A 57,671-nucleotide genomic window follows, 5' to 3' on the forward strand; every position below is an offset into this window, starting at 1 on the left:
TGACGGTCTCTATATTATGGTTGAGAATATCCGGCTTGGCATCCATCAAAATCTTGATATTTTCATGCAATCCACCCATATCGGACGGCAATACTTCAATGGATGTAAATGGGTTTTTACGGCGGATGGCACGAACCGTTTCAGCAAAAACCTCAGCGCCTCCATCCTTTAAATCATCACGGGCAACAGCCGTTATGACCACATGCTTTAAATTCATCAGTACAACGGAGTCTGCGACACGCTCAGGTTCCGCCCAGTCCAGCTCATTGGGACGCCCGGTTGTAACCGCACAAAAGCGGCAGGCCCTTGTACATATTTCCCCTAGGATCATGAAGGTCGCCGTTCTTCTTACCGCCCAGCATTCGTGGATATTCGGGCATTTCGCTTCCTCACAAACCGTATGGAGATTTTTCTCTCGCATCATATTTTTTAAACCAAGATAATTTTCATTAGTATTAAGCTTTATTTTTAACCAATCTGGTTTTCGAAGAATTTCTTTATTTGTAGAAGACACGGAAATGTCACTCCATTCTATAGAAATTAACACACCCTACTTTAACAATAATAATACATTTATACAAGTTATAGTTGGATTCCCATTATTTATTTTTCATGTTTGAAGCCAAATCAGCAAAACTATAAAAGATGGACGGACTGATGTTGTTATCAATATGGATAGTGTCATGAAAGGAGCTGCCCCGTTGAAAAGATTTTTCCTTTTTACAATAGCTTGTTCATTCATTATGAACGGTCCTGGCCAAGTGGCTAATGCTGCTGCCGATATTCCTGAAGCATATGCAGGGAGGATGCAGCTATATAAGAATATGGAAGCGACCCTCCAGATACCGTGGTATTATCTCGCTGGAGCTGATCAATATGAACATAGCATAAGACTTGCACGGCCGGATTTGGAGCCGGCAAAAGGGTTGATAGGCATCAATATCGAGCCTTCAAAATGGAGAGGGGCCCTTAACCCCGACATGAATGATGTGAATCCGCTCACGATTACCTTTTTTGATGGCTTGGGCGAGGATGGAGACGGTGATGGCAAGGCGGATATCCTCAATGATACGGATCGTTTATATGCGTTTTCAAAGCAGCTCCGAAATTTTGGCACGGATGAAGATAATATTCGGATCGGCTTATGGGATTATTATAAACGGGATAAAGCCGTCAGCATCATCATCGGCAATGCAGAGATCTACAAGAAATACGGCCGGCTCGATTTACAGGAAAAAGCCTTCCCGGTTCCGGTACGGACTCATTATACGTATTTAAATACATGGGGGAGCGCTCGCGGCTGGGGAGGCAGAAGGATTCATGAAGGCACTGACATCTTTGCTGATTATAGCCTTCCGGTGCGATCGACGAGCTACGGCATCATTGAAATGAAGGGCTGGAATAAATACGGTGGCTGGCGGATAGGGATACGGGATTTAAATAATACGTATCATTACTTTGCCCATTTAAGCGGATTCACCGATGGGCTGAAGGTCGGACATATTGTCGAGCCCGGACAGGTCATCGGTGGAGTGGGCAGTACAGGTTATGGCCCTCCAGGAACATCCGGTAAATTCCCGCCACATCTTCACTATGGAATGTACAAAGATAACGGCCGTACAGAATGGAGCTTCGACCCTTACCCTTACTTGAAGCTGTGGGAAAGGAAAGATTTAGCCAAAAAGAAAAACTAAGCGGCGCGGAATTTCCCGCTGCTTTTTTTTGATTCGAACATATTCCCCTGAAGCTGATGCATAGGTATTAGTAAAGGGGGCTAAAGCGTGTTCCGAAAAAGATTTCGCCCAATGAAATTTCGTAAAAAGGGGCCTCTCCCTACCCGCAAAGTATTTCTATATTCATTCATCCTTTTTATCATATCGAGCATCATGACACTTTGGTATGTTGATAAGGCCATCGAGCCTGTAATCATGAATGTTGCCGAAAATGAAATCAAAAGGATTGCCACGGAAACGATCCATGAATCGGTCGATGAGAATATCGCCAAAATTGATATGAAGGAAATCATCACCAACAATAAAGGCAGCGAAGGCACCAGTTCCTCCTATAGCTTCAATCCAGCCGTATACAGTGAATTGCGCGCTAACATTACAAACGATATCCAAGACAAGCTTGGCATCAAACAGGGAAATCCTTTTAAAACGGGTTCAACCAAAATAAATGATGAACAATATAAAAGCGTGGTCTATTATATACCATTAGGCGTCGTGACCGGAAACAACCTCCTTTCCAACTATGGACCTGAAATCCCAGTGAAAATGTCAGTCATCGGCAATGTTGAATCGGACCTGAGAACGAAACTGACGAACGCCGGCATTAATAATGTTTATTATGAGTTGATCGTTGATTTTGATGTCAACATCCAAATCGTCATCCCCTCTTTCACTAAAGAGACCAAGGTAAGCCAGGAAGTGACAGTCGGCAGCTTATTGATCGAAGGTGATGTACCAAGTTATTTCAGTAATGGAAATGGAGCCGTCGCCCCTGCCATCATGAAAGAAAACAAATAATGAAAAACGATTTTACCATAAGATATGAAACGCGCAATTTTCATGGGAACCCGCCTCAATTTGGATGCAAAGCACGAAACTCGTGAGTAAATTGGATTAATTGGCGAGTAAACATGCAGATTTCGCGAGTAAAGTGCCTAATTTGGCGAGTAAACATCCAAAATTGGCGAGTAAAGTCGCTAATTTGGCGAGTAACGCAAGAAATTGACGTTAAACGGCCCCTATTGCCGTGTGAAACGCAATTTATACGAAAATAATACTCGGAGTATTTGTACATCGGTCGTTGCATTACAATGTACTGTTGCTGCATAAGATCCAAACAAAAATGCCGTCTGCAAATAGCAGACAGCATGTCCTTCAAGTTGCCTAGGCTGTTTTAAAATTACCCTTTATGAGGGGAGAATTTTAGGTTAAGCTGGTTCTTGTATATTCAAGCATTTCATGATCAGCAAATGCAGATTTTTATTCAGGTCCACCTCATAGGGGTCTTTGATTTGTTCGCCATTTTCCTCAAGGATCCTTACCTTGGGCCGGTCCCCTATCCCTTCATTTTGAGCGGATACGACCCCTTTTCTCCCATCATTCAATTCTACGGACAGACCGTTCGGGTAGATGGCCACCGCTCTGCGGAATGCTTCGATGATCGTATTATCGAACTTTTTCCCGACTCCGGCATAAAGGATTTCCAGACCTTCATGCGGCAGCAAAGCCTTGCGGTAAACCCGATTTGAAGTGACGGCATCGAACACATCGGCAACGGCAATGATCTTACAGAAATAATGGATTTCGTCCCCTTTTATCCCACGTGGATATCCAGAACCATCTAACCTTTCATGGTGCTGGTAGGCACAGTTGGCAACGATAAGCGAAACGGTATGAATATTCTTAATTAGATGAAATCCGTAATCGGCATGCTTTTGGATTTGTTCGAATTCCTGTTCCGTCAGCTTACCGGGCTTACGAAGGATATCCAAGGGGACGAGCATTTTACCGACATCATGCAAAATCGCTCCCAAACCAAGTATCTCCAAATTCTTTTCATTTATATTCAATTCCATCCCGATCGCCAGCGTGTATAAGGTCACATTAAAGGAGTGAGTAAAGATATAATCATCGTATGTATAAACATCCGCCAGTAACGTCATTAATTCTTTATTGCTTTTCAGCTCTTTCATGATGCTGCGGACTATTTGGGTGAACTTGACATTGGCCTGCTCAATCGTGAAGGATGCATCCAGATTGATTTTATCCTTCATATCCTGGAACGTGGTTTCAATCGTATTAATGGCTTCTCTCCTAAGCTTCCCGGAAACTGGTGACATGGGAATAATGTCATCCGTCCTTGAATCTTGAATGTAGACAAAGGGAATATTCAAGGAAACAAGTCGATCGATCATTTTCTGTGTTAATGTTAAACCCTCGCACAATAGGATATGGCCCCGCTCATTATGGATGTTTTTTCCGAGCCTGGCTCCAGGGCTTAAAGACTTTGTAATAGCTAGCCTCATACTTGTACTACTCCATTTCCCCATTCAAGATTTGGTATCTAACCGTTTCTTTCCTTTATAGGGATTATCGGAAATTATCTTCATATATGAATCCGTTTAAAAATATTTATTGAAAAATATCCGAAAAACTTGGTGGAATAAAATAAAGGCCCCCTTCTGGATAAAAGAAAGCCTGCCTTTTTAGATCATTTTGATTAATGCCTCTTTACCGATCATTCCGGGATAGATGCCCTTTGCCTCTGCCTCCCACGTTACTGATTCCAGCGGTGCATCCAAAAGCTCTTCAATCGACTTTACTCCAGTGGCCCTGCCTGCAAGTATTTTACGATCACTTAATTTTTCATTTAGCAGCCCCACATCCAGCGCACCGCACATTATATACCCTTTTTCGGACGCCACTGCAAGCAGATTGGTTTTTGGAAGCCGGACAGAAATGGCTAAGAAAGTATGACTATCGAGTACTATTGGTATCATGTTAATCAAAATGGTTTCGCCCCTTTCTTCCTCATACAATATGAAAAAAAGGGCGAAACCGTGATTTTGCATTAGGCTTCTGTATTTATTTTTTTCAGCTTCCATACGAGGATATCCCGCAGGAATTCAGGCAAAAGGTACTCCTTGCGATTGGAGCGCTGGATACTCGGAAAGAAATGCCCAAATGTGAACATATCAGGTATGGCCAATTGATAGGACTTATCTGCGATCAGCTTCTCTCCATTTATCAAAATCGCCTTAACGATCCCGTTCTCGATCTCATCAAATTCAATTCGATCATAGTGCATGACTCCCATGATTTTCCCGCGGAAACCAAAGCCTTTCACCTGAAGCTGAGGCCATTCCTCATTCCTGGATTGCATGAGTATTTCTTTTAATTCATTCCCATTGACTTCAACGATACAGGGATTGATGGGATGCGGACAAATTCGGTGAATATCCCCTTTTGTGACTGGACCCTTCGGCAATCCATCAAGCAGGAGCCCGGCATTCAAAAAGGTACAATCAGCCTTACTCCATTCCCGTAGTGCCTCACCAAGAATTTTCGTAAGCGGGCTCACCTTGAACCAATCATTTTCCAGTGCTTCCGGCAGGTCCACCACGACTTCGTTCAGTGTTTCCCCGCCTGCCTTGTACATGGCCTCCAGCCATGAACGTTCACCCTCCAATTCCAAGAAATCATTGGTGTCATATAGAAGCGCAGTCTTCTTGGAAATCCGCTTATCCTGTTCGATGGTCATTTCGACTTGGCCAACGTAATACCCATATTTTCCGGCACCGCATAGGAGCACATCATTGACCAGCTTTCCTTGGTGGAGGATGTGGTGGGTATGTGCGCCAAGGATGACATCAATCTGCGGAAAGTCCGTGGCCATCCTTTCATCATCATGGATACCCAAATGTGAAAGGATGATGATGACATCAGCCTTGGTCTTGATTTCTTCAAGCTGTTTCTTTAATTCCTCGAATGGTTCAGTCAATTCCCAGTCCATCGCGGAGTAAAACTTTTGAAAAAAGGCAGTCAAGCCTATTAGCGCAATCCTCGTGCCCTTTGTCGTTGTATGTATCCAATATGGAAGCGCCCATTCCGGTCTTTCATGATTGCGGTAATAGATATTCGCAGCCAAGACCTTGAACCTTGCATCATTATATAAAGAATCCAACGCCTCATGAGGTAAAGTGATTCCTTCATTATTGCCGATGGTCACATATTGATAGCCCGCTTCATTCAGCAATTCAACATTTCCTTTACCCAAGGTGCCTTCAGTATGAGGATGCCAGCGATCCACATGATCACCTATATCGAATATGATCGCTTCTTCACCCGTTTCCTGATGAAGGTCCCTTCTTTCTTTAAGGAACTTATCGATACGAGGCCATTTCTCGAAATGACTATGAAGATCATTGGTGTGATATAAGTGAATGATTTCCGACATCATTTTTCCCTCCTCGCTTATCCAGTAATCCCTTGGTAAATAAGACGCAAACCAATGATTATCAGAACTATTTTCAACATATTCGTAAGCGATGCGCTCTTTATCCGGGTATTAATCCATGCTCCCAATTTCGCTCCGAACCATGCTCCTGGAATCAGGGCTAAAGCATATGGCCAATTTATATTCCCAAGTGAAATATGTGTGATCGAATTCGTGATGGAAGATAGAAATACCATGAACATGGAAGTTGCCACCGCCATATGAGGCGGGAAGAAGAAGAGCAGCATCATGACGGGAACCATCAAGGCACCGCCGCCTATTCCGAATAATCCAGAGCTGAATCCCACGACAAATGAGATCAATACCGCAAGTATCGGATGGTATCCATATGTAAACGCCTGCCCACGTTCATTTTTATACGTTTTGACGATTTTCCCTTTTCCAGGCTTGAAAACCATCGGCTTCAAGCGTTCTTTCACCAATAACACGATGGCCATGAATACCATGAACATTCCAAAATATAAGGAGAAGGCTTCGATATTCAGGCTTTTATTCACATAGGCACCAATTATGCCGCCAGGGGCACTGCCTAAAAAAAAGATGAACCCTGCCTTATAATCGACCACCTTATGCTTTACATACGCTAAAGTGGAGGATAAACCGGTGAAAATCATGATCACGGTAGAAACGCCTACCGCAACTTGCGGTGTCAGTTCATCGATTATATTCGTCGATGACCCTAAATACAAAAGGGAAGGCACAATGATGATGCCGCCCCCGAGACCGACAAGAGAGCCGATTGATCCCGCTATTAAGCCTACGCCCACCAATACTAACCAAACCATGTACAAAATCCGCCTTTACCGTGTTGTGAGCCGAGCGCTCCTTAACTAGCTTGTCTATCATCATTAATTATATAACTCCGCCTAAAACAAACCAAGCTGCTTTGGAGCAAGCCCCTCATATTCTATGTCAAGCAATTCAATCAATTGCTTGGCGTTACCTGCAGCGTCCCCGCCCGAGTTATTATTGAAAAGGACAAATATATCCTTGCATTGCTTTTCCAACAACCTGATCTTCGCCACCCAATCTGTCAATTCCCGATGATTATATTTGTATAAATACCTGACCTCACGCCAATTATCTCCAGCCTGCTTTTTCTGCCAGCCATGCACATTGCGGCCATGAAAGCGGATCAGCGTTTTATCTCGATCGGTGGAATGGAGGACGATAGGAACCGATCCTTCCCCAGCCTGCGGCTCATCACATATCGTATGAATCCAGCCTTCCTTTTCGATGAATTCCAAGGTTTGCTCGATCATGCCCGGTCTGTACCAGCTTTGATTCCGGAATTCCAACGCAACCGGCGTGTCGCCCATCTCTAGCTTGCACCAGCGTAAATAATCGACATTTTCCCGCTTACAGTCAAACCAAGGTGGAAATTGAAAGAGGACCATCGCGAGCTTGCCTGCCTTCTCATAAGCTTCCAGAGATTCACGAAAGGCTTTGAACATGTCCTTTTTACTTTCAAACGGGATTTCCCCGCGCTGATGTCCTGTCATCCCCTGATACGCTTTAACGACAAATTGAAAGGATGCAGGCGTCTCGGACACCCACTTTTCACTATTCCGCTTTGGCTGGACCGCATAAAATGAGGCATCTACCTCCACGACAGGAAAATGGGCCCCATACTCCTTCAATTTATCACGCTGGGACACACCTCCATCATACAAACGATCATGATCGCCCCAGCCAGTCACACCAACATAAATCATCTGTACCATCCCCTCTCATTGGACAGGCTTCCCATACTCTATTTTTACCCCTGTAAAGCACATTTAACCTTGGCGTAATGCCGCCCAGCCTTCACTTTACAATTGAAAGAACCTGCCAAGTCTCCCCGGCAGGCTTTCGTAGGAATGGTTATGCTCTCCATTGCCTGATAGGCATGACAACCGGTCATTCTCCGATGGTTAAGGCTTTAATGTCCCTATTTTTAAGTTCAATGATAATACTCTTTTCAGGTCGCATCAAGTTTTATGGATCGTTCTCCGGATTGCACAATTTAAAAATTAACATGCTTCATCCTAGCATATTGTATTTCACTAAATTTTCGAGATAGAATTGGAAATAATAATCATGTATATCTTCTTCAAACTCTGCCGTTCCATGGAACAACTTTGCTCCCACTATTAAAGAATTAAGATATCCATCCAGATAATCACATCTAGCTTTCACCTTACTTTCAGAAACATACTGTCCATCTTTACTTTCAAGAACAATATCGATTCTCCTGCCTTCATGTTCATCGATAATCATTTGATTATAATTTTGATCAAGCCAGTTTTTTTTCCTTTTACTTTTTTTAAGTGGATGGCGTCGATTGTCCTGCCGTTGTTCTTCATGAAATTTTAGTTCATGAGGCAGGAAGACTTTTTTCAACACTTCACTATCACAAATTTTGAGGCAAAGAAATATCTTCTCATACTCAAAATGCTCATCCCTTGGCAGATCAAGAATTTCCGCTTTACTGAATTCCTCTGCCTTGAACTTTCGCTTCACCCTAGTTACGATCTCTTCTTTATTAAAAACCAAACTTTGTTTCTTTTTTAAGTATTTCTTATAAATCTCCTCATAATTAAAATTCATAATATTCCCCCCTTTTATTTAACAGGTCCCCCATAAAAAGCATGAGCATTTGGCGTTTTTTTATAGGGATGCCAATGCCAATAATACCCTTTTCTAGGTTTATTATTTTTCTTATCCACTTCTGCAAAGGAATTAGGAAAATTGTTATAGTAACTATTATTATTTAGTAAAATTAACACTCCCTCTTACTTTTTTTAAGAAAAAACTAATATTCTAGTACTTTTAGTTTAAATTTATCAATACCAAACTGTAAATATTTAGTTTTTATGTATTGTATTATTATCATTCGTTATCTCTTTACCATCAATTAACAAACACAAAGAAGACGAACTCATAAAGTCCGTCTCCTTCACTTAAAGGTAATCTGAATCCGCACAAGATCGCACGCTTCAAAATCCTTGTATTTAATTTACCCGATGGAGCCTTCCATTTCGAACTTGATCAGACGGTTCATTTCGACCGCATATTCCATTGGAAGTTCTTTTGTAAATGGCTCGATGAAGCCCATTACGATCATTTCCGTTGCTTCTTGCTCAGAGATTCCGCGGCTCATCAAGTAGAACAATTGCTCTTCCGATACTTTGGAAACCTTCGCTTCGTGTTCAAGGGAAATGTTATCATTCAAGATTTCATTGTAAGGGATTGTATCAGATGTAGACTGATTATCCATGATTAGCGTATCACATTCAATATTTGAACGGGCTCCGTCCGCTTTACGTCCGAAGTGGACGATTCCGCGGTAGGTTACTTTTCCGCCTTGTTTGGATATTGATTTGGATACGATCGTTGATGAAGTATTAGGCGCAAGATGCGTCATTTTTGCTCCTGCATCTTGGTGCTGCCCTTTACCAGCGATTGCAATCGATAAAGTCATACCGCGAGCGCCTTCACCTTTTAAGATGACAGCAGGGTATTTCATCGTCAATTTGGAGCCGATGTTGCCATCGATCCATTCCATTGTAGCATTGGCATCACATACTGCACGTTTCGTCACTAGGTTGAACACATTGTTTGCCCAGTTTTGGATCGTCGTGTAACGGCAGTAGGCATCTTTTTTAATGACGATTTCAACGACCGCACTGTGAAGCGAGTTCGTCGTATAGACAGGAGCTGTACAGCCCTCTACATAGTGAACGGATGCGCCTTCATCTACAATGATCAATGTACGTTCGAATTGACCCATGTTTTCCGAGTTAATCCGGAAATAAGCTTGAAGCGGAGTATCCACTTTTATGCCTTTTGGTACATAGATGAAAGATCCGCCAGACCATACAGCTGAGTTCAATGCCGCGAACTTATTGTCAGTTGGAGGGATCGTTTTGCCGAAATGCTCACGGAAGATATCTTCATTTTCACGAAGTGCTGAGTCCGTATCTTTAAATACGATCCCCATCTCTTCCAATTCCTCTTTCATGCTGTGGTAAACCACTTCTGATTCATATTGAGCAGATACCCCTGCAAGATATTTCTGTTCCGCTTCAGGAATTCCCAATTTATCGAAAGTCTGCTTGATTTCATCAGGAACTTCATCCCAAGATTTCTCTGATTTCTCTGATGGCTTCACATAATATGTGATTTCATCAAAGTTCAGGCTATTCAAATCGCCGCCCCATTGCGGCATAGGCATATTGTAGAAATGCTTCAAGGATTTCAAGCGGAAATCAAGCATCCATTTCGGTTCATTTTTCATGCGTGAAATTTCTTCCACGATTTCTTCCGTAAGACCACGCTTTGAACGGAAGATGGAAACATCTTTATCCGCAAAGCCATATTTATAATCGCCAATATCAGGCATTTTCTTTGCCATAGCTCGTATTCCTCCATTTCAAATGGCTGAATTACAACAGCTCATTTTCCAGTTAATTAGTCCTTCAATCCCTTTTCCATCGCCTTCCAAGCTAAAGTGGCACACTTGATTCTGGCAGGGAATTTAGAAACACCTTGAAGGGCTTCAATGTCCCCAAGGTCTATCTCATCATCGTATTCTTTTCCTTGTATCATTAAAGAAAAAGTGTCGGACATGGCCAAAGCCGTATCTATATCTTTGCCCTTAATTGCTTGTGTCATCATGGAAGCTGAACTCATGGATATGGAACAGCCGTCACCATCGAATTTGACATCGCTGACTTTTCCATCTTCGATCTTCATCGTTAAACGGATTCGATCGCCGCAAGTTGGATTGTTCATATCGATCGTCATGCTTCCATCCTCAAGCATACCCTTATTACGTGGTTTCTTATAGTGATCCATGATGACCTGACGGTAAAGTGTATCTAAGTTCTCAAAAGACATTGCTGAAATACTCCTTCGTTTTAACAAGCCCGGATACAAGCTTATCAATATCTTCTTCCGTGTTATAGAGATAGAAGCTAGCCCTTGCTGTCGATGATACGTCTAGCCATTTCATTAATGGCTGGGCGCAATGATGACCGGCACGGACAGCTATTCCATCTGCATCAAGAACGGTGGCGACGTCATGTGGATGTACGTCATCAATATTGAAGGTCACTACGCCCGCACGCTTTTCTGCATCCTTTGGACCGTATATCGTCAAGCCTTCAACTGCAGACATTTTCTCGATCGCATATGCCGCCAGTTTGTGTTCATGACGTTCTATATGATCCAAGCCGATTTCTTCCAGAAAATCGATGGCAGCCCCAAGACCGATGGCACCGGTAATGATAGGTGTGCCGCCTTCGAATTTCCACGGGAGTTCTTTCCATGTAGACTCATGAAGCCCCACAAAATCGATCATTTCCCCGCCGAATTCGACCGGCTCCATTTTTTCAAGAAGTTCTTTTTTACCATATAATACGCCGATACCCGTAGGTCCGACCATCTTATGTCCTGAGAAGGCGAAGAAATCACAATCCAAATCGCGGACATCTACTTTTAAATGAGGTGTGCTTTGCGCCCCGTCGACAACCATTATCGCACCATGTTCATGGGCAATTTTCGCGATTTCCTTCACGGGATTGATAACGCCAAGTACATTCGAGACCTGCATGATGGAAACGATTTTCGTTGCATCGGTAATTGTGGCCCTTACATCATCAAGGGAAATCGTACCATCCTCCTGAAGTGGAAGATACTTCAGTACAGCGCCTTTTTCTTTTGCAAGCTGCTGCCACGGAATGATATTGCTATGGTGCTCCATGTAAGAGATGACGATTTCGTCTCCCTCTCTTACATTGGCTCCACCGTAGCTTCTTGCTACCGTATTTAAAGAGGTCGTCGTACCTCTCGTGAAGATGATTTCTTCTGTAGAAGAAGCGTTAATGAATTTACGCACCTTTTCACGTGCACCTTCATACGCATCCGTAGCTTTTGTCCCTAGTGTATGCACTCCGCGGTGAACATTCGAGTTGTAGCCGCGGTAATATTGCTCAATCGCTTCAATCACTGCAGCCGGTTTTTGAGAGGTTGCAGCACTATCCAAATAAACTAATGGCTGACCGTTGACTTCTTGATCTAATATTGGAAAAAGCTTACGAATTTCGTATGGGTTCATTACTGTACTTTCCTTTCAATGACCGCGACCAATTGCTTTTTAACTCCCTCAATAGGAAGCTGGTTGACAACAGGGGCCAAGAATCCGTGAATGACAAGCCGTTCGGCTTCTTTCTTCGTGATACCACGGCTCATTAGATAATACAGTTGAAGCGGATCGACACGACCGACTGAAGCGGCATGACCAGCCGTTACATCGTCTTCATCAATCAAAAGAATCGGATTGGCATCACCACGCGCTTTTTCGCTCAGCATAAGCACCCGTGATTCCTGCTCGGCATTGGACTTTGTAGCACCATGCTCTATTTTGCCGATTCCATTGAAAATCGTCGAAGCACTGTCCTTCACAACGCCATGCTTAAGGATTTGTCCATCGGAACGTTTGCCATAATGAATGATGGCAGTCGTGAAGTTTTGCTTTTGCTCTCCGCGTCCGACTACGACGGATTTAGTATCCCCATGTGAGCCATCGCCCATTAGGTATGTTATATTATCCGAAATGGTATTACCGTCATTCATAAGACCAAGCGCAAATTCAATATGTGCATCACGCCCCGCCACTCCACGGCGGTTAACATAGGTAGTAAAACCTTTTGATAACGTATCGACCGCTCCGTATTCCACCTTCGCATTTGCATTGGCAAATACTTCAGTTACGATATTGGCGATTCCTTCATTAGATTCAACATTCGAGAAATAGTTCTCCACATAGGTTACCGAGCTATTATCTTCGGCTACGATCAATACATGGTTGAAAAGTGTAGCATCTGGATTATCCAACAGGAATACCGATTGGATCGGCTCTTTGATTTCCACATTTTTCGGAACATAAAGGAATGCTCCCCCATTGACTAACGCAGCATGCAGTGCGGTTAGACGATGCTCATCTACTTTCACGCCGTCCTTCATGAAATATTTTTGCACGAGGTCAGAATGATCACGAGCAGCCGTAAAAATATCCGTGAAAATGACGCCTTGTTCCTTCAAGCTAGCTGACAGATTGATAAGTGCCGGCGTGTTATTACGTTGAATGTATAAGTTTCCATTTTCTTCGATGATGGACTTGATTTCTTCCGGAAGCTCTTCCAATGAAGCAAAAGCTTCACTTTGAACCGCATGAGTCTTGAATGAAGTAAAGTTCCATTTGTCGATTTTCGTTTTATCCGGCTTTGGCATCGGCAGCTTTTCCAATTCCGAAAAAGCTTGGATCCGAAGCTCAGAAAGCCAGGCTGGCTCATTATTTTTAGCTGAATAAGAGCTGATATCCTCTTGTTCAAACGGTAATTTGGTTTCTGTAGTCATTGCAAATCCTCCTACTTACGCTTCTTCGCCAACAGTTTCGTCTTCAATGCCCAATTCTTGTTTGATCCAATCATAGCCTTCCGCTTCCAAGCGGGCAGCAAGCTCTGGACCACCTGATTTCACGACGCGTCCTTGCATCATGACATGGACAAAATCAGGAGTGATGTAATTTAATAGACGTTGGTAGTGAGTGATGATCAAGCAGCCAAAGTCTTCTCCGCGCATCTCGTTGATTCCTTTAGAAACGACTTTAAGTGCATCGATATCAAGCCCTGAATCGATTTCATCCAAAATTGCAATTTTAGGCTGAATCATCATTAATTGAAGAATCTCATTGCGTTTTTTCTCTCCGCCGGAGAATCCTTCATTCAAGTAACGTTGAGCCATATCTTCATCCATTTCAAGGAATTCCATTTTTTGGTCCATCTGACGGATGAATTTCATCAATGAAATTTCGTCGCCTTCTTCACGGCGAGCGTTGATGGAAGAACGCAGGAAGTCAGCATTCGTAACACCGCTGATTTCACTTGGATATTGCATGGCAAGGAATAGCCCGACACGAGCACGCTCGTCGACTTCCATTTCCAATACATCTTCACCATCAAATGTGATGCTTCCGCTTGTTACTTCATATTTAGGGTGGCCCATGATTGCTGATGATAAAGTCGATTTACCAGTTCCGTTTGGTCCCATGATCGCGTGGATTTCCCCACCCTTAACTTCAAGGTTTACCCCTTTTAAAATCTCTTTACCCTCAATTGAAACGTGAAGATCTTTAACCGTTAATGTAGAAGCTGACATAATAATACCTCCGTGAACTAATTCCTATTTTATTACCAGAAAGCAAGGTGAACTTTCTCAACTATAAATTTCTCAAAAAACATTCTCACTTTATTCTCATTCCAATTTTATAACAAATCCAATTTAGAATCAACTAATATAGAAGGGTTTACACTTCTTGCGTGATGAAAACCTGTCCTATTATTAGGATACTAACAGTTATAGCCCATTTCCAGTAAATTAAGACTTTATTTAGCCTTTGTTAAAATAATCTTATTATTCGGTAAATCTCCATCATTACTAATATATGATCGCAAGGCTTGGTCGTAACCGGTGATCGTTACGCTTGGGACATAAAAAAATCGATCTGACAGGCATTATGTAAGTTACCAAATAAGGAAACCCTTATTTTCTGGACCACTTACCATTTTACCTCTACAGACCGATCTTTTAAAGAATTCTTTTTATATGCTTAGGCGTGAATTTTCCTTTGTAAGTCCTTGACCATTTTGTTGCATTTTTCGTGTTCCCTATCTCGTTCCTTCTCAACCTCGATCCGGAGGTCTAAGTTTCTACTGTACTCACTGTAGCCAATCCCATGTGAAGACTGCATCGCCTTTTCCATTTCGCTTGTTACATTCAAATCTAGAGTATTGATAGTGAACCATCCTTTCAAATTTGTGAATCAATTTATTGCCTTCTTCATTTGTTTACCCTTCCCTTTCATGATTAAACATAACAAGTTCATGAAGATAACATTTCCATTATCCAGATACCCAACGTTTTGGGGAATTTGTATATTGTCCGTTTCTTTTCACTGCAGGCACTCCCTTTCCGCGGGCGGTCGGGGAGACAGGATCGCATTCTCGTAAAACGCGAAAAATTGACAAGAAACCGGCTCAAATTTGGTGCAAATTCCAAACTCGCGAGTAAAAGCACGAAATTCGCGAGTAAAGTCGATAATTTCGCGAGTAAAAGTGACAAATTGGCGAGTAAAGTGGTTAATTTCGCGAGTAAACCTCTGAAATGGTGAAGGAAAGCAGTGGTTCGGTGAATCCCGGGTCATATTCGCGGAGTACGCAAGGAATGAAGAAGAAACGGCACCAATTGCGTGTGAAGGGGTATTTTTTATGAGATTCCGCCACAAATCCACTGAAATTAAAAAAAGGTTCCGGAATGATGAACTATACCCCGGATAACGGACACACATAAAAAAGTGTTCCTTATCCGGGTTTTTTTATGTTTCAATGGATGTAATGAGTATGGACGGAGGGTTTCTATGAGTAAGAATATATATACTGAATTTCAAATTAAAGAACTTGAAAAGAATCCAAATATCATTAGTGCTTCCGAGCGATCTATTTCCTATAGTCCTGAATTCAAGAAAAAATCTGTTAAAGAATATAAAAAGGGGAAAGCCCCCTCTCAAATTTTCATGGACCAGGGAATTAATCTCGAAATAGTTGGAAAGAAACAACCCATACGTTGTCTACAGCGCTGGCGTAGTACCTTTGAAAGGTTTGGTGAGGAAGGCTTCCTTACGGAACGGCGTGGAAAAGGAAGTACAGGACGTCCCACTTCCAAGCCACAGTCTGTAGAGGAACAACTTAGGAAGGCCGAGGCGAGAATTAAATTCCTTGAAGCAGAAAATGACTTCCTAAAAAAGCTGGAAGAGCTAGAAAGGCAGGCTTTGAAAAAGAAATAATTCTAACTTCTGCCGAGAAGTTCTATCTGATTGAAAGGACGATTAGAATACACCAATTAAAGAAGGCTGTTTCTTATCTATGCAAATTGGCTGGTGTAAGTCGAAGTGGTTACTATGATTGGGTAAAGGCAGCTCCTTACCGGGAGCTACGTGAAGAACAGGATGGATTAGATATAGAATTGATCAGAAATATTTTCATCAGTAAAAAGGAAAAAGTAGGCGCTCTCCAAATCAAAATGATTATGGAGAATGACTACTCTGCTGTAATGAATCATAAGAAAATCAGACGGTTGATGACAAAATATAATCTACTAGCGAAAATCAGAAGGGCGAACCCCTATAGGAAGATGGCCAAGGCAACCAAGGAGCACCTTACTTGTCCAAACCTTCTTAAACGTAAATTCAATCAGGAGGTGCCAGGGAAGGTCCTGCTTACTGACATTACCTATCTTTATTATGGGAAAGGCCAAAAAGCTTATTTATCATGCGTGAAGGATGCCGCCACAAAAGAAATCGTTACGTACCATTTATCTACTTCATTAGAAATGGATATTGTTTACGAGACCTTACATAAGCTAAAGCAGGCTGTGTGTCACGAATTCCATCCGAGTGTAATCCTTCATTCTGACCAGGGGTTCCATTACACCAATCCTCTATTTCAACGCAAAGTGAAGGAACTTGGGATAACCCAATCCATGTCCCGTAAGGGAAACTGTTGGGATAATGCGCCAATGGAAAGTTTTTTTGGCCACTTTAAGGATTTGGCAGAATATAAAACATGTACTAATTTAACGGATGTGAAGGAAGAAATTGATCGAGTTATTGAAGAATATAATGAACATCGATACCAATGGGGGTTAAAGAAAATGGCCCCGGTACAATACCGGGACCACTTATTAGCCATTTAGGCACTTTTTTATACTGTCCGTAAAATGGGGTACAGTTCATGAAATCATTCCGGAACCTTTTTGTTGGATCATTTATCCGCTGGTACAACCGCACCTTTGTATTCCTCAAGGATGAAGTCTTTAATTTCTTTTGAATGCAAAACTTCCACTAACGTCTTGATCGCTTTTTTATTTTCATCGCCTTTGTTAACAGCAATGACATTCACATATGGTGATTCGGAATCTTCAATCGCAATCGAATCTTTCAATGGATTCAAGCCGGCATCGATTGCATAGTTGGAGTTGATCAACACAGCATCACCTTCGCCGCTTTCATAGATTTTCGGAAGTAAGGCCGCTTCATATTCAGCATCGAATTTAAGGTTATTCTTATTTTCGATGATGTCTTTCGTTGTAGCTGTCGTTTTATCGATGCCTTCTTTCAACTTGATAAGGCCATTTTTTTCTAATAGAGATAAAGCACGGCCATGGTCAGCGACGGAGCTGCTTAAGATGATCGTTGCTCCTTTAGGAAGCTTATCGATGCTTTTATATTTTTTTGAATATAAGCCGATGGGCTCGATATGAATGGCGCCCGCATTGACGAAATCATATCCATTTTCTTTAATTGCCGACTCCAAGAAAGGCAAGTGTTGGAAATAGTTTGCATCCAATTCCTTATCATTCAACGCCTTATTCGGTAAAACGTAGTCTTGGAATGTTTTGATTTCCAAGTCGATGCCTTTTTCTTTAAGAATTGGCTTCGCTTGTTCAAGGATTTCTGCATGCGGAACATTGGATGCCCCTACGACCAATTTCTCGGTATCGCTGCCACTTTTTTTGTCCTTGTCGCTTCCGCAAGCTGCCAAAGCGATCGATAATACTAAAATTAACGCAAATCCTAAAAACTTCTTCATCTTATTCATCTCCCTTTATCTTTTGTCCAATTTGGATGTAATCACATCTCCAATAATCTGAATTATGAAGACGATAATTAGAATAACGATTGTCGCTACGAGTGTAACGTCATTTTGACTTCTTTGGTAACCTTCCAAATAGGCCAGATTCCCAAGCCCGCCGGCACCGATGACCCCTGCCATTGCGGTATAGCCGACTAATGCGATCGATGTTACCGTGATCCCTGAAACGAGGGCGGGCATCGACTCTGGAAGAAGGACCTTCCAAATGATCGTGCTCGTTTTGGCCCCCATCGATTTAGCGGCTTCGATTACGCCTTTATCGATTTCACGAAGGCCGATTTCCACCATACGTGCATAAAAGGGAGCTGCACCGATAATGAGCGCCGGCAGCGCCGCATTCACGCCGATCATGGAACCGACTAGCGCTTTGGTGAATGGAATGAGCAGGACGATCAAAATAATAAATGGAATCGATCGGAATATATTAACGAGAGCACTGATGATTCCGTTCACAACCCGGTTTTCCCACATATTCCCTTTAGCTGTCAAGAACAGGACCAAGCCCAATAGTATCCCGATAAAGAAAGTCGCCACTACAGAGATGCTAGTCATATACAATGTTTCTTTTGTTGCCTCAATCATTTTTTCCCAATCCATATTCGGCAATAATTCTTCAAGCATGAGTGATCACCTCCACGCCTACCTGCTGTGCTTTAACGAATTCGATTGCGCGGAGCATTTCATCCTCTGTGCCGTCAAGGTGAATGAACAATGTTCCATATGAGCCGCTTCTGGTTTGGGATATCTTACCTTGAACGATATTGACATCCAACTCGAAGTTACGTACGAGCTTGGTTATCAACGGGCTTTCCGCATGATCTCCTACAAAAGTCATTTGAATCACTTTACCTTCTGGAAAGCGTTCGAATAAATGGTCCATCGTTTCCTTCGTTTCTTCTGGCTCCGTCACCTGTTGCACGAAACGCTTCGTCATCTGTTCCTGAGGATCCCTGAACACATCGAGGACTGGACCTTGTTCAACGACCTGCCCGTTTTCCATTACAGCCACACGATGACAGATTTTCCGGATTACATGCATTTCATGTGTGATCAACACAATCGTTAACCCAAGCCGCTGATTGATATCAACGAGCAATTCGAGTATGGAATCCGTGGTCTGTGGGTCCAAAGCGGAAGTCGCTTCATCACACAGCAGTACTTTCGGATCGTTGGCAAGGGCCCTTGCGATACCAACCCTTTGCTTTTGCCCGCCGCTCAGTTGTGAAGGATATGCCTTCTCCCTGCCTTCCAGTCCGACCAATTTGATCAATTCGTTGACACGCTTCGTCCGTTCAGTTTTCGAAACCCCCGCAATTTCCAACGGAAAGGCTATATTCTCCTGAACGGTCCTGGACCACAACAGATTGAAGTGCTGGAATATCATGCTGATTTCCTGACGGGCCTTGCGAAGCTTAGCTCCTTTGATTTTGGAAATTTCCTTATCTGCTACGATAACGGATCCTTCAGTCGGTGTCTCCAAGCCATTGAGCATTCTGATCAAGGTACTTTTCCCTGCCCCGCTGTAGCCAATGATACCGAAAATCTCACCTTTATTTATTTCAACGTTTACGTTATTTACAGCCCTGATCGTATCGCTGCTTCCTTTTCCTGTCCGAAACAGCTTACTGACCTTCGTCAATGTAATCATTCTTGCTCACCTCTTTTATCCTATAAAACCTATGAACTTAGTTGCTTTCTCTACATAATCCAGCTTGCGTTTCTTTACCCATGCACATGCTTAGGGTTTCCTAAATTTAAAAATAAAAAAACCTTTCTGCATGAGCAGAAAGGCAGATAAAGAAACTGGCCTTCCTCTCATCTTCCAAAGTGTTTACACTTTGTGTGAATTGGCACCTTTCCAAGGAAAAACCTCCTTGTCGGTTGCCGGGCTTCATCGGGCACATCCCTCCACCTCTCTTGATAAGAGCTAATATATAGAATATTTCGTACATCATTACGTTCATTAGTATGGAGAAATTTTATCACAGATAAAAAAGGAGTGCAATGTATAATATTTCTAGAACAAAAAATATCAGGACTTTTTACTTAAATCGATTTGGATGCCAGTGAAACGATATCCGTCGCTTTTTCGATGGCCTGCTCTAAATCCTCTATTAAGTCTTCTACGTTTTCTATCCCGATGGATAGCCGGACTTGATCGGCACTCACCCCTGATTTTACCAGACCTGCATCATTCAGCTGTTGATGGGTGGTGCTGGCAGGATGGATGATTAAACTTTTCGCATCGCCGACATTCGCTACATGTGACCATAATTCGACTGAATTGATGAGCCTTGCCCCTGCTTCACGATCTCCCTGGATTCCGAAGGTCACGACGGCCCCCGCTCCTTTAGGCAAATATTTATCGGTAAGCGGCTTATCCGGGTGATCCTCATCAGCTGGATGTGATACCCATTTCACGGCAGGATGATTTTTCAAGTATTGAATGACGGTCTTCGTATTTGCAAGATGCTCCTTCATTCTGACATGCAGCGTTTCTAGGCCAAGCGTAAACTGGAAGGCACTTTGGGCACTTAGGGCAGGACCTAAATCACGAAGCAATTGCACCCTGGCTTTTGTAATGAAGGCCGCAGGACCAACTGCCTCGGCATATACCAAGCCATCGTAGCTTGGATCAGGCTCCGTAAAGCCAGGGAAGTTCGGCGAGTTCCAGTCGAATTTGCCTCCATCCACGATGACACCGCCTAATGTCGTTCCATTACCCAAGAGCCATTTCGTAGCGGAATGGATGACTATATCCGCTCCAAAATCTATCGGTCTGCAAAGGTAAGGTGTAGCAAAGGTGTTGTCGATGATCAAAGGTATGTGGGCTTCATGGGCGATTTTTGCCACTGCTTCGATATCGAGGACCCGCAAACTGGGATTTCCAATCGTTTCAGCGAAAATGGCCTTCGTTCTTGGCGTAATCGCCCTCCTAAAATTCTCAGGATCATCGGGAGATACGAACTTCACTTTAATTCCGTATTTAGGAAGGGTGTTTTCAAAAAGGTTATACGTGCCCCCATATAAGGTAGAGGCAGAGACGATTTCATCCCCTGCACCGGCAATATTGAGGATTGACAGGGAAATGGCAGCCATTCCGCTTGCAGTTGCCAATCCGCCGATACCGCCTTCCAATAACGCCATCCTCTCCTCGAAAACGCTGACCGTCGGATTATGGAGCCTAGTATATATATATCCCGTTTCCTTTAAACCAAATAAATTGGCTGCATGATCCGTATCTTTGAACAAGTATGCATTGCTTTGATAAATGGGAACGGCACGGGCTCCGGTTTCATCTGCTTGCAGCCCGCCATGAACACTCAATGTTTCGAAACGCAATTTTTTATCTGACATGTGCTTTCTCCTCTTCTTCTATGGATTTATTTGGAACAGCCTGGGAATGGTTCTTATCCTACACAAAAAAACCACTTCCACAAGAAGAGGCTTTCATACACACCTCATCTTCCAGAGTCAAAACTCTGCTGGAATTAGCACCGTATATATATGTATACCGGTTGCCGGGCTTCGTCGGGCCAGTCCCTCCGCCACTCTTGATAAGAACTATTTAATTTTGATCTTTTCTTGCAACAGTAATTTCTACATTCAAAATATAGCATTTTACGATTACCCAGTCAATAAATTGTTAGAATATTCTTTGTTTTTATTTCTTTTTTCGTTGAAAAAAATAAAGCCAAGAACCCAATCCGTTTCCGGTTGGGTTCCTAGCTAAGTTCCTTAAGCAAGCCATACAGATACGGAACGGATTGAAAGGCATATATTTTTTCATGAAGTTGTCCTCCCTTAAAGAGCAATAAACAGGGGACACTTTCGATTTCATATGTTTCGGCCATCCCTTGGACATAGTTCATATTCATTTTGCCTGCCATCATTTCCGGGAATAATTGCAAAGATATATCCAGCATCTTAGAGGCGACCTGACACGTGCCGCATAAGGGCGTATATAAATATAGGCAAAAGGTTTCCCCGTTTTCAATAGCTAGCTTGCACGTTTCCTCTTTCCACTCCTGCATCACTCAGTCTTTCACCCTTTAACTTAAAAATTTCATTTTTACATTCATGTTGGCAGATAGAAGTACAGTTGCAATATGATGTTCCGGCGAGCTTTCCACTTCTTTGTACATTTTATTAATGTAAAGGTGGTTCGCTTCCGGCATTTCCCTTCGAAATTGCTTTCGCAGCTTTTCTCCCGATTCATCTGCATCAAAGAGGAGATAAACATCCCGGTCCATCAATTCCTCCACCAATTCATCCAGTTTGGTTATTGAAATGGTCCCATTCGTACATCTTATTTCCACAACTTCATTCAAAACGGAGGCAACCTTTTTTCTGTCGGAGCTGCCTTCTACAATGATCACTTTATCATAATCGCCGCATTCCATGTCATCACTCCATTTCACGAATTGTGGACAACTGCCAGACACAAAAGGAAAAAGAGAGCAGACCGGTCAGCCTCCTCTCTCTTTCGTCTTACCCGTTGATCAAGCTTTCATATTCTTCCGCACTCATAAGCCCTTCAACATCACTGCTGTTCGTTGGTTCAACCACGATCATCCATGCTTTTTCAAAAGGAGATTCATTCACATACTCTGGGTTGTCACTTAAATCTTCGTTCACTTCGACAACCTTGCCGCTGATCGGAGCATACAGCTCAGAAACGGTCTTAACCGATTCAACACTTCCAAATGGCTCGTTGGCTTTGAGCTCGTCACCGACCTCCGGAAGCTCGACGAAAACGATGTCCCCAAGTTCCGATTGGGCAAAAGCCGTGATCCCGATGCGGACTGTTCCATCTTCGGTTTTGACCCATTCATGTTCTTTCGTGTAACGAAGTTCTTTTGGTGTTGTCGTCATTATTGATTCCCTCCATATGTACAGCTTGTATTTTCTATTACATTATAAAGTAGAAACATTATTTAAGTAAGGAATTAACCAAATTTTTGTATAATTTTAGTTCCAAACCTGTTCGAATTGCTCTTCTTTGAAGCCTACTGTCACCTTGGCCCCATCGGTAACGATCGGCCTTTTCAGAAGCATCCCGTCAGTCGCCAATATATCAAGCATCTCTGCTTCCGTAGCATCTTTCAGCTTATCCTTCAAGCCCAGCTCCCGATATTTTTGACCGCTAGTATTGAAAAACTTCTTCAGCTCTAATCCGCTGGTTTTATATAATTGTTCGATTTCAGTTCGAGAAGGCGGATTTTCCGCTATATGGATCGCTTCATATTGCAGTTCATGATGATCCAACCACTTCTTCGCATTACGGCATGTGCCGCATTTTGGGTACCAATATAATATTAAGCCCATCGTTTCACCACCTATCAATAGGATACCCGTTTTCTCCACGCAATACAACGAAATGTCTTTGAATTCGACCGGTTTTGAACAAAGGAAATAAAGGGAATGCCCATTGCGGACATTCCCTTCATTGAACCAGTTCAAAAGGCTTATAACGCGTATTTCTCCATTTCAATCACCTTCACGGAAGCTTCACGTTTTTTCGCGATTACATTGATCGGGTTGTGCCTCGTCAATTTGCGAAGCGAAGAAAGCATGATGCGAAGTGTATCACCTGTTTCCACGGCAATTAACGTTTCCTTGGCATGCTGTTCAATTTCATTGAATGCTTCTTGGACGAAAATTTCAGTGTAAAGCACCTTTTGTTTGTTCTTATCCAAACCAGTGGCTGCGATCGCTTTTTCCGTACGTAATACGACAGACTCTGCAGCATATGCAAGGGATACGATGTCCGCAATGTTGGAAAGAATTTCTTGCTCTTGGTCAAGACGTTTGCCATACTTCTGCGCAGCAAGGCCCGCTGCTAAAATACCGATTTTCTTGGCATTCCTGACGAGCATTTTTTCCTGTGCCAACGGCTCATCACCAGGCTCTTCAGGCATCATCATCATCAATTCCTCCTGAAGTCCTTGAGCCTTTTGAAGAAGAGGCAGTTCACCTTTAAGCGCCTTCTTCAGGAATGTCCCCGGAACAAGCAGGCGATTGATTTCATTTGTGCCTTCAAAGATGCGGTTAATGCGTGAATCTCGATAAGCTTTTTCAATTTCATACTCCTGCATGAAACCATAGCCTCCATGAAGCTGTACGCCTTCGTCCGTTACGTAATCCAATACTTCAGAAGCGAAGAATTTATTCAATGAACACTCGATCGCATACTCTGCAACCGCAGCCGCCATTGATTTGCCATCTTTCACTTGCTCATCCGTCAGCTTGCTTTGTCTTTGATCATAAAGACCGACAGTACGGTACACAGAGCTTTCCGCTGCATAAATCTTGGCGGCCATCGTCGCAAGCTTCTCCTTCGTCAAGTTAAAATCGGAAATTTTCGTTTTGAATTGTTGGCGTTGATTTGTATAGGCAGCAGTAATTTCAAGAGCACGCTTAGATCCGCCGACTGCCCCTACACCCAATTTATACCGGCCAATATTCAAGATATTAAAAGCGATGACATGCCCTTTTCCTGCCACACCCAAAAGGTTTTCGACAGGAACAAAAACGTCTTCAAGAATCAAAGTGCGTGTAGATGAGCTCTTGATGCCCATTTTCTTCTCTTCCGCACCAGTGGATACACCCTTATACTCACGCTCTACAATGAAGGCGGAGAATTGTTCGCCATCGATTTTGGCGTATACAACGAAAACATCTGCAAAGCCTGCATTGGTGATCCATTGTTTTTCACCATTTAAAATATAGTGTGTGCCTTCGGCATTCAATTTCGCCGTCGTTTTCGCTCCTAAAGCATCAGATCCCGAGCTTGGTTCCGTTAAAGCATAAGCGGCAATTTTTTCACCAGTTGCCAATAATGGCAGATATTTTTTCTTTTGCTCCTCATTACCGAATAATACGATTGGCAGTGATCCAATCCCTACGTGTGCACCATGCGTGATGCCGAAGCCGCCTGAAAGAGCCATTTTTTCGGTAATTAACGCAGAACTGATTTTATCAAGCCCCAGCCCGCTATATTCCTCGGGAACGTCAGCACCCAGTAAACCAATTTCGCCTGCATCCTTCAGTAATTTTACCGAACGGTCGAATTCATGGTTTTCTATATGTTCAACTTGCGGCAAAATTTCATTCAAAACGAAATCTTCAGTGGTTTTGGCAATCATTTTATGCTCATCCGTGTAATCTTCAGGTGTGAATACTTGATCAAAAGTAATATCTTCTACTAAAAAAGCTCCACCTTTAATGAGGTTATCTGTTGTTTGATTGGACATATTTTCTCCCCCTAAATGATTAATGATCAGTGAACCCGCCGGAAGCGGCCGATGGCTTCCGGAAGGATGGAATTACGCTAATAATTCAAAGACTCCAGCAGCACCCATTCCGCCGCCGATACACATTGTCACGACTCCGAACTGTTGGTTTCTGCGCTTCATTTCATGTAATAGGCTTAATGTCAATTTAGCTCCCGAACAGCCAAGCGGATGACCTAAGGCAATCGCACCGCCATTCACATTGACTATCTCTTCATTCAATCCCAGCTCACGAATGATCTGGATGGATTGAGAAGCAAAAGCTTCATTCAATTCAAATAAACCAATGTCGGATAACTCCAGACCTGCCAGTTTCAAAGCTTTCGGAATGGCAGCGATTGGACCGATCCCCATAATTTCAGGCGGTACTCCTGCCACTGCAAAGGAACGGAACTTACCAATCGGCTTCATTCCCAATGAAGATGCCTTTTCCCCATCCATGACCATGACCGCGGCCGCTCCATCACTCGTTTGTGATGAGTTCCCTGCTGTGACGGATCCGGTAACGGAGAATGCAGGTCTTAGTTTTTTGAGTACGTCCGTCGTCGTTCCTGCACGCACGCCCTCATCTTGTGCGAATGTGAATGACTTTTCCTTTAATTTCAGATCAGGTCCAACCGACCGAAGGGTTACATCAACCGGTACGATTTCATCGGAGAACTTTCCTTCGGCAATGGCCTTTGCCGCCCTCTGGTGGCTTCTTACAGCAAAAGCATCTTGATCATCGCGGGAGATGCCATATTTCTTCGCAACCGCTTCAGCCGTGTGGCCCATTCCCATATAATATTCCGGTGCTGACTCGGCAAGCTGCGCATTCGGTCGCGTTACATGGCCCATCATCGGTACAAGGCTCATCGACTCCGCACCGCCGGCAATGACTGTATCGCTTTGACCGAGCATGATTCTCTCCGCTCCATATGCAATGCTTTGGAGCCCGCTTGAACAGTAACGATTGATGGTTATCGCTGGTACTGTATAAGGCAATCCTGCCAATGCGCCGATGTTGCGTGCCATGTTCAGACCTTGCTCCGCCTCAGGCATCGCACAGCCGATAATCAGATCATCGATCGTTCCTTCATAATTTCCTGCGCGCTTTAACGTTTCCTTTACAACTAGAGCACCTAGATCATCCGGACGAACATTAGCAAGAGAACCTTTCTTCGCTCTTCCTACCGGAGTCCTTGCTCCAGCAACTATTACCGCTTCTTTCATGATGATCCCCCTTACTCATTTTTAAGCTATCGATCCATTAAGCTTCGTTTTTGTTTCTTCATCCACTACTGCCATTGATCAGTTGCGAAGTGGTTTCCCTTTAATGAGCATGTGCTGCATCCTTGCTTGAGATTTCGGAGTCGATATCAGTTTCAGGAACGCTTGCTTCTCAAGGTTCAAAATATACTGTTCATCCACTTCCGTACCAAATGGAAGTTTGCCGCCGGCGAGGACGTATGCAAGCTCTTTTGCTATGACAAGATCATGCTCGGATAAAAATCCGGAAAGCCGCATCGATTCCGCTCCCAATAGAAGTGCTGCGTATCCCGTTTCACCCACGACAGGAATCTTCGTGCGTACCGGGGCCGTATACCCTTGTTCATGCATGGAAATTACAGCCTGCTTCGCATCATATAGCTGATGGTCTGCATTCACGCTGATACCATCGGATGCATTAAGGAAATTGTTTCCGCGTGCTTCTTCAGCGGATGTCGATACCTTTGCCATCGCCACCGTTTCAAAAACTTGGTTGGCCACTTTCTGCAAGTCGAAGTCCACACCCTTTGGCATATTCTTCAATGTTTTCACGTAAAGCTCTTTCGTTCCGCCTCCGCCTGGAATCAATCCGACACCCGCTTCGACAAGACCCATATATGTTTCTGTCGTCGCCTGGATGCGTGCAGCAGGAAGGGAAACTTCAGCACCACCGCCAAGTGTCATATTGAATGGAGCCACGACTACAGGTACGGCACTGTATTTAATCTTCAGCATGGCCTTTTGGAATTGGCTGATGACCATATCTAGTTCATAAATATTGTCATCTTGCGCCTCCATCAGCATCATCGCAATATTGGCGCCTACACAGAAGTTTTTGCCTTGGTTTCCAATGACCAAGCCTTTGAAGTTCGCTTCCGCTTCATCGACAGCCGCATTGATCATTTGCATGATATCAAGACCGATTGCATTGTTCGGTGAAGTGAATTCCAGAAGAGCCACTCCATCGCCGATATCGATCAGGCTTGCACCACTGTTTTTCTTGATTACGCCCTTTTGCTTTTTGATCGCTTTAAGATTGATCACTTTAGGATTTTCGACAAGCTCTTTATATTCACCATTATTGTAGTAATGGACTACCCCATTTTCTTCTTTATAGAAGGAAGTGATTCCCTTATCAAGCATATCCTTCACCCATTGCGGAACGATGACACCTTCGGATTCCAGCCTGGCAACCGATTTCTCTACACCGATGGCATCCCATGTTTCAAAAGGACCTGTGGACCATCCGAAGCCCCATTTCATCGCTTGATCGATCGCCACGATGTCATCGGCAATGTCGCCAAGCAATTGGGCGGAATATACAAGCACTGGATTCAGTACGTTCCAAAGTAATTGGCCGGCACGGTCATCACTATAAACAAGCGCTTTCATTTTGTTTGCCAAGCCCTTGGACTGCTTAGCCATTTCAATGGAAGGCGTTTTTAGTTTCTTTCGTGCTTCATATTCAAGCGTTTCGGGATTCAACTCAAGGATTTCCTTGCCCTTTTTCAAGAAGAAGCCTTGGCCTGACTTGCTTCCAAGCCATCCCCTCTCCAGCATGTCGTTCATGAAAGCAGGAATGCTGAAAACTTCTTTTTCTTCCCCATCCACTTGGTCATATACGTTTTTCGCGACATGTGCAAAAGTATCCAAGCCGACTACATCGAGTGTCCGGAAAGTCGCGCTAGTCGCCCTTCCGATCAACGGTCCTGTTACAGAATCGACCTCGCCAACACTGTAGCCTCCCTTTTGCATTTCCCGGAGAGTGACCAACAAGCCGTATGTGCCAATCCGGTTTGCGATGAAGTTTGGTGTATCCTTGGCTTCGACGACTCCTTTTCCAAGTACATCCTCGCCAAATTGTTTCATATATTCAAGCACTTCCGGTGATGTAGCTTTAGTAGGTATGATCTCCAGCAATTTCAGATAGCGTGGTGGATTGAAGAAATGCGTTCCAAGGAAATGCTTTTGAAAATCCTCTGAACGTCCTTCTTTCATCGCCTCGATGGAAATTCCGGATGTATTAGACGAAATGATGCTACCAGGCTTACGGTGCTGATCAACCTGGGCAAAGACACTTTTCTTCACTTCCAGTTTCTCGACGACCACTTCGATGACCCAATCGACATCCTTTAAACGGCTTATATCATCTTCCAGGTTTCCCGCCTCGATCAACGCAAGGTTTGCCTTTGCCGATAGCGGTGCCGGCTTTTGTTTTAAAAGCTTAGTAATCGCAGTTTGACTGATGCGATTGCGTACTTGTTTATCTGCTAATGTTAGCCCTTTTTTCTTTTCATCCCCTGTAAGTTCACGAGGTACAATATCCAATAATAAAGTCGGAATGCCGATGTTAGCAAGGTGTGCAGCAATCCCTGATCCCATAACTCCTGACCCTAGAACAGCAGCCTTTCGTATTTGTCGAACCAAGTTTATATCCCCCTTACGCGATGTATTGAATGAATGCTCATTCATTTTTAATCCAAAAAAATTTGAATATTTTTTCTTATTACTAATATAGAATATATTTGGAAATTCCGCAATGATTAAACAGGAAAAAAATATTTTTTTATCCAGCTTCCTTTGGTTATTTCTTCACGGTTCAGTAGAAAATAACGAGCAGGAGGTGACCTACAAAATGAAACGTAAAGATAATCCTTCCAAAGCGGCTGTAAGTGCAGCGAGTGTCAAAGGCAATGCCGGCCCTGGCGGCGAACGTCAACATGGAATCAATAAAGTGAACAGCCAGAACAATCAATTCAAAAAATAATCGCCCTTCACGGCAGCCGGCCCACATCCGGGTCGGCTCCCGATCGTTATTTCTTGAATAACCCCTTTAGAACGAAAATAACATTGGCCGGTCTCTCCGCAAGACGGCGCATGAAATATCCATACCAATCCGTTCCATATGGAACATATACCCTCACCTTGTATCCTTCTTCCACAAGTTCAAGCTGCTTTTCATTACGAATGCCATACAACATCTGAAATTCAAAGCAATCACCAGCGATTCCATGGAAATTCACCAGCTCCTTCGTATACTCGATGATCTTATCGTCATGAGTGGCAACCGCTGTGAAATTTCCATTCAGTACATGCTGCTTGATGATTTTCTTGAAATTTTCATCAACATCCTTTTTGTCGGCAAAAGCCACTTCCCTTGACTCTTTGTAAGCGCCTTTGACAAGCCTTAAGTTCGGTTGGAATTCATCCAGCTCTGAAATATCCTTTTCCGTACGATATAGATAAGCCTGAATCACAGTCCCCAATTCATTATATTCAGCCTTTAAGCGTTTGAATACATCCAAAGTCGGCTGACAGCGCGGAAAATCTTCCATGTCAAGAGTGACAAAAACATGATTGGCCTTGGCTTCTTCCAAAATCCTCCGCATATTATCCATGACGACCCGTTCCGACAAATCCAAACCCATCGATGTCAACTTCAAAGAAAGCTGAGAATCCAGATCATTCCTGCCGATCATGCGAATCGCTTCGATACACTGATCTGCCATCTGCCTTGCTTCTTGTTCATCCTCAATGAATTCTCCTAAATAATCTATGGTTACAGCAAGCCCCTTCCGGTTTAAATCGGCAATCACAGCCGAGGCCATTTCCAATGATTCACCTGCAACGAATCGGGATGCCCCAAAACGCAGACCATATTTCCTCGCTGCCCTCGTCATCGTTTTATTCTTGGACAAATATAAGAACAGATTCTTCAACATTCGTTCCATCTGCATTCCCCTCCACATGATCTTCCGGAAAATAAATGCAATAGTTTATCTTATCATTTAATGCAATTTTCAGATATTTAGAAGCGGGAATAAAAAATTTCCTGTAGGGAAAATTAAAGGCGTTTAATGAACACTTAAAGGAGGCAGGATGATGGAACAGCAAAATTCTTTTAACAACCAACAGCAGTCCACAGGCTTAATGAAGCAGCCCCCGGAAATGGTTTCGGTGAAAGACAGCTTATACTTGGCCGATATGCTTGCATGGAATCTGAATGCAATCAAAAAAGCACATTTTTTTGCCACGCAATGCAAAGACCCGCAAATCATTGACGCTTTAAATCGTTGCGGACTCATGCATCAACGCCATTACGATACGATTTTGAACCATTTGGACCCAAACCAAGCTCAGACTCAACAACAATTCCAGTAAAGGAGGGTTCTTGATGCCCAATCAAAACAAAGTCCAAAACCCAGAATCTCCCGTAGCCAAAACACCGCAAATGAACGATCGGGATTTTATAAACGACATGCTCGCCACCGAAAAATACTTCTGCAACTCCCTGTCGGTTGCCTTGCATGAAATGAGTAACCAAGCACTATTCCAAGACATCTTCTCCGTCTCGAAAGAAAACCAGGAGATGCAGCGTGAACTCTATAACCTCATGTTCGAAAAAGGCTGGTACGGCTTGGAAAAAGCGCAAACCGCCAGCCTAAGCCAATCCTATCAGCAATTTTCAGGATACAAAAGCCAATTCCCATATGGCTCAAACATCCAATAATAATCTTGCAGGAGCTGAATTCAGCTCCTTTTTCCTTTGTTGTAAGCTAGCTTTATCTTATGCCATTAGAGGCAAAACTTTAATTCGCGAGTAAAACGGATCAGATTCGCAAGCAACCTTCTATTTTTACGAGATTTGCTCCATTTTCGTCCAAAACACCTGATTTTCTTGATGAAAATGGTTCATTTCATCGGCAAAATCCAATTTGGCGAGTAAACACGACGATTTGGCGAGTAAAGTCCCTTAATTGGCGAGTAAACCTGCTTATTTGGCGAGTAAAGTCCCTAATTTCGCGAGTAAACCTCATCAGATTCGCAAGCAACCCTCTATTTTCACGAGATTTAGCTCCATTTTCGTCCAAAACGCCTGATTTTCTTGATGAAAATGGTTCATTTCATCGGCAAAATCCAATTTGGCGAGTAAACACGACGATTTGGCGAGTAAAGTCCCTTAATTGGCGAGTAAACCTGCTTATTTGGCGAGTAAAGTCCCTAATTTCGCGAGTAAACCTCATCAGATTCGCAAGCAACCTTCTATTTTTACGAGATTTGCTCCATTTTCGTCCAAAACGCCTGATTTTCTTGATGAAAATGGTTCATTTCATCGGCAAAACCCAATTTGGCGAGTAAACACGACGATTTGGCGAGTAAAGTCCTTAAATTGGCGAGTAAACATGCCAATCTGGCGAGTAAAGCTCCTAATTCACCAGCAAGCATGCCAATCTGACACGTATACGCTTTGAATTTCGAAGTCTTTTTAATGTTCATAAAAAAAACCCCTTAGAAAGGGGTATTTCGTATAGCCGGTCCGTTTTTTCTTTAAATATCGGTTGAGAACATATATTTCTTGTAGTGATATCGGATGCTGAATATCAAGCCCATGGCCATCATGTTACCCATTAGCGAGCTTCCTCCGTAGGAGATGAAAGGAAGCGGGATACCGGTAATCGGTAAAAGTCCGACCGTCATGCCGATGTTTTGAAAGACGTGGAACGTCAGCATGCTTATGACTCCAACACAGATATATGTATAGAAGTTATTTTTCGTATCCATCCCCGTTTTGGTGATGTGATAGATCAATAGGAAAAACAGGGAAATGATGATGCTTGAGCCGATGAAGCCGAATTCTTCACCGATGATACTGAATATGAAATCCGAATGACTCTCGGGCAGGTACACTTCCCTTGAGCCGATGCCCTTACCGGTGGTCTGGCCAGAGCCGATGGCCAGTAAGGACTTGGTTAAGTGGTAGCCTTCCGCGCTCGCATAATTATATGGATCGAGCCAGGAGTAGATCCGGCCAAACTGATAGGTTTTTACCCCTAGGTATTTTTCCAGGAACTCTGGCTTCCAAAGGACAAAATAGAAGATCGTCGAAGCGACGACGAGTCCTCCTGACATGATTGGCAGCAAAATCTTCCAGGATATCCCTGATATGAAAATCATGCCGATCATGATGGACAGGATGACGAGCGCCGTACCCAAATCGGGCTGTTGCATGATCAGCATGAGCGGGGCACCCGTCACAATGCCGATTTTGATGAGCAGCCAAAAGTCCGTTTGAATGGTTTTCAGCGTGTTCTTTAGATGATGGTTCGAAATGACATTCGCCAAGGCTAAAATCAGGAACACCTTCATGAATTCGGAGGGCTGGATCGAACCGATTCCAGGTATGATGAACCAGCTTCTTGCACCGTTTCGTTCTGGTACGATGCTTTCTGGCATGATTATAAGCAAAAATAACAAGAACAAGCCGAATCCATAGGCATACCAGGATATTTTTTTTAACTGGTCCGAATCAAGTGTGATGAAGCCTAAAACGATTCCAATTCCTACTATATACCAAAAAATTTGTTTGATCAGGAAGTTTTCCGTGTACTGTCCAGTCGTTTGGGCACTGTAGATCGCTAAGCAGCTTCCCACGCATAATAACAGCAATATCGTGACTAAAGAAAAATCTATTCTTGATGAAAATTTATTTTGTTCTTCCATACTTAACTCTCCCTTAAAAAGGCTCCTGCGATGCATCTTCAAATACACTTATTCATTATACTTTAAACAAATAAAATCACAACTATATCGAAGAATAGTTTACAGGCCAATTCGCATGAAGCCTTTCACCTGGAAAAATCAAGCATGCATTTCTTTCGATCTCCTTCGTTTCAGGAATCTGCTTACCAATCCATGGCTAGGGGAAAAGAGAAAGGCCAGCCCGAATAGGGAAGCTGCGGCGCTCACCATACAACCAGAAATCGAAGCATCCAAAATGGTAGCTGAATAGTAGCCGATGATGGAGCTGAGCACCCCGATCACGATACTGACTTTGATCATCCCACTTAAACGGTCTGACAATAAATAGGCCGTTGCTGCAGGGATGATGAGCATGCCCACCACTAAAATCGAGCCAACACTATCAAAAGAAGCTACGGTAGTCAGTGAAATGAGGCTCATCAACAAATAATGAAACAACAGGACAGGAATCCCCATTGCGGCGGCAAGTGCCGGATCGAAGGAGACAAGCTTGAACTGTTTGAAGAAAGCGAAAATGAGGATGAGGTTCAGGATAAGGCAGCTTCCCACTATCCAAACGGCTTTCGGCCCGGCCTCGATGCCTCCTATTGTCATCGTGTTCCACGGAGTATAGGCGATTTCCCCATACAGGACGTGCTCAAGGTCAAAATCTATTTGTTGCGTATACAAGCTCACCAATACGATTCCCGTGGCGAAGAGGGAGGTGAAGACGATGCCGATCGCCGCGTCGGATTGAACGCCGGACGATTGGAAAAGCTGGATCAGGAATACCGTAAGCAAACCTAGCGCCGCTGCCCCGATCAGCATCGGAACGGAGTCGCGGGTCCCGGTTATCAAAAAGGCCAATACGATTCCCGGTAACACGGAATGACTGATGGCATCCCCTATCAATGTCATCTTCCTTACGATTAAAAAACAACCTAGAACACTGCAGGAGCTCGCTACCAAGGCTCCAACCAAGATAATCCAAAAATCATTCATGATGTATGTCTCCCTTTCCTTCTGCCTTGTTCGAGAGAATAATTCTTTTTCAAGGATATCCTTCTCCACACAGATGAAAGCACTCCACGTTTAGGAGCAAAAAGCATGGAAAAGAAAAACCATACCGTCGCCGATAAAACGATCAATGGCCCTGTTGGCAAATCATTGACGGACGTGCTGATGAGCGTGCCTGACATACCGCTCAGCATTCCGAATATCCCGGACAGGATGACCATGATATGCAGGCGCTCCGTCCAATATCTCGCGGAAACTGCAGGTGTGATCAGTAGGGATGCCATCAATACGACACCGACGGCCTGGATGCCGATCACGACTGCTGCGACAATCAGCATCATGATGAAATAATCAAGAAAAACGACCGGCAATCCCATTCCTTTGGCAAACCCCGGGTCAAAGGATAGTAACTTGAATTCTTTAAAAAATATAGTACAGGTGACGATCAGCACAAAGGAAACCGTCATCATCATATATACATCGGACATGACCATTGACGCCGTCTGCCCGAACAGGAACGTATCCAGACCGCTCTGGTTCCCATACTCACTCTGCTGGATTTGGGTGAGCATGACGATTCCAAAGCCAAAGAAGGAGGATAATACGATTCCCAAGGCTGCATCCTGCTTAATCTTACTGTATCTCGTGAGTATGCTAATCAAGAAAACAGCCACTAAACCTGCCACTGCCGCCCCAATCAGGAAGAAGGAAGTCGATTTCACCCCCGTCAGCATAAAAGCTACGCAGATGCCGGGTAACGCTGCGTGTGCGAGCGTGTCGCCAAGCAAAGATTGCTTTCTGAGATATGCAAAGCTGCCGATGACACCACTGCTTAATCCGAGAAACATCGTGCCAAGCAAAATCCACCTCGTATTTGGATCGGTCATGATATCCAGTATATTCATCGTGTACACCTCATTTTAATAAAAGGCCGGCCTGTGTATCCGATAGTATCGCTAAGCGGCCTCCATAGGTTTCCTGTAAGTATTCGGGAATGAACACTTCTTCTGTCGGACCAATTTTCATCACCTTTTTATTCAATAGCATCGTCCAATCGAAATATTCCTTAACGGTCGAGAGATCATGATGCACAACGAGAACCGTTTTGCCTTTTTCCTTTAATTCCATCAGTAATTGAATAATGGCTTTCTCGGTTGCTGCGTCGACCCCCACGAACGGTTCATCCATGAAATAGATATCCGCTTCCTGTGCCAATGCACGAGCCAGGAATATCCGCTGCTGCTGTCCGCCTGAAAGCTGGCTGATCTGACGGTTGGCGTATTCGACCATCCCTACCTTATCCAAGCATTCCATCGCCTTCTGCCTTTCGGCCTTACCTGGCCGTTTCAGCCAGCCAAGATGTCCATATCTCCCCATCATCACGACATCGAGCGCGTTGGTCGGAAAATCCCAATCCACCGATTCCCGCTGCGGTACATAGCCGATGCTCTTTCTCATTGATTTATACGTGGACCCCTTTATTGTGATGTCTCCGGATAACTTCGGAACCAATTCGAGTATCCCCTTTATCAAGGTCGATTTCCCCGCTCCGTTAGGGCCGATGATACCAATCAAATTCCCTTCCGGAACCTGGAATGAGACATCCTCGACAACTGGTTTCTTATGATAGGCAATCGTTAAATTTTCAACCTTCAAAGCCGCTTGCTCCATTTTTTCTCCCCCTTATTTCAAGGCATGGACGATTGTGTCTGTATTATGACGGACCATACCTATATAGGTTCCTTCCTCCGTACCCTTTTCACCCATCGCATCCGAGAATAATTCACCGCCGATTTTCACGCTGTGGCCCTGCTTGGCAGCTCCTTGAATGACAGCCTCGATCGCCTTCCTCGGAACGCTCGACTCTATGAAAATCGCTTTTATTTGATTCTTCACAAGGTAATTCCGCATATCCGTCACATCTTTTGAGCCATATTCCGACAATGTGTTAATCCCCTGAAGTCCTCTTACGTCCAAGCCATATGACTGTCCGTAGTAACCGAAAGCATCATGTGCCGTAACAAGCACCCTTTGGTCTTCCGGGATTTTATTTATTTCGTCTTGGACGTACCGATCAAGTTCCTCCAACTGCAAAACATACTTTTCGTAATTATCGAGAAACTCCGCTTCATGGTCTGGATCATTGGCAATCAGTTCCTTCTTCACCGCTCCTGCCGCAACGATCCATAGCTTTACATCAAACCAAACGTGCGGATCATGCTCTTTCGCACTTACTTTACGAAGCTGGTTCTCCTTAAAATCTTCCGTTACGGCAATCGTCGGCTTATCCTTGCCCATCATTTCAAAGATATCGGTCATCTTCCCTTCAAGATGCACCCCGTTATAGAAAATCATGTCAGCAGAATCCAAGGTCTTCACATCACCCTGTGTCGCTTTGTACAGATGGGGGTCGACACCCGGTCCCATCAAACTGGTGACTTCAACATGCTTACCGCCGATATTCTCAACCAAGTCGCCAATCATTCCTGTTGTGGCGACGACTTTCATCTTGCCATTGCCTTTTTCCTGTTCTGCCGTGCTATTGTTGCATCCCGTTAACAGGAGCACTGCAGCAAGCATGCCGCCCAGCATTTTTAGAACACCCATCCATATGCCCTCCTTTTTCATCTTTCTAAAAGTTTTTACCTTACGCAAATTTTAGTGTAAATTTTTTTACGTTGTCGCATATACTAAAAAGTTTCCTTTGCTCAACTTATTTTATACTATACACAAATATTCGAAATAAGTGCAACTATTTTAATTCTATAAGATATTTTTTTTGCGATGATTTTCACCAAAATAAAAACTGTCCGGAATGCCGCATTCCAAACAGTAAAGGGTGTTTTTTATGAAGATATAGTTATATGGTGGGCCGGAATGGTGAATATAAGAAGAGGACCTTCTGAAAATCGGTTATTTTGCGCTGTGCATTATACAATCTTCATTTTCCCGGTTTCAAAGATATTGCTAAGTACGCCAATCCCAATTCGATCCCGCATAGTGCTACCAGGGTGATTAAAGTTTGGAACATTTCATTCTCCCTCCTCCCTTAAGACTTCATTCAATCTTAAAGGATGAAACCCATATCATAACAAGCCCCCATGCCAAAAAATATCCAGTGGAAACAACTGCAATCTTGCTCTGAAATGGGTTTCATAGGGTACAATATAAAAAAAGAAAATCGGTGAATCCCATGACAAATATTAAAGAAATTGCCCAATTTGCCGGTGTATCCGTCTCAACGGTGTCTAGGGTATTGAATAATCATCCATATGTAAGCCCCGATAAAAGAGAGAGCGTATTACAAGCGATTGAACGATTGAATTATTCGCGGAACATCAATGCCATTCATCTTTCAAAGGGCAAAACGAACCTTATCGGCATCATCCTCCCCTTCACCAATCATCCGTATTACGGAGCTATCTTGAACGGCATCACTAAGCAGGCAAATGCAATCGGCTATCATGTCGTCATCTTTCAGACCCATTATGAAAGAGAGAAGGAAATCCAGGCTTTGAATATGCTGCAAATGAAGCAGCTCGACGGCATGATCATCTGCTCCCGGATTTCGGAAATGAAAGTCCTTTTGAGCTATCAAAAATATGGTCCGGTCATTTTATGTGAAGATACCGCTCAGGCTGAATTATCATCCATCAGCATCGATCATTATGCAGCTTTTTCCTGTGCACTCGAATATGTTATCGCTAAAGGATATAAGAAGATCGGCTACAGTCTAGGCCGTAAAAAAAGCAGGAACAGCTATCTTCGGGCAAAGGCCTTCGACGACATCATGAAAGAGCATTTGCTTATCAACAATCAGGATTGGCTCTTCGAGGGGAGCTATCATATTAAGGACGGGGTCCGTTTGTATCAGGAATGGAATTCGCTGCAAAACAAACCGGATGCCATCATCATCACGAATGATGACACGGCTGCAGGATTCATCCTGACCGCTAATAAATCCGGCATAAGGATACCTGAAGATGTAGCCATCCTGGGCTTCAATGATGGCAGCCTCAGTGAGATGCTCGATATCTCGACCATATCCTTGCCTTTGGAATGGATCGGGAAAATGGCAGTGGAGCTATTCGAGAATCCCGAAGTCATCAAACATGTGAAATTGGACTACACCCTTATAAAAAGAAAGACTGTTTAACATAGGCAACCTTGAGCTGCTTCTTCCCTTAACTAGGAAAAAATAACCACTTAAATTAACCATTGCTATATCTTTGAGATTATTTTATAATTTTAATATAGTAAAGTTTACTCAATCACTAGCAATCTTTTATAGATGGCAGGAGTAAATATCGTACGACGTCTTCTATTTTAGAGACGCAACGATCATTTTTTAAAATTGAATACTTCCTCATTTACCGATGAGTTAGAGGCTGCAGCTTATAAAAGTATAACGGACGAGATTCTGGAAGATTGACGACTCCGTTAGAAAGGGTAAGTTGCCGAAGTTAGGGTATATTCCATGTATATTCTCGCTGGCGGTGTTGCCGAACAGGAACATCACTGTCACGTTTTTTTTCAAAAACGTGGGGAGCTATCTTCGGAAGGATAAACGGGTTTATTATAAACAGCCGTCGATCTTTTTCGACTGCTGTTTTTTTATTTTTCCGTATCCTTCCAATAAAAAAGGAGTGTAACATCAATTGTCTAATTCTCAGTCAACATCAAGTCCTACTGAATTGAAAAGGAGCCTGAAAGCGCGGCACTTAATGATGATTTCATTAGGTGGAACGATTGGAACAGGTTTATTTTTAGCAAGCGGCGGCGCCATTCATTCGGCCGGTCCCGGCGGTGCCCTGGTGGCATACGCTGTCATCGGCATCATGGTTTATTACTTAATGACAAGTCTTGCGGAAATGGCAGCATACATGCCAGTGGCTGGTTCGTTCCGTGTCTATGCATCTAAATTCGTCGATCCATCCTTCGGTTTTGCAATAGGCTGGAACTATTGGTATAACTGGGCAATCACCATTGCTGCTGAATTGGCAGCCGTTGTTTTAATCATGAAGTTTTGGTTCCCTGATACTCCTTCCTTCATCTGGAGTGCCATTGCCCTAGTCATGATGTTCCTTATCAATTACATGTCCGTGAAAGGTTTTGGCGAAGCCGAATTCTGGTTTGCCATGATCAAAGTCGTGACAGTGGTCATTTTCCTGATCACAGGTGTTCTGATCATTCTTGGCATCATGGGTGGAAAGGATCCCATCGGATTCTCCAACTTCACGATGGGCAACGGTCCCTTCAATGGTGGCTTCTTCACGATTCTAGGCGTATTCATGGCCGCCGGTTTTTCATTCCAAGGAACGGAATTGCTTGGAGTGACGGCGGGTGAAAGCGAAGATCCGGAAAAAAACATTCCTAAGGCAATCAGATCTGTTTTCTGGCGCATTATCTTATTCTACATCCTTGCCATTTTTGTGATTGGCATGATCATTCCGTTTACGGATTCACGACTGCTAAGTGAAGATGTTGCCGTCAGTCCTTTCACGCTAGTTTTCGAGCGTGCCGGTCTTGCCTTTGCAGCCTCCATCATGAACGCGATCATCTTATCATCCGTACTTTCCGCCGGTAATTCCGGCATGTATGCCTCAACCCGTATGCTCTGGGACTTGGCACGTGATGGGAAAGCGCCGAAATTCCTTGGTAAGTTGGATAAACGGGGGGTTCCGGTCAATGCTCTTATCGTAACTGCTTTAGTTGGCTGCCTTGCATTCCTTGCTTCATTTTTCGGGGACGGCGTTGTGTATATCTGGTTATTGAATGCTTCCGGCATGGCCGGATTCGTTACCTGGGTCGGGATTGCGATTGCCCACTATCGGTTCCGAAAAGCATACTCAGCTCAAGGGCTTGACTTGAATGAATTACCATATAGGGCCAAGGGCTTCCCATTCGGTCCGATCTTCGCACTTGTTCTATGTATCATCATCATCATCGGACAAGGCTACCAAGCTTTTTCTAGCGACGGCATCGACTGGAATTCCATGTTCGTATCTTACATCGGCTTAGTTCTTTTCTTCGGCCTATGGCTAGGTTATAAATGGAAGCACAAAACGAAAATCATTCCCCTTGAGGAATGTGATCTTAAAAACAAATGATCCATAATAAGGACCTGGTCTCCTCCATTTAGGGAGACCAGGTCCTTTCGTCATTTCAAAAGATATACACGACATTCATAGGGGCAAAGAGGTTCGAGGGCAATTCCCGTTCCCTCCTGCCCATAGTTTCCGATCAGCTTTGTCGCAGTATGGGAAAGCAGCTCACTTGGCAGCGAAAAAGGGGCATGCTCCTCTTTAAAGTTGCAAAGCACCAGAAGCTTTTCTTTTTTGAATGCTCTTGTATAGGCAAAGATCCTTTCATCATCGGGAAGAAGCAGTTCATAACGGCCATAAACGATGATTTCATATTCTTTTCTTAATGAAATAAGCCTTTTGTAGAAATGAAAAATGGAATCCGGATCATTATAAGCCTTCTCTGCATGGATTTCGCGAAAGTTAGGGTTAACCTTGATCCAGGGGCTTCCTTTCGTAAATCCTGCATTGCGGGAATCATTCCATTGCATCGGTGTTCTTGCATTATCCCTGCTGCGGGCGTGGATGGCTGACATCGTTCTCTCTTTTGACCAGCCATTGAAATGGACGAGTTCGTCGTAGGAATTCAAGGTTTCGATATCCCGGTATTCATCGATGCTTGCAAACGTAACATTGGTCATCCCAAGTTCTTCCCCCTGATAAATATAAGGTGTCCCTTGGAGCATATGAAGACAGGCTGCAAGCATCTTCGCACTCTCGATCCGATACCTCCCGTCATTTCCATACCTTGAGACGACCCGAGGCTGATCGTGATTGTTCCAGTATAAACTATTCCAGCCGTTCCCTTCCAAACCAGTTTGCCATTTTGATAGAATCCGCTTCAAATCACTTAGCTTCCAGTCAGCGTCACTCCACTTCCCTTCCGGTCCTCCGCCTAAATCCATATGTTCGAATTGAAAGACCATATGTAGCTCATCGCGATTCCTTCCCGTATACAATTGCGCTTCCTCCGTTGACACGCCTGGCATTTCCCCAACTGTCATCACATCATATCGAGAAAGGACCTGTTGGTTGATTTCCTGAAGAAACTCATGTATCCGCGGGCCATTCATAAAATAGGGACTTCCGTCGCCATATTGCTTCTGATGATAGATGTGCCCGTCCGAATAGCTCTGATCCTTGGAAATGAAGTTGATGACATCCATCCGGAAGCCATCGACGCCCTTTTCAAGCCACCAAGTCATCATGCTGTAAATTTCTTCACGAAGCTTGCGATTCTCCCAATTTAAATCCGGCTGTTTCTTTGAGAATAGATGTAAGTAATACTCACTCGTTCCTTCATCGTATTCCCATGCCGAACCTTTGAAAACCGACTCCCAATTATTCGGCTCCTTCCCTTGATTGCCAGGCTTCCATATATAATAATCACGTTTTGGGTCATCCTTTGAAGATCGGGACTCCTTGAACCACGAATGCTCATCCGAGGTATGGTTGACGACAAGATCCATCATGATCTTCATTCCACGTTCATGCACCGCCCGCAGCAGCAATTCAAAATCGGCCAGTGTCCCGAATTCGGTCATGATCGATTGATAATCACTGATATCGTACCCATTATCATCATTTGGGGATTGATAAACGGGAGATAACCAGATCACATTCACTCCAAGCTCTTGTAAATAATCAAGCTTTTGCAGGATTCCATTTAGATCGCCTATTCCATCTCCATCACTATCCATAAAACTCCGAGGATACACTTGATACACGACCGCTTCTTTCCACCATGATTTCTCCATACCCTGCTCCCTCCCGATACACAGACACAAGCCTTACCCCCTATTATAAAGCGGGAAACTTCAGAATATTCATCCTTATTCCGATATTCCCGTTTGAATCATTTCAATATCCAAATCCACATCAATTGGAATATGAGGATAGACTGCCTCCCAATGTTTCCGATCGAAGTTCCTTGTTTTACTTTTAGCTTGATCTCCGAGTGCGAGCGGATCTATATTGTATGCTTGAAACATGTTCACCATCTCATTCAATTTCTTCTCGAGGATCCGTTCCGCCTTAGCCTCTATCTTGTTCACGTCGACCGCCCTGTTTAGGTTATAGCCTTGAACCTCCAGCAGGTTGGCTTTAGTTTTCACTGCAACTCTGACCCTCGGATTCCGATTGGCATCGGAGATATGATAATCGACACGTGATTCCACGTTATTGATATTGGTATAGTCATTATCCTTCCATTTGATTTCATAGCTTCCGAGCTTGAAATTTTCACTAAGGATCTTGAATAAGAAGCCGTCATCATAAGGAATGTATTGGCCAATATATTTATCCTTTTTAAACAAGGCGATCCCTTTCACGACGATCAGATCACCCTCCTTCTCCAACAAGGGCATCACCGGATCGATGCCCCTGCCATGACTTGCATATAAATACTTATGCAAATCCACATCAGTCAAGTTCGTCCTCATATTCTGTTCGATCAACTCTTTCACCTGAACGCCAGGAGTTCTGACCAGCTTCGGCTCCATCCTAACGACATCCTCCGCTTTGCCATCAACGATCGCTAAATATAAGTCCCGCCCCACCATCGGGTCGCGGCGATATGTATCCACGTACTCATTCAGCCCTCTTCTAGCCAATTCATCACCGTACAGGATGACTGTCAGCCTCCCGCCGACGATTGGAAATGGCGTTTTGGCATTTTCCTGCTGTCGGGTGGCGTTTATATCATGGGAAATCGCTTCGTATACTTCTTTCCCTAAATTCGCTTCCTCCCCAGGCTGAGGAACACCGACAACGACTGTACCTTTGATTTTATCTTCACCGGCATCGTCATAGCCGACGATTTCTGCGATTAAAACTTCCTCCAATATTTGCTTTTCCACCCCGCACGACGCCAAAACGAAACAGCCCAATGCAATCGATAAAAGTTTGAATTTCACGATTTATGACCCCTTACTTTATATACGATCGCCTGCCATACAAATAAAAACGGAAGATACACATAAATGACATAAAAGCCTATGCGTGAACTGATCGTATTGAATAAATCGATTTTATTACGGTTATCCAAGAAAAGGCAGGCCACTAAAATGACGATCAGAATCATGACCAACAACTTCCTCTGCCTAACCCCGAATGCCCTTTTTGCCGTTCTGCTTGCTGCCCATATCCCTAAGCAAATATTCGGCAGCACCATGAATAGCCACAAGGAAACACCGATGTATTCGAACCTTTCAATGAATGGAAGGTCGGCTATTTTCCATAAGGTCAAAGTGGCCCAAATGACATCCCTCAACTGATCCTGATGGTAATAGGCGATTGAGACGATAAAGGAGATCACGTATACCGTCATGGTGAACAGCACACCTAAATGAGCCCACCTTTGTGAGTGTTCACGCTTTTTAATGAATGGATAATAAATCAGGAGCAATTCAAACCCAAGATAATTCAACGTCATTTTTCTGCAAGCTTTCAGGATTTCCAAGAACGAATGATCAAGAATGGGACCCAGATTCCCAAAATGGGCGTGCTTCAATGGGAAATAATTCAAAAGGATCAAGGGGGAAGTGATGATGAGTCCGATGACACATAAACCTGTAATGACCCTAAACCCTCCCACAACGAAGCTATACACGAGTATGAGGATGATGCTTACTAGCATAAGGATATTCACGCCTGGGAACATCCAAACTTGAATAACCTCCAAATATGTCCTGACAATGATGATGGTGATGGCGATAAAGTACAGAATGAAAAGCGTATTGAAGGCATTTCCTGCCCATTTTCCAAACAAGTCATGATGAATGGCAACCAAATCTAAAGTTTTTGTGCCCTTGCCCAGCATCTTGTAGCACATCCAAACAAGCATATTTATCGTTAACCCTGAAAGGATGATGGACAGCCAAGCATCCTGTCCAGCCTCCTTCGCAATGATCCGTTCAAATCCCAAAACCCCAACGCCAATCTGCATGCCTGGCATAAGGAAAAAAACAAGAAGTGGCGATATCAGCTTCGTTTCATTTGGTTTGACTTCCATACCCTCTCACCGCTTTCCGGACTTTATTCATCAATATCACTCTGGGGACGACTTTTGGATTCATTCCTCTTCCTTATCCTGATTCGATCTTCCGTCCGTAAAAATTGCGGGCGTTTTTTCTGCTTTGAAAAAGGCAGGCGAATTAAACTATCTTTAAAGTCATGAATTCGCATCGGATAGAGCGGCTCTAAATAAGGACTGCCAAGCGAAGTCAATTTCAGTAAATGGCTTAAAATGAAGGCACTGCATAAAACCAGGCCAAATAGTCCATATAATTGGGCTGCCAACAGGAATGGGAAGCGGATGAGCCGAATCGTATTACTGATTTGGTAAATCGGGACAGTAAAGGAGGCCAGTGCTGCCAAGGCAACGAGCATCAATAATACATTACTGACAAACCCTGCTTCCACAGCCGCTGAACCAATGACGATACCACCGACAATACCGATGGTGGAACCAACCTTGGTAGGAAGCCTGACCGAAGCTTCCCTGAGTAGCTCAATCGTTCCTTCCAGTATGATCGCCTCCAGGATCGGCGGAAATGGAATCACTCCCCTTGACGATATTAAAACTGGCAATAGATCGGTCGGTATCACCTGATAATGATAGGTTATGACGGCAACATACATTGACGATGAAAAAATGGAAAAGAGAACGGCGAATAGGCGGATCAACCGAAAGGAAGTGCCAAGGTTCCAAATTTGCAAATAATCTTCAAATGACGAAAAAAATGAAATGATGGTGTTGGGCCCGACCAATGCATGCGGCGACCCATCAAGCATGATTCCTATTTTCCCTTCCGAAATTACAGAAGCCAGATGATCAGGCCTCTCCGTCTCAATGAGCTGCGGAAACATCGAATTCCGATTATCGGTGATCATCTGACCTACGAACGAAATATCTACGATCGTATCATAATCTATATCACCAATTCTCTGCACGACTGTATCAACGATCTGTTGGTTAACGATGCCATCCATATAGAGCACGACTAACTTTGTTTGAGAAATGCTCCCCACCCTAAATTCCCTGGACCGCAATTCGGGAATGGGTAACCGATTGCGGATGAGATTCAAATTCGTATCAAGCGATTCAACAAAAGCTTCCTTAGGTCCAGCTACCGTATACTCAGACTCGGGTATGGAAGTCTGCCTCTTCACACTGTGAACGCAAGGGATCAACAAGCACGATTCATCAGCCTTCCTTGATTGGATCATGATCGATCCAGACATGACCATTCGTTGAATGACGGCTACTTCAGAGGTCTCTTTACTATCTTCCATTGGTATATCGCCTTTTATTTGCCGGAGGCTCCTTCTTGGCTGATCTTTGATCACAGCCAATATATGCTCATGTAACTTTTGATCATTGACTAGAGAATGAAAATAAGAAATCGTATAGCCATCTTCATCGGGGAATTGGAAGGTAAGAAAATCATTGGATGCTTCAAACTTTTCAAGCAATTCCTGAAAGTTCCTGGATGTCCCCTGAACAGCTGCTTCTTTATCTCTCTTGCCCTTAAAGAACCTCACACTTCCACCCCCCTCGTGACAAAACCTCCAGTTTTTAATTATTGTATCCATTCTCTTTAAAGTTACTCATGACCGGCCGCTACCAAACGAACTGCCGATATAGAAAAAGGCCTAACCGAATTTCATGCCTTTTAAAGGCATGAAATTCCAGATAGGCCTTAACAATTGATTCGACTTACCTTGAGCTTGGGAAAACGCGATGTACAAGCTCCTTGAATTCATCAGCGAATCCTGCGACAGGTTTTCCATTTTGAATATCATTTGAATAGCCATCCATCCTTTGAACAAAGTCTGGGTTTGTCGACACATGAACTTTATCCACGGAAGGATCGGCTCCCCTTACTGCATCTGCCACTCTATGCTTCAGATCATTCGAGACGTCTTTAGCTCCGCTGTCGTCTGTAAGGACAGCAGCAACATAAGCATGATGATCCGTAACAATGACCTTGGCGCTTTTTACGTCCTTCAGGGCCTCGACGCGATTGGAGATATCATCGGAAACCCTCATATCGTTTACACCATTATCATTATTTCGCATGTTATTTACATTTTGCCTAGTGTCACTGACATTCATTGGATTTTCATAATTATTTTGGTTCGTGCGATTCAGGCCAAGATTTTCACTTGCCCCTTCTTTCCCATTGGAATTACAACCCGTTACCACCAATGCCACCATTGCACTTGATATGATTGCTTTATAATTCATTCTTTCACTCCTCTCAAATGGTTTAACGTTACTATTTGCAAGGAGGAAGTAAATTATTCAGATGAATTGATATGATCAGGTACGATAAATTCGTACAGCGTAAAAATTTGACCGTTTCATTGCACTGCAGGCATTCCCTTCCCTTGGGCGGTCCGGGGCAGGTGTCTCGTTCCTTCCGTTCCAATCCACTTTAAATACGTTAATATTATCAAATAATGGAAATTACCTTAAATTGGAATACAAAAAAAATACCGTCCGCAAAATACAGACAGTATCTTCTTTGAGTTGCTTTTACCCGGCTTACCTTCCACTCATGAAGGTGCTAACGGATTACCCATCACTTCTTTTTCTGATGCTTAGCTTATCGCCTTTTATCGTATACCATAAGTTCTTGAATGGTTCTGGTGTTCGTTTGGCCGCATCCACTGTATATTGGACAGCCTCTTTTTTATACTGAACATCTTCCGTGATTTCCTTCTGTGTCAGGGAGAGTTGATCCGTTTCGGATTTGATTTGATCCGTTTTTGCCTGAATGCGTGTTACCGTTTCATTCACATTCTCGATTGTCGGCTTGGAATCCTTGAAGGTTTTGAAAGCAAAAAAAGCTAAATAAATAAGAGCTCCGATAAAGAGGGCAAGACTGATGTAGACAATGACCACCTAAATTCCTCCTTCATGTTTTACCTTTACTATACCCTTAATCATCAGCGGAAAACGATTACCCATGTATTTTCTTTTATGCCTGGTCATATTATTAAAAGAAAAAGGAGGAATGAACATGAATCAGATGCCGCTACTAAAAGCCTGCTTCAAGGCTGGGATGCACTTCATCAGACACTTAACCATCCAGCAGGCTGCCGTTATAGCAGGAATCATCTTTTTAATCATTCATCCAGAAATCTTCAGCCCGATTTGGATCACACTCGCAGCCTCCGTCCTCGTATTGATCCTGCTTTGACGTGCTCGACTATGCCCCTATCAGGGGACCTTCAGCCAGTGTAAAGCGCAGGAGCCCATGGATAACCACGCTAAAAAAGTTTAATCAAACGATTGATTAAACAGGGATTTGCCTTGCGCAGCAACCTTTCTCCCTATCAACCCTCATTATCATTTCGAAAATGAAACAACGTTCGTAAAAGTGAGCTATTACGAACGTCCCTGTACAACTCTCCTCTTTCAATCAGAGGAATCATCATAATTATCTTTATTGTCTTTTTTTAAGCTATAATATACACATAAATAGAAGGTCAGGATAACAATTATATAAAAAGAAAGACTAACAGCCCAACCGGGAATGAAATCCAAAATATCTGTTAGGGAAAGGACTATTAAACACGCAAACGGTACTAAACACAGCAACCATATATAATCTTTATCCCTAATCACTTTAATTATCAATATTACCGCTAACACTGTACTAATCACTATACTAGACATTAAATCACCTTATAGTAGCCGCGAGAAAAAGTATAAACATCGACAGCCATAGCGGCAGGTCCAAAGATAGCCCTACCACCCATTTTAAGGCCAATTCTACTTGCCTTGGTTCTCTTCAATACCCTGCCTCTTGCTTTCTTTTCAGACTTTTTATTCTTCTTGTACGCCATAGTCCCTTCATGGAATCCTCCAAATCCTCTTCCAACAGCTCCACTGTAACCATCACCTATATAGGATTTTTTTACTGCCTTAAATCCTTGTTTAATTGCATAAAGATTTCTTTTGCGGTTTAGAACTAAAGTCATCCCGTACCATGCTCGTTTTCCATCAGGATCAACCAACATAACTGGATTATTATCTGCAAAGTTATAACCATTCTGTGTAATAGGGTTTTTCTTATCCCTTAATCTGGGATTAAGGAAATCATACCACTAAACCCTACATAATAGGTACTATTATCCAGTTATTATTCATAAAATTCAAAAACATATAACTTTTAGGGCAATATGAATCATTCATCAAGTAAATAGAATAGCCCATTTTGTCGATATGCGTAGGCAGCTTCCGCTCAGCGATATCTAGATTGAGCAACCGTAAATAATAAATGGAAAATTATAAAAATTGTGTATAATGAAGCTATATCATGTATTTTCAAGGAGGAGTCTTGTTCATGAATGCTCTTATTCAACAATTCAGGGATTTACCGACTACGGCCATTTCGGATGCCATGGGGGGGATGAGTAATCTGGATTCGGCAATAAAACCGTTAGATGGGGATTATCGTTTTGCTGGACGGGCTTTGACGGTACAGGTGCCTGTCGGTGATAATTCAGCGGTCTTGAAAGCCATCGGCGAGGCCAACCCAGGAGATATCATCGTCGTTGACTGCAAAGGCGATACATACCGGGCAATAGCGGGAGATTTTGTCGTAGGCATGATGCAGACGATGGAAATAGGGGCGCTTGTAGTCGACGGGGTCATCCGTGATCTTAACGCGATCAAAGACTTGAAATTTCCTGTGTTTTGCAAAGGAAGCACCATTGCTTCAAGTGGCAAGGCGGGCGTTGGGGAAACGAATGTCCCCATATCCTGTGGCGGAGTTGCTGTGTTTCCTGGGGACATCATCGTCGGGGACGCAGATGGGGTCGTTGTCATTCCTCAAGCAAGGGGAGAAGAAATCCTGGTACACGCAAAAGATAAAATCAAAAAGGATGAAGAACGGGCCGAAAAGTATGCAGGAAAGCCTGCAGAAATTAGAAAATATATTGCCTTGATGACGAATAAAGCATGAGCTGCACATAAAAGAACAGGCAGGAAGCCATTGCTTCCTGCCTGTTTCGTTTGTTTTGCTTTATTTCCCTGTTTCGGCTTCCTTTGAACCATCTTCTTCATACGTGTAATCATAATCAGTAGGGTCTATTGGTTTAAAGCCATTCGGCGTGTAGAAACGGAGTAAGTCCCCGTTCACGACTTGGTCGGATAAATTGAGCATCGTTTCAGCTCTCTTTTTATAATTGAGGATGTCATCATTTTCCTCGACCAATTCGCCTGTTTTCGTATCGTAGTATTTCCCTTTAATGGAGGTGACATCTGGTGTTACAAAATCACCATTCCTGAAAGGCACTACTTCATTATGATCTTTTGACAATAAATCCGAACCGAATTGTACATAATCCTTTGATTCAACACCTAACAGATGCAATAAGGTCGGAAGGAGGTCAATCTGTCCTCCGTACTGATGCATTTCCCCGCCTTTAACACCCGGTGCATGAATCAATAGTGGTACACGTTGCAATTGGGCATTTTCAAATGCGCCAACATCCTTGCCAAGCACTTTTGACATGGCTTCTTTATGGTTTTCGGAAATACCATAATGATCACCATACATAACGATTACCGAGTTGTCATATAGGCCTGATTTTTTCAGATAATCGAAGAACTCCCTTAATGCTTCATCGGCATAGCGTGCTGTTTGGAAGTAATTATCGACCGAAGCATCGCCGGTCGTTTGTTTACCGATTGTTGCTTTTTCCTGATCCATCGCATATGGGAAGTGATGAGATACCGTTATGAATTTTGTATAGAAAGGCTGTTTTAGCGTTTCTAACATCGGAATCGATTCTTTGAAGAACGGTTTATCCATCAAACCATAACTAAGCACTTCTTCTTTGTTTTCCATATTATAATGGTTAGCATCGAAAAACTGATTGAAGCCAAGTGACTTATACATCTTATCCCGGTTCCAGAAGGATTTATAATTACCATGGAAAACGGCAGAGGTATACCCTTTTTGCCCTAAAATCGCTGGTGCAGCTTGATACGTGTTTTGCGATCTGTTTGTGAATGCTGCCCCCTGCGGTAAACCGAAAAGTGAATTTTCCAGCATGAACTCTGCATCGGCCGTCTTACCTTGGCCCACTTGGTGGAAGAAATTATCAAAGTACATGAAATCCGAATTATCATGTGCAAGTGAGTTTAGAAATGGTGTTACCTCTTCGCCATTCAGCTTATAATCGATCATGAAATTCTGCATCGATTCCAGGTGCAAGTAAATGACGTTCTTTCCTTCAGCTTTACCAAAATACTTAGGATTCGGTTCAGCGCTTGTTGCCTTCGTATAGTTGACCACTTCTGCTATATCCGTACTATTTGCAGTTGCTCGCTGCGCATACGTTTTTGTATTTTGAACAGCATCGTAAACCGTATAGTTGAACATTCCCAAGTACTTGACGATATAGTTGCGGTCGAAAGTCCTTGATAGCAATTGCGGACGATCTTTTTCGGCAAGTCCTAAATTAATGGCAAAGATCGCAAGTCCCGCCAAGTAAACCAATCCAATCGTACGGCGTTTGACTCTGATTTCTTCTATTTTAAAGTTTCTGAATCGGTACAACACGATCAACAGGACCGTATCAAGGAAATAAAATACATCATGTCCTTTAAATAATTCCAAAATACTCGGTCCTAAATCCCCGGCATTTTGCACTTGTGTCAAAGTCGGCAAAGTGATGAAATCGGTAAATGAACGGTAATAAACTATATTGAAGAACAACCATAACGTCATCAATAAGTTCAGCCTGATAATCCATTTAAACGACTTTTTGCCCTTCGCCAATAGTGCCAAGCCAAAGAATAAAATGGCTGAACTAATCGGGTTTATGAACAGCAGGAACTGCTGGAGGCCGTTCTCAAGGCCTAAGTTAAATTCGACTCGATATCCAATATAAGTTTTTATCCAAAACAATACTACTGCAATAAAGAAAAAGCCTAGTATGTTATTTGCAAATAAATGCCGGCTTTTTTTAAGAAAATTATTCATGCTTTCACCTCTATTAATCTAGTGGTTTATTTATATAAACTTTTGCATAAGGATTTAGGACGAAAAATCGCAAGACCTATAATAGCATTCTTTCGCTCCGATAGTCAAGATGGTGACAAACCACTTTTTGCCACGATCATCATGGAACACTTCTTTAGCTTATGAACAAGCCTTTGAAATAATAACAGCGTTCCATCCGTCTTGAGTCTTCTACACGACTATAACAAATATATAGGATTCCCTGATCTTATTCCAATAAATATCACCGTAACTTTTTCAGGGAGTTTGAGTATTACGTTCACTTCTTCAGGCTTTTACTATTATAAACGACTACTTATAAAAAAACCAGTACATTACAAAATATGTAAAGATATAAATCTACGTTTACTTCTATGCCTGTAGTTTGTCCATGTGTTCTTTCCAGCTAATTCGACAACGAAAATTCGGATGGACTTTTCCCTATGGCTCGCTTACTTCTATCCTTTATTTCTTTATTAAGCCCTCACCGCAATGAACCTTTGTCCATATCACCGAAAGTTGAACATTCCAGTATATAACAAAAATACTGTATGCTCGCTTCTCTTTTCATTCGCCCATTTTCGACATCATCTCTGAACAGACCCTGTCCTGAATTTTTTAAAACAAACCGTAAAATGTCATCAAAATTTCACGAGTATTTTTTTACACCATCATAGGGTTGATTTTCCAAACCGCATGGATACGTATTAATGAACCTTTATGTTTGTCCATATTCACGTCCAAAATGAACCATCCGTTCTGCTTACACTATAATAGGAAGAAACTATTTTTTTCATGATCAATTTTGGTTTTTTTTTGAAACTTGCCCTCGTCCAACCCCGTTACCATATTGACTCATATGTTTCCCTCTACACTGGATTGAATTCATCCAACCTTTTCTTAAATATATATGAACACAGTCAAATTTATTATATAAATAAAAAAAACCTGCCCTCAATCGAGGGCAGGCACTTTTAAAAACGATATTTCCCTGTTATTTGATACCTTCAGAAATTTCTTTCACCATCTCATCAACGGATTCCAGTCCGCCTCCGGATAGGTACCAGTAGTTAGGGTCAAGATAAATGATGTTACCATCTTTAAATGCTTTAGTATTTTTCACGATGTCATTTTCGACTGTTTCTTTTGCAGCAGCGCCATCACCGACAACCGCATCTCTGTCAACAACGAATAAGTAGTCTGGATTCTTTTCGGCAATATATTCGAAAGAAACGCTCTGACCATGTGTCGATACTTCCAATTTATCATCGACAGCAGGTACTCCGAATACATCATGGATGATTCCGAATCTTGAAGCCGGTCCGTAAGCACTTACTTTACCGCCATTTGCAAGAACGATTAAACCTTTTTTATCAGCTGGAACTTTTTCCTTCAACGCATTAATGTTTTCTTCAACACTAGCCAATTCTTTAGACGCTTCATCTTCTTTACCGAAGATTTTGCCCAAAAGCGTTACATTCTCTTTAAATGATTCCATATACTTTGTTGTATCAACACCTACAAATACGGTAGGGGCAATTTTGCTTAGTTCTTCATATGCTTCGGATTGACGACCTGAAATCAGGATTAAGTCTGGAGCCAATTCGTTGATTTTTTCGAAGTCAGGCTCTTTTAACCCGCCAGCATTCTCTGTTGTATCTTTATAATTAGAAAGGTATTTCGGAAGGCCATCATGTGGGACTGCCGCCACTTCCACACCAAATTTATCAAGAGTATCAAGGGCACCCATATCGAATACCACGACTTTTTTAGGATTCGTTTTCACTTTCGTTTCGCCTAATTGGTGCTTAACCGTAATTTCTTCACTTTTAGCCGTTTCCTTTTTCGCACCTGATTCTTCTTTTTCCTTATCTGATCCACAAGCAACAGCCACTACAGCCAGCATTGCAATTAGTAGCAATACAGATAATTTCTTTATCATTTTGGTCACCTCGAAAAATATTTTTTATTTAAAATCACTTACGGATCCTTACCATCCCAAAATCATCATCGCCAATTCTCATTCTCCCTGAAACAGGAGGCAGCTATAATCATGGGCGCCCGCCAACTTTTAACAGCCAAATGGATGGGCGAAGTGCTCCTGGAACGGTTACGATTACTGAAGTGATTAAAAACCAATGGATTGGCACTTACGTGAAGTACACACAAATCTTATTGTCGTTGATGGTTTGGATTTCAATATCCATATCATAGATTTCCTTCAATACATCGGAATCAATGACTTGTTCGGTAGGTCCATTATGAACGACCTTCCCATCCTTCAATGCCACGATATAATCGGAGTAGCAGGAAGCAAAATTAATATCATGAATGACGATGATGACCGTTTTCCCCAGTTCATCTGCCAATCTCCTCAAAACCTTCATGATCTGAACGGAATGCTTCATATCCAGATTGTTCAAAGGTTCATCTAGAAGGACATACTCCGTGTTCTGGGCAATGACCATGGCAATGAATGCCCGTTGCTGCTGCCCGCCGCTAAGCTGGTCAAGGAATTTGCCCTGCATTTCGGCAAGCTCCATATATTCAATCGCTTCATCGACATAGCTCCAATCCTCTTCGGTCAGTTTACCTTGTGAATAGGGGAACCGTCCAAATGCTACAAGCTCACGAATCGTTAAACGGATATTGATATGATTTGCCTGCTTTAAGATGGCAATTTTCTTCGCAAGCTCATTGCTTTTGAATGTCTCCATTTCCTTGCCATCAATCAGGACTTCCCCCGAGTCACGGGTAATGAGCCTGCTTATCATCGACAGGACGGTACTTTTCCCTGCACCATTAGGACCGATGAAGGAAGTGATTTTCCCTTTCTTGATTTCAAGGGAAACGTCCTCGACAACTGTCTTATTACCATATTTTTTGAATAAATTTCTCACTTCTACCATGATTTATTCTCCTTTAATAGAAGATAGATGAAATAAACTCCCCCAATGAAGTTGATGATTACACTTAGGGTAGTAGAGAACGTGAAGACCCTCTCTACGATGAATTGACCGCCGACCAAGGCAACGACACTGATCAGCATCGCTCCCGGGATGATATGTTTATGCTGATAGGATTTAATGAATTGATAAGCCACATTCGCCACTAGTAATCCGAGGAACGTGATCGGGCCGATCAGGGCGGTAGAAATGGAAATCAAAATCGTAACGACGATCAAAACCCGTTTCGTGACAAAATCATAATCGACACCCAAGTTTACGGCTTGGTCCCTCCCGAGGGACATCACATCCAAATACTTCAAAAATCTCATGAAATAGATCATTACCGCTATCATGAGGATGATGGCTAAGGTTAAAAGGTCGGTATTGACATTATTGAAGCTGGCGAACATTTTATTTTGGATGATTTGAAATTCATTCGGGTCGATCAATACTTGCATGAATGAAGACATACTGCCGAATAATGTCCCGAAGATGATGCCGATAAGCAATAAGAAGTAAATATTGCGGTCTTTCTTGAACATGAATTTGAACAACAAGCTAGAGAATATAAGCATTGCAATCAACGTCACCAGGAAATTGAGATTTTTATTCAGGATCAGAATATGCGTTGAGCCGAATAGGAAAATCACTCCCGTTTGGATCAGCATATACATGGAGTCCAATCCCAAAATGCTTGGTGTCAGGATTTTATTATTCGTAACCGTCTGGAATATCACGGTTGAAAAGGCGATGGCACAGCCGACCACGATAATGGCGATGATTTTGATGATTCTTCTCGGAAGTGCATAATCCCAATTCGGACCAAGATCCCAAAAGATATACCCTGCCGTCAAAATCGCGGCAAGAACAGCTAATATCATGATTTTACTTTTATTATTCATATGCCTTTCTCCTCAATATCAGATAGATGAATATGGCGCTTCCTATCACACCCACCACAAGACCGATCGGGATTTCGAATGGATAGATGATGATCCTGCCCAATATATCGCAGATCAATAGGAACACGGCCCCTAGCAAAGCTGTATGAGAAAGGCTCTTTTTCAAATTATCACCAAGGTAGAGGGATACGATATTCGGTACGATCAAGCCTATGAAAGGTATGGTCCCCACCGTCAGCAAAACGACAGTCGAGGATAAGGCCACAATGACCAAGCCGAAGTTGACGACGAATTTATAATTGAGCCCCAGGTTGATGGCAAATTCCTCACCCATTCCTGCAACCGTGAATTTATTGGCAAAGAAGTATGCGAGAATGACTAATGGGATACTAACGTATATAAGTTCGTACCTCCCCGACATGATCATCGAGAAGTCACCATTCATCCAGGTGTTGAGGCTTTGGATCAAGTCATATTTATAAGCGAAGAATGTCGAGATCGATCCGACGATGTTGCCGAACATCAGGCCGACCAATGGAATGAAAATCGTGTCCTTATATTTAACTTGATCAAGGATTTTCATGAACAGGAATGTACCTGCCAAAGCGAATATGAAAGCGAATGCCATTTTCTCGATAAGGGCGGCTGATGGAAAGATGATAAGGGCAAGAAGAAGGCCGAGCCTTGCAGAATCCATCGTACCTGCAGTCGTAGGAGATACAAATTTATTGCGGCTCAGCTGCTGCATGATCAGTCCGCTTATGCTCATCACCACTCCGGCAATGATAATGGTCACCATTCTGGGAAAGCGGCTTTGGAGCATGATTTGCACTTTATCATCGGATAAGTCCAATAAATCGAGGGGGGTGATATCCTTCACGCCAATGAACAGTGAAGTAAAGGACAATATGACTAAAGAAATAACTAAATATCTTAACTTCATTTACAATTCCTACTCTTCCTATCTCAGTGAATACAGCGATAATATTTTTAACTAAAAATATATGAATACAGACTATTAGGCAATCCATTAGTCACAAAAGACTTCTATGTATATTATTTTATTTATGATAATGAGATTCATTATCAATATCACAATTACCCTTATTCTAACACTTCTAAAATATGTGTCAATGTTTACAGGGGAAATACTTTATTTAAATAAAGCTAGTCACATTGTAATGACCTTGGATAATTAACCCATGCTTTTATCTTTTGGAAGTGATAAACTCTACATAACAAATATTTACTCTTCTAATGAAAGAAGCGATATGATGAAAACCTTCCTTTCAAAACTGTTCACCAAAAAAGGCAAAATCCAGATAGAATTTTGCCAAAATACCCTTGATCGCCACTTAAATGAACAAACGATTGCTGAGTATGGGAAGTTCCTGGAGAATCCACGGGTTCAATATAAGGAATATGAATGTTTAAGCGAATGTAAGCTATGTAAGGAAGTCCCCTATGCAAAAGTGAACGGACAAATCATGCATGGAAAGGATTCACATGACCTTTTGAACCAATTGCAGGAAGCTTTAAAATAAATGCGGGTCAAGCTAACGGCTGATCCGCATTTTCTTCATTTCCAGCTTGGTACCAACCAGTCGAGCTTTACACTGCAGCCGTACGATCATGTAAGGCATAAGGCGGTAAATGGGCCGGAACCTACTGGGCTGCAAGCCTAGGAATATCCTTATTATTCTAGTAAATCCTTCCTGTTTTTCACAATTACTCTCTTTTACACTATATAACTAGTGAAAAATATGATAATTTATGGAAAAAGATAAATGAGGAGGACCTCCGTGAAAAAAATCATTCCAACCATCCTATCAGCCGTCACTCTAGGTCTTGTCACTGGTATGCCCGGCCAAAGCCCTGTTGCCGAGGCAGAAGAATTCACCCCTTATTATGGAAATGGCCCAAGCTATATTCAACCTGATAATCTCTCCCATCTTTTTCCCGAACCTGCCGTATCCTTCAAGACCCCTGCCTTTAAGCGAGACAAGATTGCCTTTACAAGCCAAGAAGAAATGGTTGGCTTCATCAAGTCCCTCTCCGGTAAAAATAAGAACATTCATATCAAGACGATAGGAAAATCCACAGAGGGGCGTGATATCCCGATGTTGCTTTTCAGCAAGGATTCCCAAAAACCGGGGAAGAATAGCCATAAACCATTAATTTGGGTCCAAGGTCAAATCCATGGGAATGAACCGGCCGCAGGTGAATCGACCCTAGTCCTTGCCCAATGGCTGGCAGAAGGCAAGCTTGGTGATGTCCTAGATAAAGTGAATATAGCCATCGTTCCACGAGTCAATCCCGATGGATCGTATTATTTCAAACGATACACCTCCAATGATATGGATGCGAATCGAGATTATTTAAAAGTGGAATATCCTGAAGTACGGAACATTCATCAGGCAATCGATGATTATGAGCCTGAAGTCATTCTCGATGTACATGAATATACAGTCAATCCCGCTCCCCTAAATAAGGTAGGCGCAAACGGCTCGATTTCTTCCTATGACTTACTCATCTCCTCAGCCAAGAATTTAAATATTCCGGAGGCGCTTCGAAAAGCTTCAGATGAACTGCTTTTACCGGATGTTTTTAAAACCTTGAAAAAGGAAAAGCTCTCCTATCACGATTACTATACACTTGCTACCTCCGATGCCGGCGTCCTTACCGCGACTGAAGGAAGCACCGAAGCCCGCATCGGCAGAAACGCCCTCGGCTTGAAAAATACGATGACCTATTTAATTGAAACAAGGGGTATCAATATCGCCCGTACAGATTTTAAACGGCGGGTATTTGCCCAGGCCATGGCACAGGCTGCATTCATTAAAACAGCCGCCGAA

The 57,671-nt window shown here is 43.0% G+C and carries 55 protein-coding genes and 3 riboswitches (2 of these 58 cut by a window edge); of the genes, 13 read left to right on the forward strand and 42 right to left on the reverse strand.

The genetic code is table 11. The features are described 5' to 3' along the window. A protein-coding gene (lipA, locus tag ABE28_RS21680; protein WP_064461703.1) for a lipoyl synthase crosses the window boundary here: on the reverse strand, positions 1-514 show its 5' portion. It extends 401 nt beyond the left edge of the window; the window shows 514 of its 915 coding nt (coding positions 1-514); the start codon lies at positions 512-514; its stop codon lies beyond the left edge, outside the window. A 229-nt stretch (positions 515-743) separates the two neighbouring features. Here lipA and ABE28_RS21685 point away from each other — a divergent pair, with 229 nt between their 5' ends. Both ABE28_RS21685 and yunB read left to right on the forward strand, forming a co-directional pair. Further along, positions 744-1,694, forward strand: a complete 951-nt coding sequence (locus ABE28_RS21685) for a M23 family metallopeptidase (RefSeq protein WP_064461729.1) — start codon at positions 744-746, stop codon at positions 1,692-1,694. A gap of 111 nt (positions 1,695-1,805) precedes the next feature. Next, the gene (gene yunB / locus ABE28_RS21690) at positions 1,806-2,528 is read left to right on the forward strand and encodes a sporulation protein YunB (RefSeq protein WP_156775876.1); all 723 of its coding nucleotides are present in this window, start codon (positions 1,806-1,808) and stop codon (positions 2,526-2,528) included. 410 nt (positions 2,529-2,938) lie between these two features. Here yunB and ABE28_RS21695 read toward each other — a convergent pair whose 3' ends face one another. From ABE28_RS21695 to sufC, 11 genes are all read right to left on the reverse strand, one after another. Next, positions 2,939-4,036, reverse strand: coding sequence for an HD-GYP domain-containing protein (locus tag ABE28_RS21695; protein ID WP_064461707.1), 1,098 nt, complete (start codon positions 4,034-4,036; stop codon positions 2,939-2,941). 180 nt (positions 4,037-4,216) lie between these two features. Next, positions 4,217-4,519, reverse strand: coding sequence for a YunC family protein (locus ABE28_RS21700; protein ID WP_064461731.1), 303 nt, complete (start codon positions 4,517-4,519; stop codon positions 4,217-4,219). 62 nt (positions 4,520-4,581) lie between these two features. Beyond that, entirely contained in the window at positions 4,582-5,970 is a 1,389-nt protein-coding gene (locus ABE28_RS21705; RefSeq protein ID WP_306807307.1) for a bifunctional metallophosphatase/5'-nucleotidase, read from the reverse strand. A gap of 14 nt (positions 5,971-5,984) precedes the next feature. Beyond that, a complete protein-coding gene (locus tag ABE28_RS21710; RefSeq protein ID WP_064461711.1) occupies positions 5,985-6,812 on the reverse strand; it encodes a sulfite exporter TauE/SafE family protein in 828 nt (275 codons plus the stop codon). Between the two features lie 81 nt (positions 6,813-6,893). After that, positions 6,894-7,742 (reverse strand): DUF72 domain-containing protein, encoded by an 849-nt coding sequence (locus tag ABE28_RS21715; protein ID WP_064461713.1) that lies wholly within the window; start codon positions 7,740-7,742, stop codon positions 6,894-6,896. A 307-nt stretch (positions 7,743-8,049) separates the two neighbouring features. Beyond that, on the reverse strand, positions 8,050-8,616 hold the full coding sequence (locus ABE28_RS21720; protein ID WP_064461715.1) for a hypothetical protein: 567 nt from the start codon (positions 8,614-8,616) through the stop codon (positions 8,050-8,052). A gap of 409 nt (positions 8,617-9,025) precedes the next feature. Then, on the reverse strand, positions 9,026-10,423 hold the full coding sequence (gene sufB / locus ABE28_RS21725; RefSeq protein WP_064461717.1) for a Fe-S cluster assembly protein SufB: 1,398 nt from the start codon (positions 10,421-10,423) through the stop codon (positions 9,026-9,028). A 56-nt stretch (positions 10,424-10,479) separates the two neighbouring features. Then, on the reverse strand, positions 10,480-10,908 hold the full coding sequence (gene sufU / locus ABE28_RS21730; protein WP_064461719.1) for a Fe-S cluster assembly sulfur transfer protein SufU: 429 nt from the start codon (positions 10,906-10,908) through the stop codon (positions 10,480-10,482). Next, positions 10,898-12,127: a cysteine desulfurase gene (locus tag ABE28_RS21735; RefSeq protein WP_064461721.1), complete on the reverse strand. Its 1,230-nt coding sequence runs from the start codon at positions 12,125-12,127 to the stop codon at positions 10,898-10,900. Before ABE28_RS21735 ends, sufU begins: the two co-directional genes overlap by 11 nt. Then, positions 12,127-13,428 carry a Fe-S cluster assembly protein SufD gene (gene sufD / locus ABE28_RS21740; protein ID WP_064461722.1) on the reverse strand — a complete coding sequence of 434 codons (1,302 nt, stop codon included), beginning with the start codon at positions 13,426-13,428 and terminating at the stop codon, positions 12,127-12,129. The genes ABE28_RS21735 and sufD overlap by 1 nt, the downstream gene beginning before the upstream one ends. Before the next feature lie 15 nt (positions 13,429-13,443). After that, positions 13,444-14,229, reverse strand: coding sequence for a Fe-S cluster assembly ATPase SufC (gene sufC / locus ABE28_RS21745; RefSeq protein ID WP_034310141.1), 786 nt, complete (start codon positions 14,227-14,229; stop codon positions 13,444-13,446). A gap of 1,258 nt (positions 14,230-15,487) precedes the next feature. Between sufC and ABE28_RS24730 the strand changes: the two genes are divergently transcribed. Continuing rightward, positions 15,488-16,821, forward strand: a protein-coding gene (locus ABE28_RS24730; protein ID WP_156775877.1) for an IS3 family transposase whose coding sequence is annotated in 2 segments (ribosomal slippage) — positions 15,488-15,860 and positions 15,860-16,821 — 1,335 coding nt in all. Because the reading frame shifts where the segments join, the coding sequence is not laid out codon by codon here. Positions 16,822-16,889: 68 nt separating this feature from the next. Here the strand turns inward: ABE28_RS24730 and ABE28_RS21765 are convergent. From ABE28_RS21765 to ABE28_RS21815, 11 genes are all read right to left on the reverse strand, one after another. After that, positions 16,890-17,717: a MetQ/NlpA family ABC transporter substrate-binding protein gene (locus ABE28_RS21765; protein WP_064467293.1), complete on the reverse strand. Its 828-nt coding sequence runs from the start codon at positions 17,715-17,717 to the stop codon at positions 16,890-16,892. Positions 17,718-17,732: 15 nt separating this feature from the next. Continuing rightward, entirely contained in the window at positions 17,733-18,401 is a 669-nt protein-coding gene (locus tag ABE28_RS21770; protein ID WP_064467292.1) for a methionine ABC transporter permease, read from the reverse strand. After that, positions 18,394-19,428, reverse strand: coding sequence for a methionine ABC transporter ATP-binding protein (locus ABE28_RS21775; RefSeq protein ID WP_064467291.1), 1,035 nt, complete (start codon positions 19,426-19,428; stop codon positions 18,394-18,396). The genes ABE28_RS21770 and ABE28_RS21775 overlap by 8 nt, the downstream gene beginning before the upstream one ends. A gap of 164 nt (positions 19,429-19,592) precedes the next feature. Continuing rightward, a riboswitch (SAM riboswitch) is annotated at positions 19,593-19,707 on the reverse strand. A gap of 119 nt (positions 19,708-19,826) precedes the next feature. After that, a complete protein-coding gene (locus ABE28_RS21780) occupies positions 19,827-21,137 on the reverse strand; it encodes an O-acetylhomoserine aminocarboxypropyltransferase/cysteine synthase family protein (RefSeq protein ID WP_180319972.1) in 1,311 nt (436 codons plus the stop codon). Positions 21,138-21,238: 101 nt separating this feature from the next. Beyond that, a riboswitch (SAM riboswitch) is annotated at positions 21,239-21,344 on the reverse strand. 161 nt (positions 21,345-21,505) lie between these two features. Beyond that, complete coding sequence (locus ABE28_RS21785; protein WP_064467328.1) at positions 21,506-21,814, reverse strand: thioredoxin family protein; 309 nt, start codon at positions 21,812-21,814, stop codon at positions 21,506-21,508. Positions 21,815-21,832: 18 nt separating this feature from the next. Then, on the reverse strand, positions 21,833-22,183 hold the full coding sequence (locus tag ABE28_RS21790) for a toprim domain-containing protein (RefSeq protein ID WP_064467290.1): 351 nt from the start codon (positions 22,181-22,183) through the stop codon (positions 21,833-21,835). Between the two features lie 88 nt (positions 22,184-22,271). Further along, positions 22,272-22,655: a glycine cleavage system protein GcvH gene (gene gcvH, locus ABE28_RS21795; RefSeq protein WP_064467289.1), complete on the reverse strand. Its 384-nt coding sequence runs from the start codon at positions 22,653-22,655 to the stop codon at positions 22,272-22,274. A 96-nt stretch (positions 22,656-22,751) separates the two neighbouring features. After that, a complete protein-coding gene (locus ABE28_RS21800) occupies positions 22,752-23,108 on the reverse strand; it encodes an arsenate reductase family protein (RefSeq protein WP_064467327.1) in 357 nt (118 codons plus the stop codon). Positions 23,109-23,248: 140 nt separating this feature from the next. Continuing rightward, positions 23,249-25,036, reverse strand: a complete 1,788-nt coding sequence (locus ABE28_RS21805) for an acyl-CoA dehydrogenase family protein (protein WP_064467288.1) — start codon at positions 25,034-25,036, stop codon at positions 23,249-23,251. A 72-nt stretch (positions 25,037-25,108) separates the two neighbouring features. Then, positions 25,109-26,287 carry an acetyl-CoA C-acetyltransferase gene (locus ABE28_RS21810; RefSeq protein ID WP_064467287.1) on the reverse strand — a complete coding sequence of 393 codons (1,179 nt, stop codon included), beginning with the start codon at positions 26,285-26,287 and terminating at the stop codon, positions 25,109-25,111. Positions 26,288-26,365: 78 nt separating this feature from the next. Next, entirely contained in the window at positions 26,366-28,750 is a 2,385-nt protein-coding gene (locus ABE28_RS21815; protein WP_064467286.1) for a 3-hydroxyacyl-CoA dehydrogenase/enoyl-CoA hydratase family protein, read from the reverse strand. A 208-nt stretch (positions 28,751-28,958) separates the two neighbouring features. On the opposite strand from ABE28_RS21815, the gene ABE28_RS24735 reads away from it, so the two are divergent. Beyond that, a complete protein-coding gene (locus ABE28_RS24735; protein WP_083232278.1) occupies positions 28,959-29,090 on the forward strand; it encodes a YuzL family protein in 132 nt (43 codons plus the stop codon). Positions 29,091-29,136: 46 nt separating this feature from the next. Here the strand turns inward: ABE28_RS24735 and ABE28_RS21825 are convergent, their stop codons facing one another. Next, the gene (locus ABE28_RS21825) at positions 29,137-30,054 is read right to left on the reverse strand and encodes a proline dehydrogenase family protein (protein WP_064467284.1); all 918 of its coding nucleotides are present in this window, start codon (positions 30,052-30,054) and stop codon (positions 29,137-29,139) included. 148 nt (positions 30,055-30,202) lie between these two features. Here ABE28_RS21825 and ABE28_RS21830 point away from each other — a divergent pair, with 148 nt between their 5' ends. After that, positions 30,203-30,484 carry a hypothetical protein gene (locus ABE28_RS21830; protein ID WP_306807308.1) on the forward strand — a complete coding sequence of 94 codons (282 nt, stop codon included), beginning with the start codon at positions 30,203-30,205 and terminating at the stop codon, positions 30,482-30,484. 13 nt (positions 30,485-30,497) lie between these two features. Further along, positions 30,498-30,833 carry a spore coat protein gene (locus ABE28_RS21835; RefSeq protein ID WP_064467282.1) on the forward strand — a complete coding sequence of 112 codons (336 nt, stop codon included), beginning with the start codon at positions 30,498-30,500 and terminating at the stop codon, positions 30,831-30,833. Between the two features lie 539 nt (positions 30,834-31,372). On the opposite strand, the gene ABE28_RS21840 is transcribed toward ABE28_RS21835, so the two are convergent. The 6 genes from ABE28_RS21840 to ABE28_RS21865 form a co-directional block, all read right to left on the reverse strand. Then, a complete protein-coding gene (locus tag ABE28_RS21840) occupies positions 31,373-31,600 on the reverse strand; it encodes a hypothetical protein (protein ID WP_064467281.1) in 228 nt (75 codons plus the stop codon). Positions 31,601-31,651: 51 nt separating this feature from the next. After that, on the reverse strand, positions 31,652-32,824 hold the full coding sequence (rodA, locus tag ABE28_RS21845) for a rod shape-determining protein RodA (protein ID WP_064467280.1): 1,173 nt from the start codon (positions 32,822-32,824) through the stop codon (positions 31,652-31,654). Positions 32,825-32,962: 138 nt separating this feature from the next. Continuing rightward, positions 32,963-33,844, reverse strand: a complete 882-nt coding sequence (locus tag ABE28_RS21850) for a metal ABC transporter permease (RefSeq protein ID WP_064467279.1) — start codon at positions 33,842-33,844, stop codon at positions 32,963-32,965. Continuing rightward, entirely contained in the window at positions 33,841-34,764 is a 924-nt protein-coding gene (locus tag ABE28_RS21855; RefSeq protein ID WP_064467278.1) for a metal ABC transporter permease, read from the reverse strand. The genes ABE28_RS21850 and ABE28_RS21855 overlap by 4 nt, the downstream gene beginning before the upstream one ends. A 10-nt stretch (positions 34,765-34,774) precedes the next feature. After that, on the reverse strand, positions 34,775-35,530 hold the full coding sequence (locus ABE28_RS21860; protein WP_064467277.1) for a metal ABC transporter ATP-binding protein: 756 nt from the start codon (positions 35,528-35,530) through the stop codon (positions 34,775-34,777). 12 nt (positions 35,531-35,542) lie between these two features. Next, complete coding sequence (locus ABE28_RS21865; protein ID WP_306807309.1) at positions 35,543-36,466, reverse strand: metal ABC transporter solute-binding protein, Zn/Mn family; 924 nt, start codon at positions 36,464-36,466, stop codon at positions 35,543-35,545. Between the two features lie 586 nt (positions 36,467-37,052). Here ABE28_RS21865 and ABE28_RS21870 point away from each other — a divergent pair. Both ABE28_RS21870 and ABE28_RS21875 read left to right on the forward strand, forming a co-directional pair. Next, positions 37,053-38,015 carry a LacI family DNA-binding transcriptional regulator gene (locus ABE28_RS21870; protein ID WP_064467275.1) on the forward strand — a complete coding sequence of 321 codons (963 nt, stop codon included), beginning with the start codon at positions 37,053-37,055 and terminating at the stop codon, positions 38,013-38,015. Positions 38,016-38,233: 218 nt separating this feature from the next. Next, positions 38,234-38,419: riboswitch (Lysine riboswitch) on the forward strand. Between the two features lie 98 nt (positions 38,420-38,517). Next, positions 38,518-39,969 (forward strand): amino acid permease, encoded by a 1,452-nt coding sequence (locus ABE28_RS21875; RefSeq protein WP_064467274.1) that lies wholly within the window; start codon positions 38,518-38,520, stop codon positions 39,967-39,969. 50 nt (positions 39,970-40,019) lie between these two features. On the opposite strand, the gene ABE28_RS21880 is transcribed toward ABE28_RS21875, so the two are convergent. From ABE28_RS21880 to ABE28_RS21905, 6 genes are all read right to left on the reverse strand, one after another. Next, complete coding sequence (locus ABE28_RS21880; RefSeq protein ID WP_064467273.1) at positions 40,020-41,699, reverse strand: glycoside hydrolase family 13 protein; 1,680 nt, start codon at positions 41,697-41,699, stop codon at positions 40,020-40,022. A 75-nt stretch (positions 41,700-41,774) separates the two neighbouring features. Then, positions 41,775-42,857, reverse strand: a complete 1,083-nt coding sequence (locus ABE28_RS21885; RefSeq protein ID WP_064467272.1) for a Ger(x)C family spore germination protein — start codon at positions 42,855-42,857, stop codon at positions 41,775-41,777. Then, entirely contained in the window at positions 42,854-43,954 is a 1,101-nt protein-coding gene (locus ABE28_RS21890; protein WP_064467271.1) for a GerAB/ArcD/ProY family transporter, read from the reverse strand. The genes ABE28_RS21885 and ABE28_RS21890 overlap by 4 nt, the downstream gene beginning before the upstream one ends. A 23-nt stretch (positions 43,955-43,977) precedes the next feature. After that, entirely contained in the window at positions 43,978-45,486 is a 1,509-nt protein-coding gene (locus ABE28_RS21895; RefSeq protein ID WP_257390661.1) for a spore germination protein, read from the reverse strand. Positions 45,487-45,661: 175 nt separating this feature from the next. After that, entirely contained in the window at positions 45,662-46,192 is a 531-nt protein-coding gene (locus tag ABE28_RS21900) for a YhcN/YlaJ family sporulation lipoprotein (RefSeq protein WP_064467270.1), read from the reverse strand. A gap of 330 nt (positions 46,193-46,522) precedes the next feature. Continuing rightward, a complete protein-coding gene (locus ABE28_RS21905; RefSeq protein WP_064467269.1) occupies positions 46,523-46,852 on the reverse strand; it encodes a DUF948 domain-containing protein in 330 nt (109 codons plus the stop codon). Between the two features lie 118 nt (positions 46,853-46,970). Between ABE28_RS21905 and ABE28_RS21910 the strand changes: the two genes are divergently transcribed. Further along, positions 46,971-47,150 carry a hypothetical protein gene (locus tag ABE28_RS21910; protein WP_064467268.1) on the forward strand — a complete coding sequence of 60 codons (180 nt, stop codon included), beginning with the start codon at positions 46,971-46,973 and terminating at the stop codon, positions 47,148-47,150. 478 nt (positions 47,151-47,628) lie between these two features. Here ABE28_RS21910 and ABE28_RS21920 read toward each other — a convergent pair whose 3' ends face one another. Further along, positions 47,629-47,934, reverse strand: a complete 306-nt coding sequence (locus tag ABE28_RS21920; RefSeq protein WP_156775879.1) for a hypothetical protein — start codon at positions 47,932-47,934, stop codon at positions 47,629-47,631. Positions 47,935-48,299: 365 nt separating this feature from the next. Between ABE28_RS21920 and ABE28_RS21925 the strand changes: the two genes are divergently transcribed. Then, positions 48,300-48,920 carry an RraA family protein gene (locus tag ABE28_RS21925; protein WP_064467265.1) on the forward strand — a complete coding sequence of 207 codons (621 nt, stop codon included), beginning with the start codon at positions 48,300-48,302 and terminating at the stop codon, positions 48,918-48,920. Positions 48,921-48,980: 60 nt separating this feature from the next. On the opposite strand, the gene ABE28_RS21930 is transcribed toward ABE28_RS21925, so the two are convergent. From ABE28_RS21930 to ABE28_RS21950, 5 genes are all read right to left on the reverse strand, one after another. Then, complete coding sequence (locus ABE28_RS21930) at positions 48,981-50,948, reverse strand: lipoteichoic acid synthase (RefSeq protein ID WP_064467264.1); 1,968 nt, start codon at positions 50,946-50,948, stop codon at positions 48,981-48,983. A 1,012-nt stretch (positions 50,949-51,960) separates the two neighbouring features. After that, positions 51,961-52,905 carry a siderophore ABC transporter substrate-binding protein gene (locus ABE28_RS21935; RefSeq protein WP_180320025.1) on the reverse strand — a complete coding sequence of 315 codons (945 nt, stop codon included), beginning with the start codon at positions 52,903-52,905 and terminating at the stop codon, positions 51,961-51,963. A gap of 211 nt (positions 52,906-53,116) precedes the next feature. Further along, positions 53,117-53,875: an iron ABC transporter ATP-binding protein gene (locus ABE28_RS21940; RefSeq protein ID WP_064467262.1), complete on the reverse strand. Its 759-nt coding sequence runs from the start codon at positions 53,873-53,875 to the stop codon at positions 53,117-53,119. Beyond that, entirely contained in the window at positions 53,869-54,816 is a 948-nt protein-coding gene (locus ABE28_RS21945; protein ID WP_064467261.1) for an iron chelate uptake ABC transporter family permease subunit, read from the reverse strand. The genes ABE28_RS21940 and ABE28_RS21945 overlap by 7 nt, the downstream gene beginning before the upstream one ends. Continuing rightward, the gene (locus ABE28_RS21950) at positions 54,809-55,759 is read right to left on the reverse strand and encodes an ABC transporter permease (RefSeq protein WP_064467260.1); all 951 of its coding nucleotides are present in this window, start codon (positions 55,757-55,759) and stop codon (positions 54,809-54,811) included. Before ABE28_RS21950 ends, ABE28_RS21945 begins: the two co-directional genes overlap by 8 nt. A 328-nt stretch (positions 55,760-56,087) precedes the next feature. On the opposite strand from ABE28_RS21950, the gene ABE28_RS21955 reads away from it, so the two are divergent. The 3 genes from ABE28_RS21955 to ABE28_RS21960 all read left to right on the forward strand — a co-directional run. Next, entirely contained in the window at positions 56,088-56,360 is a 273-nt protein-coding gene (locus ABE28_RS21955; protein ID WP_167353420.1) for a DUF1450 domain-containing protein, read from the forward strand. Further along, positions 56,361-56,501 (forward strand): hypothetical protein, encoded by a 141-nt coding sequence (locus ABE28_RS25340; RefSeq protein ID WP_156775881.1) that lies wholly within the window; start codon positions 56,361-56,363, stop codon positions 56,499-56,501. A 117-nt stretch (positions 56,502-56,618) separates the two neighbouring features. After that, positions 56,619-57,671: the 5' portion of a M14 family metallopeptidase gene (locus ABE28_RS21960; RefSeq protein WP_257390662.1), read on the forward strand. 603 nt of this gene lie beyond the right edge of the window; only the first 1,053 of its 1,656 coding nucleotides appear in the window; it begins with the start codon at positions 56,619-56,621; its stop codon lies off the right edge, out of view.

It is taken from the genome of Peribacillus muralis (genome assembly GCF_001645685.2).
Taxonomy (GTDB): Bacteria; Bacillota; Bacilli; order Bacillales; family DSM-1321; genus Peribacillus; species Peribacillus muralis_A.

Coding starts and splice junctions, on each gene's coding strand:
- ABE28_RS21685 (WP_064461729.1), top strand. CDS start 744: ATGAACGGTCCTGGCCAAGTGGCTAATGCTGCTGCCGATATTCCTGAA.
- yunB (WP_156775876.1), top strand. CDS start 1,806: ATGAAATTTCGTAAAAAGGGGCCTCTCCCTACCCGCAAAGTATTTCTA.
- ABE28_RS21695 (WP_064461707.1), bottom strand. CDS start 4,036: ATGAGGCTAGCTATTACAAAGTCTTTAAGCCCTGGAGCCAGGCTCGGA.
- ABE28_RS21705 (WP_306807307.1), bottom strand. CDS start 5,970: ATGATGTCGGAAATCATTCACTTATATCACACCAATGATCTTCATAGT.
- ABE28_RS21710 (WP_064461711.1), bottom strand. CDS start 6,812: ATGGTTTGGTTAGTATTGGTGGGCGTAGGCTTAATAGCGGGATCAATC.
- ABE28_RS21715 (WP_064461713.1), bottom strand. CDS start 7,742: ATGATTTATGTTGGTGTGACTGGCTGGGGCGATCATGATCGTTTGTAT.
- ABE28_RS21720 (WP_064461715.1), bottom strand. CDS start 8,616: ATGAATTTTAATTATGAGGAGATTTATAAGAAATACTTAAAAAAGAAA.
- sufB (WP_064461717.1), bottom strand. CDS start 10,423: ATGGCAAAGAAAATGCCTGATATTGGCGATTATAAATATGGCTTTGCG.
- sufU (WP_064461719.1), bottom strand. CDS start 10,908: ATGTCTTTTGAGAACTTAGATACACTTTACCGTCAGGTCATCATGGAT.
- ABE28_RS21735 (WP_064461721.1), bottom strand. CDS start 12,127: ATGAACCCATACGAAATTCGTAAGCTTTTTCCAATATTAGATCAAGAA.
- sufD (WP_064461722.1), bottom strand. CDS start 13,428: ATGACTACAGAAACCAAATTACCGTTTGAACAAGAGGATATCAGCTCT.
- sufC (WP_034310141.1), bottom strand. CDS start 14,229: ATGTCAGCTTCTACATTAACGGTTAAAGATCTTCACGTTTCAATTGAG.
- ABE28_RS21765 (WP_064467293.1), bottom strand. CDS start 17,717: ATGAAGAAGTTTTTAGGATTTGCGTTAATTTTAGTATTATCGATCGCT.
- ABE28_RS21770 (WP_064467292.1), bottom strand. CDS start 18,401: ATGCTTGAAGAATTATTGCCGAATATGGATTGGGAAAAAATGATTGAG.
- ABE28_RS21775 (WP_064467291.1), bottom strand. CDS start 19,428: ATGATTACATTGACGAAGGTCAGTAAGCTGTTTCGGACAGGAAAAGGA.
- ABE28_RS21780 (WP_180319972.1), bottom strand. CDS start 21,137: ATGTCAGATAAAAAATTGCGTTTCGAAACATTGAGTGTTCATGGCGGG.
- ABE28_RS21785 (WP_064467328.1), bottom strand. CDS start 21,814: ATGCAGGAGTGGAAAGAGGAAACGTGCAAGCTAGCTATTGAAAACGGG.
- ABE28_RS21790 (WP_064467290.1), bottom strand. CDS start 22,183: ATGGAATGCGGCGATTATGATAAAGTGATCATTGTAGAAGGCAGCTCC.
- gcvH (WP_064467289.1), bottom strand. CDS start 22,655: ATGACGACAACACCAAAAGAACTTCGTTACACGAAAGAACATGAATGG.
- ABE28_RS21800 (WP_064467327.1), bottom strand. CDS start 23,108: ATGGGCTTAATATTATATTGGTACCCAAAATGCGGCACATGCCGTAAT.
- ABE28_RS21805 (WP_064467288.1), bottom strand. CDS start 25,036: ATGTCCAATCAAACAACAGATAACCTCATTAAAGGTGGAGCTTTTTTA.
- ABE28_RS21810 (WP_064467287.1), bottom strand. CDS start 26,287: ATGAAAGAAGCGGTAATAGTTGCTGGAGCAAGGACTCCGGTAGGAAGA.
- ABE28_RS24735 (WP_083232278.1), top strand. CDS start 28,959: ATGAAACGTAAAGATAATCCTTCCAAAGCGGCTGTAAGTGCAGCGAGT.
- ABE28_RS21825 (WP_064467284.1), bottom strand. CDS start 30,054: ATGGAACGAATGTTGAAGAATCTGTTCTTATATTTGTCCAAGAATAAA.
- ABE28_RS21830 (WP_306807308.1), top strand. CDS start 30,203: ATGATGGAACAGCAAAATTCTTTTAACAACCAACAGCAGTCCACAGGC.
- ABE28_RS21835 (WP_064467282.1), top strand. CDS start 30,498: ATGCCCAATCAAAACAAAGTCCAAAACCCAGAATCTCCCGTAGCCAAA.
- ABE28_RS21840 (WP_064467281.1), bottom strand. CDS start 31,600: ATGAACATTAAAAAGACTTCGAAATTCAAAGCGTATACGTGTCAGATT.
- rodA (WP_064467280.1), bottom strand. CDS start 32,824: ATGGAAGAACAAAATAAATTTTCATCAAGAATAGATTTTTCTTTAGTC.
- ABE28_RS21850 (WP_064467279.1), bottom strand. CDS start 33,844: ATGAATGATTTTTGGATTATCTTGGTTGGAGCCTTGGTAGCGAGCTCC.
- ABE28_RS21855 (WP_064467278.1), bottom strand. CDS start 34,764: ATGAATATACTGGATATCATGACCGATCCAAATACGAGGTGGATTTTG.
- ABE28_RS21860 (WP_064467277.1), bottom strand. CDS start 35,530: ATGGAGCAAGCGGCTTTGAAGGTTGAAAATTTAACGATTGCCTATCAT.
- ABE28_RS21865 (WP_306807309.1), bottom strand. CDS start 36,466: ATGGGTGTTCTAAAAATGCTGGGCGGCATGCTTGCTGCAGTGCTCCTG.
- ABE28_RS21870 (WP_064467275.1), top strand. CDS start 37,053: ATGACAAATATTAAAGAAATTGCCCAATTTGCCGGTGTATCCGTCTCA.
- ABE28_RS21880 (WP_064467273.1), bottom strand. CDS start 41,699: ATGGAGAAATCATGGTGGAAAGAAGCGGTCGTGTATCAAGTGTATCCT.
- ABE28_RS21890 (WP_064467271.1), bottom strand. CDS start 43,954: ATGGAAGTCAAACCAAATGAAACGAAGCTGATATCGCCACTTCTTGTT.
- ABE28_RS21900 (WP_064467270.1), bottom strand. CDS start 46,192: ATGAATTATAAAGCAATCATATCAAGTGCAATGGTGGCATTGGTGGTA.
- ABE28_RS21910 (WP_064467268.1), top strand. CDS start 46,971: ATGAATCAGATGCCGCTACTAAAAGCCTGCTTCAAGGCTGGGATGCAC.
- ABE28_RS21920 (WP_156775879.1), bottom strand. CDS start 47,934: ATGACTTTAGTTCTAAACCGCAAAAGAAATCTTTATGCAATTAAACAA.
- ABE28_RS21925 (WP_064467265.1), top strand. CDS start 48,300: ATGAATGCTCTTATTCAACAATTCAGGGATTTACCGACTACGGCCATT.
- ABE28_RS21930 (WP_064467264.1), bottom strand. CDS start 50,948: ATGAATAATTTTCTTAAAAAAAGCCGGCATTTATTTGCAAATAACATA.
- ABE28_RS21940 (WP_064467262.1), bottom strand. CDS start 53,875: ATGGTAGAAGTGAGAAATTTATTCAAAAAATATGGTAATAAGACAGTT.
- ABE28_RS21945 (WP_064467261.1), bottom strand. CDS start 54,816: ATGAATAATAAAAGTAAAATCATGATATTAGCTGTTCTTGCCGCGATT.
- ABE28_RS21950 (WP_064467260.1), bottom strand. CDS start 55,759: ATGAAGTTAAGATATTTAGTTATTTCTTTAGTCATATTGTCCTTTACT.
- ABE28_RS21955 (WP_167353420.1), top strand. CDS start 56,088: ATGATGAAAACCTTCCTTTCAAAACTGTTCACCAAAAAAGGCAAAATC.
- ABE28_RS25340 (WP_156775881.1), top strand. CDS start 56,361: ATGCGGGTCAAGCTAACGGCTGATCCGCATTTTCTTCATTTCCAGCTT.